We start from the raw sequence: 52,567 nt of genomic DNA, 5'->3' as shown, positions 1-52,567 counted from the left end.
GCTGAAGGGATCGGTCTTGAAAACCGACAGGGGAGTCAAATCCCGCGGGGGTTCGAATCCCTCTTCCTCCTCCATTTATTTCCAAAATGTGTGGACTGATATTTTTAAATCTTCTATAGTATTGTCGCGGGGTAGAGCAAATCGCTGAACGAAGACAGCGATTAACACCGAAGCAGCCGAAGGCGATGCAGGTGTCCACTACGAAAGACGCGTAACAGAAACAATGTACCACCTATAATATTGTCGCGGGGTAGAGCAGTTCGGTAGCTCGTCGGGCTCATAACCCGGAGGTCGCAGGTTCAAATCCTGCCCCCGCAACCAAAATGGTCCCGTGGTGTAGCGGTTAACATGCCTGCCTGTCACGCAGGAGATCGCCGGTTCGATCCCGGTCGGGACCGCCATTTTTACATAACAAAGTGGGTCAGTAGCTCAGTTGGTAGAGCATTAGATTGAAGCTCTAAGTGTCGGCGGTTCGATTCCGTCCTGACCCACCATTTTTTGCGGGTGTAGTTTAGTGGTAAAACCTCAGCCTTCCAAGCTGATGATGAGAGTTCGATTCTCTTCACCCGCTCCATTATACATATGGGCCTATAGCTCAGCTGGTTAGAGCGCACGCCTGATAAGCGTGAGGTCGATGGTTCGAGTCCATTTAGGCCCACCATTCCGAAGTAGCTCAGTGGTAGAGCACCGCACTGTTAATGCGATGGTCGTAGGTTCGAATCCTACCTTCGGAGCCATACTGGGGAAGTACTCAAGTGGCTGAAGAGGCGCCCCTGCTAAGGGTGTAGGTCGGGAAACCGGCGCGAGGGTTCAAATCCCTCCTTCTCCGCCAGTAATTGGCCCCTTGGTCAAGCGGTTAAGACACCGCCCTTTCACGGCGGTAACACGGGTTCGAATCCCGTAGGGGTCATACTAAAAGAGACATGCATAACAATGCATGTCTCTTTTTTATTGGAGATAAATAAAAGAAAGGAGCTGCTTGTTTTTAAAGTAGCTCCTTTTTAGTTACTAATGGACTGGACGGTATTGGGCTTTTTTTGAATCGAAGTTTGGCTGTGAGCGATCATACCAATCATAACTACGGCAATTCCGACCCAAGACAGTGTAGATGGAAGAGCAATAGAAAGAAAAATTACTTCTCCAGCCAATGCAAACAAAACTTCCAAAGATTGAGTGGCTTCAACTGCTGCTAACTTTTTCATATCTTTTCTTATCATATCAGTTGCCATGAAAAAAAGTACGGTCGCAAAAACTCCAGAACAAATGGCTACTATTAATGATTGGAAAATCTGTGAGGAGCCCGGTGTACCTTCTTTCCATAACCCGTAGCAAGCCAATACAAGCCAAAAAGGCAGACTTGCTAATGTCATGCCCAGAACCCGTTGATAAGCGTCTAAACGGCCGCCGCACAGAACCATCATTTTACGGTTTCCGAGAGGATAAGCGAATGATGCCAACAGTACGGGAAGAAAGCCTAGTAAAAATGTTTGCAATGAAATTTGCTGAGCATTTTCGAGCTGCATTAACAAAATGCCTAGAAGTATAAGAAGTGACATTGCTAGCCCTTTATAAGGTATTTTTTCTCTGACTTGGAGCGGACCATTTCGAGTCTGAATCGTTGTATAAAACAATGGCACTAATAAAGAGCCAGAGATAATAGTGATCTGCCATGTTCCGGCAATCAACCAACCCGGCGAATAGGCGGCAGCATAACATAAAGGCGCATAGAATAAAACAAATCCAATAAAACTCCAAAGCAGCCAATGTACTGGTGCTTTTTTCATTTCGTTTAATAGCGGCTTTAAGTTTTTACGGGCTAGCACAATAAATAAAAGAAAGGGGACCATAAATATATATCTTAAGGAAGCACTCCAAATCCAGCTTCCACCTGCTGATTCCATACTGGCATTTAAAACAAATGTAAAAGCAAAAAAGAAAGCTGCAAAAACACCGATAATAATTGGCCTCAATCGATCTTCCCCTTTCCTAATAAAACTTATCTCAATATAACTTGTTTAGAAATTTCAGTCAATATAAACCTTTTCTTAAAAATGAAAAGGATTCTTCAAAATTTAAAGCATAAACATAAAGAAAAAGTTTTAATGAATTGCTCCAAAAAGCCATCCAATATTGTTTAGAAACGATTGTGACATTCTGTACAATTTTTCTCTTCATATTTTGCTTCAAATTCAATGCACCTACATCAAATGTTGTGCTGAATTTAGGAGAAAAGAGTATGATAGAAGATAGAGATTAAAAAGTGAAGCAGATTGTGCTTTTTGCACAACGAGTTTAAAACGGAGGGAAAAAGATGAATCCACAACAGTATTCATCGACAGAAAAATATATAAGTACGCGTTATCTTGCGTACAGTTTTTACACAGAAACAATAGAAGTTTCACGGATGTCGGCATTAGCTTTTTTTGAAGCAGGCGAGAAGCACTATAAAGGAAAGCGGATGTTTTGGCAGAATCGGGAAAAGACTTTTACATTCGTCGGGCTTGGACATGCCCATGTGCTTGCCACACCAAATCATCATGGAAGATTTGAAGAAATCAAAGAGGATTGGCAAAGTTTATGCAGTCAAATTGTTAACGAAGAAGCAGATGTGCAGCCAATATTATTTGGTGGATTTTCATTTGATCCGTTAAATAAAACACAAACGGAATGGACCCATTTTCCACAAGCTTATTTTGCAGTACCATCGTTTCAAATGATTATTAAAGATGATCAGGCATATGTCAGCATCAATTTAATCACAAAAGAGGATGCAACATTCAATGCGTTCGAGGCTCTTCGAAAAGAGCGCGATCGACTGATTCACGCAGCACAAGTTATGGAACGGCCGAAGTACCAAAAACCGCTGGTGGTAGAGCGTACTGAAATCAAGAAAGAGCAGTATTTGGATTCGATCAATAAAGTAACAGCCATCATTAAAGCAAAACAAGCTGAAAAAGTGGTAATTGCCCGTTCTTTGAGATTGGAATTTGAACAGCCATTTTCATCTGGGGCGGCTTTATGCCAAGTGGCTGAAGAGCAGCCTGAAAGCTTTCTGTTCGGATTGGAAGCACATAATCAATTATTCTTCGGTGCTACGCCGGAACGTCTTGTAAAAGTGAAAGATCGCCAAGCCCTTTCTACATGCCTGGCAGGATCAACTCCCCGCGGCAATACGGTGGAAATGGATGCGAAGCTTGGCAATGAATTGCTGAACGATAAAAAGAACCGTTCTGAGCATCAATATGTAGTAAAGATGATCAGTGAAGTTTTTAACGAACATAGTTCTCATTTGTTTGTTCCAAAAACGCCTAAGCTAATGAAAATTAGGGATATACAACATCTTTATACACCGGTTGAAGGAGAATTGAAAACCGGTTCGACATTGTTTGATTTGGTTAAGGATTTACATCCGACACCAGCGCTCGGCGGTGAACCGAAACAAGAAGCTCTGAGTTTGATCCGCCAATACGAAACGATGAACCGAGGATTTTATGCGGCACCGATTGGCTGGATTGATGCAAAAGGCGACGGTGAGTTTGCAGTGGCCATCCGGTCAGCGCTGCTAAATGAAAAAGAAGCTTATTTATATGCAGGGGGCGGAATTGTAGAAGATTCCACACCTGAGTCGGAGTATGCAGAAACCTGGGTTAAATTCAGACCGATGCTCCGTGCACTTGGAGGTCAATTGAGTGACGAATCGTAAATCATTAACAGAGTATGTATCAGCTTTTACACATTCACTTATCCACTTAGGCGTAACAGACGTGGTAATTAGCCCGGGTTCCCGGTCAACACCGCTTGCTTACGCATGCATGAAACAAGAAGGTTTAACGGTATACAGACAGATTGACGAGCGCTCTGCAGCTTATTTTGCGCTAGGAATGGCGAAAGCATCCGGCAAGCCGGTCATGCTGCTTTGTACTTCAGGAACAGCTGCGGCCAATTATTTCCCTGCTGTTGTAGAGGCTTATTATGCAAGGGTTCCGTTATTAGTCGTGACAGCGGACCGGCCGCCAGAATTGCGTGAAGTCGGTGCGCCACAAGCCATCAACCAAATCAATTTATTCGGTTCCCATGTAAAATGGGCTGCTGATTTGCCAATGCCAGAAGAAAAGAATCTGTTGGAATTTTTGGCTCGTCATCTCCATCGGTCAGTGGCTACAGCGAAAACGGAACCAAAAGGACCTGTCCATTTGAATGTGCCGTTCCGTGAACCGCTGCGCATCGACTTTGACCAAAGCTATGAAAGCCGCGGTGAAATGATGCATTTTACTGGTGAGTTTATGATGAATAAAGAGACAGAGGGATTTTTGCAGAGTTTATTGGAACAGCAGAAAGGGCTATTGGTGGTAGGGGAAATGACTGCTCCTATGCCGGAAAGCTTTTGGGAATTTGTGCAGAACTTGCAATGGCCGGTGCTGGCAGACCCGTTGTCCAATTTGCGTGCCAATGTAAAACCGGAAGATCAGCATTTGATCATCGATGCATATGATGCCATATTGAAAAATGAACAGTTCAAGGCTGCGATGATCCCGGATGTGGTCATTCGAATCGGACCGCAGCCGGTGTCGAAGCCGCTTACTTTGTATCTAGCTGCAATTAAACCGAAAAACTATGTCGTATTTGATGAAAGCCCGATGATGCGTGATGCCCAGTCTGTCGTAACGCATCATATACAAGCAGCAGCCAAAGGCTTATGGCAGCTACCGATCACAGCGAAAGAAGAAAATGCCTATGCCGTTAAATGGCAAGAGGCATCACAGCTGTATTGGCAAATGGTAGAACAGCATTGTGAAAATGAGCTCGATGAAGGCGTTTTGGCAAAAGTGTTTTTCGATGAATTGGACAAATGCCATCTGGTCGTCAGCAGCAGCATGCCAATCCGGGACTTGGATACATTTTTCCATACCAACGAGCGTGATGTCATGATTTACGCCAATCGGGGAGCCAACGGCATTGACGGAGTTGTCTCGACTGCTTTTGGTGTACAGGCAGCAGTAAAACGCCCGACGTATTTATTTATCGGCGATTTATCTTTTCTGCATGATATGAATGGGTTGATTGCTTCAAAAATGCAAGACACCGATTTGACGATAATCGTCATGAACAACGACGGTGGAGGAATTTTCTCTTATTTGCCGCAATCGCAGGAAGAACGGTATTTTGAAGATTTGTTTGGCACACCGACCGGGATGAGTTTTGAAGATGCAGCACGGATGTATGACACCGAGTATGCAGCGGTGCAATCAAAAGAAGATCTTGTTTTAGCTTTGCGCAGCCATAAGCAAAAGCCTGTAAAAATCATCGAAGTTTTTACAGACAGACAACAAAATGTGGAAATCCATCGGAAATTGTGGAATCGGTTTAGCGAGGAGCTGTCGAAGTAATGAAGATTCAAATTTTAGATGTTCAGTATCATCTAGAAGTGTTAAACTTCGACAAGGAATCCACTGTTGTTTTTCTTCACGGTTTTACTGGAAGCACAAAAACATGGCATGAAATTGCCAGGGCTTTACCGGAATACAAAATTGTTCTGATTGATTTGCTTGGCCATGGCAAGACGGAGTCACCGGAAGATTCTTCCCGTTATACAATGGAGCTCCAGGTTCGCGATTTGAATTTGCTGTTCGGTCAGATGGGGTTGAAAGAGTTTGTGTTGGCCGGCTATTCACTGGGCGGCCGCACAGCTCTTGCCTATGCTTGTTCTTATCCGGAGCAAGTAGAGGCATTGATACTGGAAAGTGCCTCTCCCGGGTTGAAAACGATGGAAGAACGGCTTGAGCGGCAACAGCGTGACAGCGAACTGGCGCTGCGGATTTTAGCGAATGGCATTACTTCGTTTGTTGATAAATGGGAAAACATCCCGCTTTTTGACAGCCAGAAACAATTGCCCGAAACAGTGAAGCAAACTATCCGCTCAGAGCGGCTGCATCAAAGTCCACTGGGGCTTGCCAATAGCTTAATCGGCATGGGAACCGGCACGCAAATGTCTTACTGGACCAAGCTGAAACAGCTGAACTTACCGGTTTTATTGGTGACAGGAACCATGGATTCGAAGTTTATGGCAATTGCGGAAGAGATGAAACAGGCACTTCCAAAGGTGCAACACGGTGTTATTGAAGCAGGGCATGCAATACATGTGGAAAAACCTGCTGAATTTGCTACAATGGTAAAGGAGTATTTAAGTTCTAACTATCAAGGAGGAAAATCATGACACGCGAATGGATTACAGAACGTACATATGAAGATATAAAATATGAAACGTATAATGGCATTGCCAAAATTACGATCAACCGTCCGGAAGTGCGCAATGCCTTCCGTCCGAAAACAGTGCATGAAATGATCGATGCATTTTCACGTGCACGCGACGATTCTAAAGTAGGCGTTATCGTTTTAACAGGTGAAGGCGAGAAAGCATTCTGTTCAGGCGGAGACCAAAGTGTCCGAGGGCATGGCGGATATGTAGGAGAAGATGAAATTCCACGTTTGAATGTATTGGATCTTCAGCGTTTGATCCGAGTTATTCCGAAACCGGTCGTCGCCATGGTTGCAGGATACGCAATCGGCGGAGGCCATGTTCTGCACGTAGTGTGCGACTTGACGATTGCTGCTGACAATGCCCGTTTTGGACAAACAGGACCACGCGTCGGCTCATTTGATGCCGGCTATGGCTCAGGTTATTTAGCTCGCATCATCGGACATAAGAAGGCACGTGAAATTTGGTACCTATGCCGTCAATACGACGCGCAGGAAGCACTTGATATGGGGTTAGTCAATACAGTGGTTCCTTACGAGCAGCTTGAAGATGAAACAGTAAAATGGTGTGAGGAAATGCTCGAAATGAGCCCGACCGCGCTTCGCTTTGTAAAAGCGGCAATGAACGCCGATACAGATGGCCTTGCTGGTCTTCAGCAAATGGCAGGAGATGCGACATTGCTTTACTACACAACGGATGAAGCAAAAGAAGGCCGCGATGCGTTTAAGGAAAAACGCAAACCGGACTTTGGTCAATTCCCTCGCTTCCCGTGATCAATGAATAATCAGAAGCTGTCCTTTTAGGGCAGCTTTTTTTGAAGAAAGGATTTTTTAAATGACTTATCCAAATTGGTTGAGCCAGCGCAGTCATTTAAGCGGCAGCCGTATGGCGTTAACGTTCCAAGAGCAACAATGGACTTTTGCTGAAATCAATGAAATAGCACTCGAATACGCTGGTAAACTGACAGCGCTAGGAGTGGCGGAAGAATCGCGCGTCGCCATTTTAGCAAAGTCCAATCCTGATTTTGTTTTTGTCATGTATGGCTGCATGCATATTGGCTGTGAAATGGTCATGCTCAACGAACGGCTGGCGCCACCGGAACTGGCTTATCAAATTGATGACTCGGAAGCTGAATTTGTTTTGGTGGATGATGAATTGAAAGAAAAAGTGGAGGACTATAATCCGGTTTTATTCAGTTCCATCCGCGAAGCGTTTCCGATTGAGTTTGAAATCCAACATGAATGGGAGAAAGGCCGGACGATATCGATCATGTATACATCGGGAACGACAGGCAATCCAAAAGGTGTTCGGCAGACGGCAGAAAACCATTTTTCAAGTGCCGTTTCTTCTGCGCTAAATATTGGAGTCTCACCTGACGATGTCTGGCTTTGTTCAGTCCCTCTATTCCATATCAGCGGATTTTCCATCTTGATGCGTTCGCTGATCTATGGCATGGGTGTAAGGCTGTATGAGAAATTTGACGCTGAGCGCAGTGCCAAAGAGATATGCAGCGGGACCGTGACGCATATGTCGATGGTTGGCGTAATGCTTGAACGGATCCTGAGAAGTGTGGAAGAAGCTTCTATGACAGCATCTCCTCGTTTTAAAGCGATTCTTGCAGGAGGCGGTCCGATTCCAGTGGCATATATCAAGCGTGCAGAACAATGCGGCATACCGGTCCTGCAGACTTATGGCATGACCGAAACGTCCTCGCAGACGACCACGCTGCAATCCGCGGATGCGGAGCGAAAAATCGGTTCTTCAGGCAAGCCGCTGTTCTTGTATCAAGTTAAAATAGGCGGCACAGCAAGCCCTGGCGAAAAAGGAGAAATCCTGATTCATGGTCCTCAAGTAACGCCGGGCTATATTGGCAAATTTTCAGGCAGAAAAGTGCAGGAAGATGGCTGGCTTCATACAGGGGATGTCGGTTACTTGGACGAAGAAGGATTTTTGTTCGTTGTGGACCGGCGTTCGGATCTAATCGTTTCAGGAGGCGAAAATATTTATCCGGCTGAAATCGAAAAAGTGCTGCTTGCACACCCGGCTGTCCGGGAAGCGGGCGTTTGCGGTGTGCCGGATGAAGAATGGGGTGAAGTTCCGGTGGCTTTTGTCGCATTGAATGAACCTGCGGAAGCAGATGAACTATTGGCATACTGCAGAGAACAAATCGCTTCTTATAAAGTGCCAAAGCGATTATCATTTGTAGATTCTTTGCCGCGCAATGCATCAAACAAGCTTCTCCGAAGAGAGTTGAAGCTATGGAACTGACAATCATGGGGATTGAATTGCAAGAGGTGAATAAACCTTTAAAAAAGCCGTTTAAGACGTCTTTGCAGAATGTGGAAGAGCGGGAAAGCCTGATTGTTAAAGTGACTGATGCAGAAGGTGTGGAAGGCTACGGGGAATGTGTGGCGTTCTCGACGCCTTGGTATACGGAAGAGACAGTGGTAAGCAGCCGGTTTGTCATTGAAAAAGTGCTGATTCCGATCTTGCTGCATCAAAGCTTGAAACATCCGGGCCATGTAAGCCGGCTGTTTCAGCAAGTGAAAGGCAACCGCATGGCAAAAGCTGCAATCGAAATGGCCGTGTGGGATTTATTCGCCAAGAAAAAAGACGTGCCGCTTTGGAAAATGGTTGGCGGTGAAGAACGGTCGATTCCTGCAGGTATTGTGGTGGCTGCAGATCCGGAAAAAATAGAAGGCCAAGTGGCGGAAGCAGTATCTGCAGGGTATAGCCGCATAAAAATTAAAATCAGCCCGGACTCCGATTTGGACGTGCTGGCAGGGATTATCAGAAAATACCCGGAGCCACTCTTTTTCGCAGATGCCAATGGAGCGTTTGCAGAAGAAACGTTTGAACAACTGCTGGAACTTGACCAAGCCGGTTTTGCCTTGATTGAGCAGCCTTTTGGCGAACAGCAATGGCTGCTTCATGCAAAGGCAAAAAAAGCAATGAATACCGCTATTTGCCTGGATGAAAGCATTAAAAGCTTGGAAGACGTTCAGCGCATGATTGATGAACAAGCAGGCGATATAATCGTTTTGAAAATGGGCCGGCTTGGCGGCTGGAGCGAAGCTTTGAAAGTGGCAAGGCTATGCCGATCGAATTCAATCGGCATGTGGGTTGGCGGCATGATTGAATTCGGCATCTCCAAAGCGCATAATTTAGCTTTAGCGTCATTGCCAGGAATCACACTGCCCGGCGATTTTTCCGATTCTCGGCATTATTGGAATGAGGATATCATCATCCCGGAAATAACGGTGAAAAATGGCGAAATTGAATTGAGCAAGGAAAGTGGAATCGGATACAAAGTGAAGTTGTGAGGAAAGCTTGAATTCCATAGAGAATTCAAGCTTTCTTTTTATCCAGGTTAGATTGTTAGGCAAAAATATAAGCATGCATTAAAATGCAAAAGTTATTATGCTAAATCTGCTTATGAGCAATGAAGGAATTGGAACTTAATGCATGGAAATCCAGTCTTACTCAGAATAAAGGTGTAAGCTAATTCCATCCAAGCTCATTTCATTTGAAAAGGGGTGTTTGCTTGAAGAAAGCCATTCAGGTTGCATTGGTTATTTTCGCTTTCATTGGAATCGCAATAGGACTGTTAATTGTTTCGTTTGTTTGGGGCATGAAGCCGGATAAAGATGAAGAAGAAAAGATTATAAATCAGGCGGAAGTATATATAGAAGAAAATTTTAATGAGAACTTTGAAATATACGACGTTTTGTATGATAATATGGGCAATTTTACGTTTGAATATGCAGCAAAGGTTCGCCACAAAAAGGATTCTGTAGAATTTCTGATTTATTATGATGAAGAAAACCAAGGAATGGTAGATACATTTGTTTCTAAGAAATGGGCAGCTGAATTGGAACGTGAAATTCGTCCGTATATACAACAGCAGTTTGGAGAAACAACCGAATTCCATGTCTTTTTTGATGATTTGATCGGCCGTGAATTGGCTATCGATCCTTTACATCCGGGGAGCTATAAAGAGTATGCTGTCAACCCAGTTGTCCGTCTATCCATTCCAAGAAATAAAGAAACTGAAGATGAGCAGCGGTTTGCAGAATTTATTTCTTTTCTTCAAAATAAAGGCCATTTGCAGCATGGCATATTAATTGTGGGGTATGTAGCCGAAACGGGAGAAATATTGGAAGATGAAGAGTGGAGTAAAGAATTTTGATAGAAGGAATGATAGGTAAACACATCTTCTTTGCTGGAGGATGTGTTTTATTTTATAAATAGGGGTACTGGAAATTGAAACTATTTCCAGCTGTTTTCGTATATAATCTATTGAATAAGAGAACTTAAGAGGAGGCAAGATTTTGAGTACTTTAATAGCTCTTTCTCCATTATTGTTTTGGATTGTTTTAGTTCTCATCATTGGTGCGGTTTTAGTTTTGGTAAAGAGAAAGTCTGCTCCTCAAAAAAGCTTGGAAGCCCGCATTTCAGTTCTAGAGGAAGAAGTCCGGCGTTTAAAGAGCAAAGAATAAGACAGTCGCTGAGGTGAGCGTTTGCGGTGGATTGCTTCTGTATTAATGATTGGTTTTACCTTTCGATCAGCCGGAAGCGGCATTGTCGCCGCAGCGCCAGCTGACGTTCCTGCGCATACTGCATGAATTGGTGCAACAGGAAGAATGCCAATTTATCATCGCCACGCATTCCCCGATTCTTCTGGGCTATCCAGACGCCCAGATTTTAAGTTTTGACGGCGAAGCCATTGAAGAAATCAGTTATGAGGAAACAGGCCATTATAAAATTACGAAATACTTTCTGGATCACCGGGAAAAGTTTTTAAAAGAGCTGCTGAAGGATTAATTTATGCAGAAGAAACTAAGCTCAGAAAATGAAATGAAGATTTGCTCATATGCAAAAGCAAACAGCCAATCTGCCATCACAACTTTTAGTTGAAGTGATGACAGATTGGCTGTTTTATTGCGGTTAGTTTTTGGATTTTTTCAGATTTTCTTCTACTCTGTACCTGACAATTTGCCGGATCAGATCTAATGGCAAAGGGTCATGCAACGGAAATTGGACGGACCCCTTGGCGCTTTTATACTTGGATAATTCATTTTCAAAAGCGGTGATGCCGGTGGGTGTAGGATAAAAGCCGATATGATTTTTGAAAGCTGCAAAGTGGACAAGGTTTCCGTGCAGATAAAATGTCGGCATTTGATAACTGATTTTCTCTTCTGCTTGAGGAGCCTCTTCTTTGATCAGTTTCCGTAAATTTTCAAGCGTTTCCTGGATATCCATAGGGCATTGGGCGATGTATTCATCAACTGTTTTCACGGCGTCTTTTTCAGATTTCATAACTTCTCCTTTCTGTGAACTTTGATGGTGCAACCATTTCTAATTTCATTATAAACAAAAAAGGGCGTACTCCTATCGGAATACGTCCTTCTGCGGCCTTTATTTCAATACTGTTTCCAAGGTCTGTAAGTTCTTTTCCATCAATGTGAAATACGTTTCACCGTTGTCGATATTTTCTTGCGTCAAGACGCCCAAATTATGCATTTGAACAGCTTCTGCACCCACTTCTTTTTGAATGACTTTGGTTAGATTCGAAGAAACATTCTGTTCAAAAACAATATACTGGATATCTTTTTCTTTTGCCATATCAACAATTTCAGTCAGTTCTTTTTGAGACGGCTCATCCTGGCTGTTTAGTCCGGCTACTGCCACTTGGTTAAAGCCATATGGTTCAGCAATATAGCCAAATGCTGAATGAGAAACAAAGAAAGTATCCTTATCGACACGTTTGGAAAGGTCGGCGAACGACTGGTCCAATGCTTCAAGCTCAGTTATTAATTGAGCGTAATTGCTTTCGTAAGTTTCTGCACCTTCCGGATCCGCTTCAGTCAATGAATCTTTGATGGACTCCGCTAATTTTTGGCTAAGAACAGGAGACATCCACACATGCGGATCTGTAGAGCCATGGTTATGGCCTTCGTGGCCTTCTTCATGGCTTTCTTCTGCGTGGCCCTCTTCACTATATTCTTCCTCAGAATGGCTGGCAGCGGCCAGTTCTTCATCGCTAATAGAATCAGCAGTAGCGATAAATTCAACATTCTCATTGCTGAGCGTTTTTTTCGCACTGTCAATGAATCCTTCCAAACCTAAGCCGATATAGAACATCAAATCCGCTTCTGCGAGCGCGATCATGTCTTGCTGTGTAGGTTCAAAGCTGTGTTCGTTTGCCCCAGCTGGATAAACCGATTCGACAGAAACACGTTCACCGCCAATGCGTTCAGTAAAATATGTAAGCGGATAGACAGTCGTTTTGACTTGCAGTTTTGAATCATCTTCAGCTTCAGTTTGCGTTTCACCTGCAGGATTGCCGCAGGCAGCCAATATAAGAATAAGGACAAGTAATGGAATCAGTTTTTTCATTTTATACCTCCAAATTGTAACGATTACGTTTTGAGAACAAAATGAATGTTACACGATTTCTTTTGAAAACACAAGAAAAACCACCAATTATTTTTTTGGTGGCCATTTTTCCGGAACAAAGTCGACTCCGCCTTTATTGAATGGATGGCATTTCAGGATACGTCTAGCTGTTAAATATCCTCCTTTTATAGCACCATGCTTTTCAACTGCTTCGATTCCATAATGGGAACAAGTCGGGTAAAAACGGCAGCTTGGAGGGGATAAGGGAGAGATGAACCGCTGATAAAAGCGTATGATCTTAAGCATTATGGTCTTCATATGGGGTCAGCTTCTTTCTGAAGAATTGTCATTATGTTTATTGTAAGCAGAAGAGAGGTATAAATAAAGTATGTTAGCTTATTAAAAACAATGGAGAGTGATTTGAATGTCAACGGAATTAAACAAGGAATTAAACGTGCAAGTCGCAACATGGTCAGTAGTTTACACGAAATTACATAACTTTCACTGGTATGTGAAAGGCCATCAATTCTTCACTTTACATGTGAAATTTGAGGAATTGTATAATGAGGCAACTCAATATATGGATGAAATTGCGGAGCGGTTGTTAGCTCTTGGCGGCAAGCCGGTGGCTACCATGAAAGAGCAGTTGGAACTGTCGGTGGTAGATGAAGCCACAAGCAAAGAAGATTCAGATGCAATGGTGAAGACGGTTGTGTCTGACTACGATAAAATCATGAAATCGTTGAAAAAAGGCATGGACCTGGCAGCAGAAGACAATGATGATATGACAGAAGACATGTTGAATGCTATTCACCAAAACTTAGAAAAACATTCTTGGATGTTATCAGCATTTTTGGGTGAAAAGAAGTAAAATAGAGATACAGAAGCGTACACTGTTAATCAGTGTACGCTTTTCTGATGTCCAAGAGGTGAATGTATGGAATACATAGACTTGAACGGCAATCTGTGCAAGCTGTCTTTTGAGCTTGGAATCTTTCCGCTTGAAAGCAGACATGTATTGGTGATCTGCAAATATGGCGGCAAGTGGGTGCTGACAAAGCATAAAACACGCGGCCTTGAATTCCCAGGCGGCAAAGCAGAGCCTGGCGAAAGTTTAGCACAGGCGGCGGTTAGGGAAGTATACGAAGAGACCGGTGCTGTAATCGGCAATTTGGAATGGTTTGCCGAGTATATGATTTTTTCAGAAAAACCGTTTTGCAAAACCGTTTTTATTGCAGAGGTAGAACGGTTGGAAACCATCACTTTGATGGAAACCGAAGGAGTTGTTTTAATGGAACAACTTGATCTTAATGATAGGTTCAGTTTTTTGATGAAAGACGCAGGAATGAAGGAAATTATAAAGAAGGTGAAGCAACTTGGAAAATGGGACGATTGAATCGAAAAAAATCTATCCATCGCCAAATCCGAATGTCCGGCTGACAGAAATCGTATATTGGTCAGATGGCCTAAAGGTGAAAGGTCTGCTGGCTGAACCGAAAAAGCCCGGCAATCGGGGCGGCATTCTTTATCTAAGGGGCGGCATCCAGTCAATTGGAATGGTGCGTCCTGCCCGAATCGCTCAATTTGCAGCTCAAGGGTTTGTCGTATTTGCTCCATATTATAGAGGCAACCGTGGAGGGCAAGGCCGGGATGAATTTGGCGGAGCAGACAGATGGGATGCAGTATACGCAGTGGATGTATTAAAGAAATTCTGCAACGAAAGGGTACATATTCTGGCTTTTTCACGTGGTGGCATCATGGCTTTATGGACCGCTGTGTTAAGAGAAGACATCACATCAGTTGTAACTTGGGCAGGCGTGACCGATACGGTCTTAACCTATAAGGAACGGCCTGATATGCGGCGTATGATGAAAAGGTTATACGGAGGCACACCCAATACGGCTTTGACCGCTTATGAAGAGCGTAATCCTTTGCTGCGGCTGGATGAAGCGAAAGCCCCTGTTTTAATTATTCATGGCCTTAAAGACGAGAATGTATCCCCGGGACAAGCATATCTACTGGAAGAAGCATTAAAGATGAACAGCCATCCGCATGAAACTTGGTATTTTCCGGAATACACCCATTTCTTCCCGCCAGCTGCCAACCGCAAAACTGTAAAAGCACTGACAGAATGGATGAGAAGGCAGGAAAAGTGATGGCCGAAAGCAGTTCGGCCATCACCTTTGCGACGAAGCTAGCGAAGCGATGCAGAGAAAGAGACAGATGCAAGGGCTTCAACCAAGATCGATTTAATATGTGAATTAAGGGAGTTTATAAATTTTTATTGAAAAAAGCTATCCACAAAGGATAGCTTTTTTAACATGCTTATTAGATTTTTGCCGGGCCGCCTTGAACGCTGATGTCAGCTGAAACGGTGCCGAATTTTTTGAAGTTGTCCTGGAATTTCTGTGAAAGTTCTTTTGCTTTTTGGTCGTAAGCTTCTTTGTCTGCCCATGCATTGCGCGGGTTCAAGATGTCAGAAGGAACGCCGGTTATTTGTTTTGGAATTTGCAGACCAAAGATTTCTTCTTGATCAGTCTCAATGTCATGAAGTTCACCTTTGATTGCAGCGCGCACCATTGTGCGTGTGTATGATAACTTCATACGGCTGCCGACTCCGTATTCGCCGCCAGTCCAGCCCGTATTCACAAGGAATACATCAACACCGTGCTCGTCGATTTTTTGTCCAAGCATTTCAGCGTATACTGTCGCATGCAATGGAAGGAAAGGTGATCCGAAGCAAGTTGAGAATGTTGCTTCCGGCGAAGTAACGCCGCGTTCTGTTCCAGCTAATTTAGAAGTGTAGCCGCTTAAGAAATGATACATGGCTTGTTCTTTCGTCAATTTGCTGATTGGAGGCAATACGCCGAATGCATCAGCCGTCAGGAAAACGATCGTTTTCGGATGTCCTGCTACCGAAGGATCCACAATATTGTCAATTGCCTGGATCGGGTAGGCTGCACGCGTGTTTTCAGTCAATGATCCATCGTGATAATCCGGAATGCGTGTTTCTTCGTCAACGACAACGTTTTCAAGAACAGCACCGAAACGGATAGCATCATAGATTTGCGGTTCGTGTTCACGGGTAAGGTTGATTGTTTTCGCATAGCAGCCGCCTTCAATATTGAAGACACCGTTATCCGACCAGCCGTGCTCGTCGTCACCGATCAGTTTGCGGTCTTCATCTGCTGATAAAGTTGTTTTTCCTGTCCCGGATAATCCGAAGAATAATGCTACGTCGCCTTCGTGGCCAACGTTAGCTGAACAGTGCATAGGAAGGATCCCTTTTTCAGGCAAGATGTAGTTCATGATGGAGAAGATGGATTTTTTCATTTCGCCGGCATACTCAGTGCCGCCGATCAAAATGATTTTTTTCTCCATTGAAACGATAATGAACGTTTCAGAATCCGTGCCGTCTACTGCCGGATCAGCTTGGAATGTTGGAGCATAGACAACTGTAAATTCCGCTTCATGCGCCGCAAGCTCTTCTGTGGTCGGACGGATGAATAATTGGTGGGCGAACAGATTGTGCCAAGCGTACTCATTGATCGTTTGGATAGCCAAACGAGACTCTGGGTCTGCTCCTGCAAAGCCTTTGAAAACGTATAAAGCATCCTGTTGTTTCAAATGCTCAATTACTTTGTTATATAAGTTTTCAAAAACATCAGAAGAAATTGGACGATTGACAGGGCCCCAATCAATTTTGTCTTTTGAAATGTCTTCTTCTACTATATACTTGTCTTTAGGCGAGCGGCCTGTGTATTTGCCGGTTTCGGCTTTGACAGCACCTTCTCGAGTCAATACGGCTTCCCCACGTGATGTTGCTGCTTCCACTAATTGTGGAACTGAAAGCTGGACGTGCACATTTTGGCCATTTAAAAGATCCTTTAAGTTGTTTGCGAAGTTCACTGGATTCATTTATATGTACCTTCCTTTTCGGTTATTCCCATGGTGATGGGGAGGATGTATATTCGAACATTAGTATAACACATTAAGACCATTAGTCTATACTAATAACTGATTGTAATGAAAAAAATACATTTAGTGATCTTGAGCAATGTATTGTGACCGATTAATGATTTTATATGGGCAGATTGGTGGAAAAACGTTGACATAACATTATACTTTCCGTATGATGAAAAATTGAACGGATACTCTTATTCCGAGCTGGTGGAGGGGACAGGCCCTATGAAACCCGGCAACCTGCTGCAGATTGCAGAGAAGGTGCCAAACCTGAAGCAAGGAACTCAACCTTGGACGATAAGAGTGAAAGGTGCTTATGATGATTTCTCCTTTCCACATGCAAATGATGGATGGGATTTTTTTATGAAATTGCCCTTAATCCTCGTGTACAAAGGCCACAACGGCTTGAAGTTCAATCCTCAGGGAACGGACTTGACATGGGAAACGAGTACCGTATCAATTTCGAGAGCAATCTCGCAGGATATAAGGAGGAAACACATTTTGAAAAACCGTCGATTATTCACATCAGAATCAGTAACAGAAGGACATCCGGATAAAATCTGTGACCAGATTTCAGATGCCATCCTGGATGCCATTTTAGCAGAAGATCCCAATGCACGAGTTGCATGCGAAACCACTGTAACGACAGGGTTAGTGCTTGTTGCAGGGGAGATTACAACTTCCACTTACGTTGATATCCCGAAAGTAGTACGTGAAACAGTACGGGAAATCGGCTATACACGAGCTAAATATGGCTTTGACTCAGAAACAAGCGCAGTTCTGACATCTATCGATGAGCAATCACCGGACATCGCTGCTGGAGTAAACGTAGCGCTTGAAGCACGTGAAGGCCAAATGACTGATAAAGAATTAGACGATATCGGAGCAGGAGACCAAGGTCTGATGTTCGGATTCGCGTGCAACGAAACTGAAGAGTTGATGCCTCTTCCGATTTCTTTAGCCCATAAATTAGCACGCCGATTGGCTCAAGTGCGCAAAGAAGAAATTCTTCCTTACTTGCGTCCGGATGGCAAAACACAAGTTACCATCGAATACGATGAAAACAATAAACCACTTCGCGTAGACACCATCGTTATTTCCACCCAGCATCATCCGGAAGTAACACTGGAACAAATTCAGCGCAACATCAAAGAATATGTCATCAATGAAGTTGTTCCTCAAAACTTGATCGATGATGAAACAAAATACTTCATCAACCCGACTGGCCGTTTTGTAATCGGTGGGCCGCAAGGTGACGCAGGCCTTACAGGACGAAAAATCATTGTTGATACTTACGGCGGTTACGCACGCCACGGCGGTGGTGCATTCTCCGGTAAGGACGCAACAAAAGTTGACCGTTCAGCAGCTTATGCAGCTCGCTATGTAGCGAAAAACATCGTTGCAGCAGGACTTGCCGACCGTTGTGAAGTGCAGTTGGCATATGCAATCGGTGTAGCTCACCCGGTATCCATCGCATTTGATACATTCGGAACAGGCAAAGTCGATGAAGAGACTTTAGACGATCTAGTCCGTGCAAACTTCGATTTGCGCCCGGCTGGAATCATCAAAATGCTCGATCTTCGCCGTCCAATCTACAAGCAGACTGCGGCGTACGGACATTTCGGCCGTACGGATATCGACCTTCCATGGGAACGTACAGACAAAGTGGATGTTCTTAGAGAACAATCAGGCATCTTCAAAGGCCAAGCATAAATACAAAAAAAGACGATCAGGCATTTATGCCGATCGTCTTTTTGTATTGTTATTTCTCTTGTTCCAAATAATTTTTTTGCAGGGATTTATAATAAGCGCCTTTTTCAGCATATTCCCGGACAATGCGTTCCATGTCCTGCTTATCATCTTCCCGGAGTTCACGGACAACTTTTGCGGGCCGCCCGAGCGCAAGCATGCCAGGCGGAATGACTTTTCCGGGCGGAACGAGGCTGCCGGCTCCAATAAATGCGCCTTCACCGACTTCAGCACCGTCTAATATGATAGACCCCATGCCGATCAAAGCGCCTTTTCGGATAATGCAGCTATGAAGTGTCACTTGATGGCCGATGGTGACGTTGTCTTCAAGAATTAACGTTTTCCCTGGACTTTGGTGCAGCATGCACAAATCCTGGATATTGGTCTTATTGCCGATAATTGTGGGAGCTACGTCGCCGCGTATGACGGTATTGAACCAAATGGATGATTCCGCTCCGATGGTCACGTCTCCGGTGACAGTTGCATGGTCAGCGATGAACACCGACGGATGAATAGATGGATGCTTGCCGTTGAATGGGTAAATCATGGAAAACCTCCGTTAAAAAAGATAAGATATCTATAATCGTATCAAATTCGTTGCAAAGGTCAAATTTGATATCTCTCCAGTCGAAAAGAAAGGGGTGCAGTAGATGTGGAAATGGGAAGCTGAAGGACAAGCAAAAGCTGTTATTGTACTCGTACACAACGCTTACGAGCACCATCTTCGCTATGCTTGGCAAATTGGGCAATGGCGCTCTGAAAGTTTCCATGTCATTATGGGTGATTTGCCCGGCCATGGCAAAGGCGCACCGGCAAATCAGCCGCATCAAGAATCTTATTCAGCATATGAGGAATCGGTCCGGACCTCCATACTGGCTGCTTTAGAAGAACAGCTGCCCGTGTTTATCGTTGCCCATGGCCTTGGAGCAACTCTTGTTATGAATTTCTTAAGCAAGAACCCTTATCCAATAGCCGGTGTCGTCTTTAGTTCTCCTTGGCTGCGTTTAATAAAAACTCCTTCGAAATTTTCGACTGCATTGACAGGACTGCATAAACTGACCTCCAACATGACAATCGAGCACAACATCCACATCCATGACTTAACGCGCAATAAAGAAGTAATTGAACAGGAAAAAGACGACTTGCTGTACAACCCCAGTGTGACGGTAGGATGGTACCATGAATTGCAGACTTATTTGAAACAAACAGTTCAAAGTATTGGACAATTTCCGGATATCCCGATTTTTATCCACACAGGCGAAGTTGACGCGATAGCAGACCAAGCCTATACAAAGAACTGGCTGAAGCAGCAGGAATTGAAAGAATTCAGCTTTAAAGAGTGGCCACGGTGTTATCATGATCTTTTTCAGGAACCGGAGAGGGAAGATATATTCATATCCTCTCATTTATTCATCAAGAATGTTTTGCGTTCCCTTGGTTATGTAGTGACTTAAATAGGAGGCAATAAATTTATGGCACCATTGAAATACAGTATCTTGGACCAATCGCCGATATCAGAAGGCAGCTCACCGCAAGAAGCTTTGAAACAGACAGCGGTACTGGCACAGAAAGCGGAAGAATGGGGGTATACCCGGTTTTGGGTTTCAGAGCACCACGATGCCACAACGCTTGCCGGCTCTTCCCCTGAAGTGTTGGTTGCACACCTTGGTGCTTTGACCACTACCATCCGCCTTGGGTCAGGCGGTGTCATGCTGCCGCATTATTCAGCGTTCAAAGTAGCGGAAAACTTCAAGCTGCTCGAAGCGCTTTATCCGCAACGGATTGATGTGGGAGTGGGGCGGGCACCAGGCGGCATGCCACGAGCAAGTTATGCCCTGAATGAAGGGCGCAAACGGGACGTCAGCCGCTTTCCGGACCAAGTAGAGGAATTACGGATGTACTTGACGGATTCTATTCCGAAAGATCATTCCTATTACGGTATGAAAGCGACGCCTGTGACAACTTCAGCTCCCCCGATCTGGATACTTGGGACTGGCCAAAGTTCAGCCGAACTGGCAGCAGAAAAAGGCCTTTCTTATATGTTTGCCCAGTTCATCAACGGAGAAGGGGGGCAGAGGTTTTCACGGGCCTATCGCAAACACTTTGTATCAAAAGATGGCAGTAGACCTTACCAAGGTGTAGCTATATTTGTTGTCTGCCAGGAAACAGAAGAACAGGCAGAACGCGTAGCTTCTTCGATGGATCTGGCTCTTGCGATGGGTGCCCAGGGCATGCCGTCAAAAGGCACGCCGCCGCCGGAGAGGGCTATGAATTATCCCTATTCTAAATTTGAACGGCTGCTGGTTGAAGAAAATCGCAAGCGGATGATTGTCGGGACGCCTGAACAAGTGGTGGACAGGCTGGAAGAACTGGCTGCAGGTTATGCCGCGGATGAAGTGATGCTCGTGACCATTGCTTATGATTTTTATGACAAATTGAAATCTTATCAATTGATTGCAGAAGAAATGCAAAAGCGTGAAAAGAGCAGACGACCGCAGAAATGGATTTGATGATTTAACAGATTTAAATTATTTGCCGGGAAGGTTTTCATTAAAAGTCCGGCTGAAACTGAAAGTATAATTTTATATTTCTATTCTCAAAAACCGAGCACTCTTCAGTAGAAGACTGCTCGGTTTTTTCATTTATAACGCTATTGCAATTACGTTAAAAACTTTTTTGCAATGTCTTGATAGAGTTGAATGCTGCTTAAGTATTCAGCTACTTCTACATATTCGTCCGGTTGATGAGCGAGCTTTGTATCTCCCGGACCTAGCACAATAATAGGAAAGTCCTTTTTCGCTTGTGAGAATTGTGAGCCGTCCGTATAACCGGTCATTCCGCCGAGCTCAGCTGTTCTGCCTGAAGCTTTGACGGTGTCTTGAACCAGCTGGACAAAAGAATCCACACTTGTCGTTTTCAAAGAAGGCTGGTCGTTCAATATCCGGATATCAGCTTTAAGATCCGGATATCTTTTTTTCGCTGATTGTATGACTTGTTCAATTTGCTCGATGATCTGTTGATGGTTTTGGGAAGGGACCGTACGGATATCGATATTCACTCGACATTGGTCCGGCACAACGTTCGTGTTGGATCCGCCGCTGATGACGTTGATGCTGAAAGTAGCGCCGCCCAGCAAGTCATCTTCTTCAAATTGCAGCTTAAATTCCTCATTTAATAATCTATGGATGATTTCGCTCATATGAATCACTGCATTCGTTCCCATATCAGGCATCGAGCCATGAGCGGTTTTTCCATAAGTGATAATTTGCGGCCACAATGCACCTTTATGGGCAATCTTGATTTGATTTCGAGTCGGTTCCGCCACAATCAAGGCATCCAGTGGATCAGCATAACCGAGTGCCGTCAGCTGTTTGGCGCCGACCGCTCCCGCTTCTTCACCGACTGTGGCTAAAAGCGTAATACTGCCTTTTTTAGGAAGGCCTTCTTTTTTCAGCGCAACCATAGCGAGCACGCATGCAGCAAGTCCGCTTTTCATATCGCAGGCACCGCGCCCATAAATTTTGCCGTCTTGTTCTTCAGCTGCGAAAGGATCATGCTGCCATTCGATTTCCCCTGTCGGGACAACATCCATATGGCCAGTAAAACCAAGGGCAGGACCCTCTTCCTCACCTTTTAAATGAGCAATTAAATTTGCGCGATTGTCATCATATTTCACAAACTCGTTGTCAATGCCATGATCATCAAAAAGGTTTTTCAATATTTTTGCGACCTCTGTTTCATTTCCGGGAGGATTGATACTTTTGATTTGAATTAATTCTTTTAAAAATGATTTTGCTTGTTCCTGATTCATTTAATCACCTCAGATGTTAATTTACCCTTCTTTTAGAAGATTAAGCGCTGGAAAATTAAGCCATGGCGATTTGTATTCATGAGAATCAAAGAATTATAATAAATCAAAAAGAATTAAAGCAGAGTAAATATACTATTTCATATCTGGGAAAACTAAGTTTCATAGAGAAAAACACTCCGGAAGGGGACAGAATGTTGGGCGGAACTAAAGTTCTTCATGTTTTGCCTACTACTTCTTTTAGCTTTTGCGAGGGATAGGAACAGAAGATCTTCGGTATGATGAAGCTGAAAAAAGCGGCGATACGGAAGAACGGTTGTCTTATTTAAAAAAGCCGGAGCTCATTTTCATGAAAGCTCCGGCTTTATTTATTATTGAAGAGTTATCCGCTCTTTTTGTTCAGAAACTTCGTCAGCGGATATATTCCGACGCTTTGCAGCACGAGCGAAAGAAGGACAGTGGCAAACGCCAGAGAGATGATAAGCTTATCTCCACCCGAAACAGTGCCTTCAAGCCAAAGCAACAACGCAATAGACATGCTTCCTTTAATTCCAGCCCAAGTCAGCAATGAAGTCGCAGACAAATCATTTGTAAACTCATTTCTCCACGCTGGAACCGTATAGATAAAACCGCCGAGTACGATGAAACGTGCGACAATCGATAAGATAAAAATAATAACTGCTAGCCACCAATAAGGGAAAGCTAAATAATCAGTAGCTTGAATCCCAATCATTAAGAACAGTATGGATAGGACCGACGGAATGATGATATCCCAAAAACTGTCCAGAGAATCTTTCATATGATCGTCTTTGATGACTCTTCCAAATTCATAAGCGAGCGTGATACCTGCCACCACTGTGGCGAGCACTCCTGATACCCCGACAGCTTCAGCAATATAAAATCCCCCGTAGGCGACGATGATCGATAACATCACTTGATATGTTCTTTGGTGAGTAAAATGAATCGCTTTACTTAGCAGCCAACCCAAAACGAGCCCGATGGCAATGCCGCCAATTGAAACGAGCAAAAACTCACTGACAAATTTGCCGATCGAAAAGCCATTTCCAGTTTCAAACATCGACAGGAAAATAGTGAAGATAACGACACTCGTTCCGTCATTGACCATTGATTCGGCTTCTACGACATCCGCGATTTTTTCCTCTCCCGTGCTTTGTTTTAAAATAGCTGTAACGGAAACGGGATCTGTCGGAATGAGGATTGCCGCCAGCAAAAATGAAGCGGTCATTGACAGCTCAACAAACGGTGCACTGACCAAGTAAATGCCGAATCCCAGCAATAAGGCAGTCGCCATCAAGCCGAACGTGCTGAGCACGGCGATTATACCGGCATTCTTTTTCAGTTGCTTGAGCGGGAACTGATAAGCGGAAGTGAAAAGTAGTGCCGGGAGAAAAACATTGAATATAATATCCTTTGAAATGTGGAGCGAATCAAAAAATGGAATAAAAGAAAGCCCGATGCCAATCAATACAAGAACAACCGGAACCGGGAAATATTCGCGTTTTAAATCGATGGTGTAGATGATATAACCGATAAATAACAACATAATGATTTGATGAGCAACCAAGCAAAATTCCTCCTTCGCTAACTCTATAATGAATAAAAATAAAAATATCCTCTTCAGTTTATTTAACTGAACAAGGAAACTATGAAAAATGCCATATGACACTCACATTCCCGCTAACTGCCGGGTTAAACAAAAAGGAAATTTTCTTTAAAAAAGGAATTATGCTGTTCTTCTAAATTTACATATAAACCAAAACCTTTTTCCATTATGATAAGAAAAACTATTGAACAATTCCTGTAGAGGAGGAGAAGGCATGACAGACTTTATTCAGATTAACGAGGCTGCGGAAAACAATTTGAAAAACATCTCGGTGAATATACCCAAAAACAAGTTTGTGGTGATTACGGGCCCTTCCGGCTCCGGCAAATCAACATTGGCAATTGATATCCTCCAGCGGGAAAGCCAGCGGCAGTATTTTGAAATGAACGGCATGACGACCAATTTCATCAATAAACCAAAAGTCAGGTCGATTATCGGGCTGTCGCCGTCTGTTGGAGTTGGCCAAAATACGACTGCCAACCGCAATCCCCGTTCTACAGTGGGGACGGTTACGGACATGTATACGTACTTGAGGGTCATTTATGAAAAATTAGGAGAGCGGGAATGTCCGAATTGCCATGCCATGGTAAAAAAGCCAACCGATTTGGACGAAGGAAGTCCCGTGATGCCATGTTCCAACTGTGGCTTTAAAATGAAAAATCTGAACAAAGCCCATTTTTCATTTAATACTTTGGAAGGGGCATGTGAAACTTGCCTTGGTTTAGGCAAAACATTGAGCATCCGGAAAGAACTGGTATTTGATGAAGAACGAAGTTTGAATGAAGGAGCTGTAGCAATCTGGTTCCAAAACATCATTGATTATTACGGCCTTGTATTAAAAGCGGCAGCAAAACATTATGGATTCGAGTTTGATATGGATTTGCCGTTAAAAGACTACAGCCCGGAACAGCGGGACTTGCTGTATTACGGGGTGGAAAGCGATCAGTTTAAGGAACATTTTCCAGATATAGCTCCTCCAAAAACAACCAATAAAGGCAAGTTTGAAGGGATATTGACAGCTATGTGGAGGAGATATAGAGAAAGAGAAGGCGTTTCAAACGAAGCCGTCTATTTTTATCATCAAATATGTCCGGAATGCCGTGGTGAAAAATTAAAAAGAGAAAGCCGCCAAGTGTTCGTGGCCAGCAAGTCAATCTCTGAAGTTTCCCGGATGCCGCTGGATGAAATCCTTGGATGGGTCCAGGAAATAGCAAGAGAATTAGAGGAGAGGGAAAGTTCCATTGCCAGATCACTTGTTTTTGAATTGAAAGTGAAAATAGAGCGGATTGTTAGTGTCGGACTAGGCTACTTGTCCATGGACCGGCAATCGGTCACGTTATCGGGAGGAGAATCACAGCGTCTTCGGTTGGCAACCATTCTTGGTTCTGCTTTGTCCGGGGTTCTCTACATCCTTGATGAACCAACTGCGGGCCTTCATCCAAAAGACACCGAAGGGCTCGTGAATGTCTTAAAACAATTAAGGGATCTCGACAATACGGTACTGGTGATTGAACATGACGTGGATGTCATGGAACAGGCAGATTGGATTGTAGATATTGGTCCAGGAGCAGGACTGCGGGGCGGTGAAATCGTCGGACAAGGAACTTTGGAATCCTTGATGGCACAGGAACACTCGGTAACCGGAGCCTATTTAAAAGAAACCTATCACCCGAAGCAGGAGCGAAGAGCCGGCAATGGCCAAATAATCACCGTCTATAACGCTGTTAAAAATAATTTGAAAGACCTTACGGTTTCATTTCCGCTTGGCTGTTTTATCGCTGTAACGGGTGTATCTGGCTCTGGAAAATCTTCGCTGCTTTTTGATGTTGTGGCAGCAAGTGCGGAAGAAGACCATATAAAAGAAGGCTACAGCAAAATTGAAGGGATGGAAGCGATTGACCGGATCGTAACAGTCGACCAATCCGCGCTAAGCAGAATGCAGCGATCCAATGTCGCCACGTATACGGAAGTTTATACATTGTTTCGAACTCTTTTCGCCAAACTGCCGGAATCGAAAGAGCGGCAGCTGACCGCAAAACATTTCTCTTTCAATACAGAAGGCGGACGCTGTGAGCATTGCCAAGGGATGGGGTATGTTTTTGTCAATATGCATTTCCTGCCGGACTTGGAAGTGATCTGTCCGGTGTGCAGCGGAAAACGGTTTAAAGAGGAAGTGCTGGAAGTGATGTATCAAGGACATTCCATTTCAAGCATTCTGGACCTCAGCATTGAAGAAAGCACGTTGCTGTTTTCAGAAAATAGGAAAGTGATGGCTACTATAAATTTGCTGCTTGAAGTGGGACTCGGCTATTTGAAATGGGGGCAGACGCTTACGACATTGTCTGGCGGGGAAGCTCAACGGCTTAAACTCGCCAAGGAGTTGAACAAACCGGCGAAAGGGCAAACTTTATATATTCTGGACGAGCCATCGACCGGCTTGCATCCGAATGATGTCAAACAGCTGCTCTTATTGCTCAATAAACTGGTGGACGCCGGCAATACGGTAATCATTGTCGAGCACAATACGGAAATGATCCAGGAAACCGATTGGATCATCGACTTGGGGCCGGAAGGAGGGGAAGCGGGGGGCTATATCGTAGCGGAAGGGACGCCGGCACAAGTCGCCAAAAATGCGGGCTCTTATACGGGAGCATACTTGAAAGTTTAATCGAGAAGTGGAGCTTGTGGGACCAATTCAAACTTGATCAGCTTTTCGGTAGTTACTAACTGATCATGCAAACGTTTCTTCGGGAAATTCTTTTAGTTATAAAATACATGGCAAATAAGGGGCACATATAATATTTTTTAACACTTTTAGAGATGTTTTGTGCATTATTCTTCTTTTTTTGGAAGTGCTGTTAAAAACGTGTCCGAAAAATCAAAAAGATAGAAGAGGAGAGTAAAAAAACATTAGCTATATTGCCTAAACCGTGGTAAATTAAAAATTGATTTTAAGAAATTTTTGTTTAATTCGTTCTTTTCTTTGAATAGAACATAATTAAATTTAAAATTTCCAACTGTTCAAGGAGGTTACTTGCTAAAAAATTAATTGCACAGTAATGGTTGGGGTGTAGCATCAAGAGAAATTACCAGGGGGAATTTTAATGAAAGTATTGAAAATGTGGAATCAGATAAGTATCGTAAAACAAATAATGATTGGCTTGGTTTTTGGGATTATTTTGGCTATTGCAGTTCCTGAAGCAGCCAAATCTTTAACTATTTTTGGCGCATTATTCGTAGGCGCATTAAAAGCAATCGCTCCTGTATTGGTGTTGTTCTTGGTTATGGCATCAATCGCTCAGCACAAAAAGGGCCAACAAACAAATATGAAGTCAATTGTATTCCTTTACCTGTTAGGAACTTTTTTAGCGGGATTAATAGCGGTAATCGCTAGTTTTATTTTCCCCGTAAATATAGCTCTTACTCAGGGGGTTGAAGACATGGCGGCTCCTGGAAGTGCGATTGAAGTTATTAAAACTTTGGTATTGAATGTTGTCGATAATCCGGTCAATGCGCTGATTAATGCAAACTATATCGGTATTTTAGCTTGGGCGATTGTACTCGGGCTGGCGTTGAGAAATGCCGCCGATACCACAAAAAATATAGTGTCTAATTTCTCGGATGCGGTTGCCAAAGTGGTCGGCTGGGTTATTAAGCTTGCACCATTTGGTATCATGGGTCTAGTGATTGAGTCGATTACGACAAATGGTCTTGAATCGTTGTTAAGCTACGGGAAATTGCTTATTCTTTTGATTGGATGTATGCTTTTTGTGGCTCTTGTAGTCAATCCGATCATCGTCTATATCAACATCCGCAGAAACCCGTATCCACTTGTATTTAGATGCTTACGAGAAAGCGGCATTACCGCATTCTTTACACGCAGCTCGGCAGCGAATATTCCTGTGAATATGACATTGTGCGAAAAGCTAGGTTTGGATAAAGACACTTATTCCGTATCTATCCCATTAGGCGCAACAGTCAATATGGCTGGGGCGGCGGTTACGATTTCTGTATTGACCCTTGCTGCAGTGCATACACTTGGCATCCAAGTGGACATTCCAACTGCTATTATCCTGAGTGTGTTGGCAGCTATATGTGCTTGTGGCGCTTCTGGCGTTGCAGGAGGTTCCCTTTTGCTGATTCCATTAGCATGTAGCTTATTTGGAATTCCTGCGGATGTAGCTATGCAAGTCGTAGGTGTAGGTTTCGTCATCGGGGTACTGCAGGATTCATTTGAAACTGCGCTTAACTCGTCAACAGACGTCCTTTTCACTGCGACAGCTGACTATAAGAAGCGTTTAAATGAAGGTGAAGCAGTGAAGATCAATCAAGCATTTGACATCAATAAATCTTCCAAAGATTTGGTGGAGAGTTGAACTAATTTAGCAATCAAAATTAAATGAAAATCAAAGAGGGCAGCCAGCTTGGGATCAAGCTGGCTACCTTCTTATTTTTTGCTTTTTTAGGTTATCTTCGCGATAGCATTTGAGAAACGGCGCATGTCCGCAAAGTGATTGGGCATCTTTACGAACAGTCGTAGTTGTTTAAGAAAAAAAGTTAATTAATATTGCCAATTATACCTTTTAGGTATAGTGTTAAATTAAAAGGTTTCAGAAAATTCTGTTTATTAGGAAGGTGAGTCGAAGATTTCATAAATCCAAAAACTTTATATTCCTTATTACCAGAAGTCATGGAAGTTTTAAAGTTTAGTGGCATTATATGGGGTGTTAAAAACATCGGTGCATAAAACAACTGTTTTATATTGCTTTGTCAATTGTTGAATTCAAAAAAATTGGAGAGATCAAAATGACAAGCATTATTGCCGAAAAATCACATCTTTTTTATGCAAGAGTCGCTGGACTTGGATTGCTGATAGTAATTCTAACCACCTTAATTCTCAATATGTTCGTGTTCGGAAGCTTGTTTATACCAGGAGATGCAGCAGCAACTGTAACTAGCATTACTGCGAATGACTTGTTATTCCGTTTAGGAATTGCAGTTTTTAGCCTCGTTATTATTTTGGAGGTAGTCGTAACTTAGGCACTTTATATTTTACTAAGACAGGTAGATAAGAGCCTTGCCTTGCTGGCGGCATTGTTTAGGTTGATCTACACCGCAACTTTAGCAGCATCTATTTTTAATTTTTTAAGTTTGTTGCAGTTGATTCAGCAAGAAATCTACTTGGAGGTGCTGGAAACAAACCAATTCCATGCACAGGTGATATTCTTAATGGATGCTATTTATCATGGCGGATTCATCGGACTCGTTTTTTTGGGCTTTCATTTACTCCTTCTCGGATATTTGGTTTTTAAATCAGCGTTCATGTCCAAAATCATTGGAATATTGGTGATGCTGGCAGGTCTAGGCTATCTGTTCGATAACTTTGCCTTGTTATTGGTTGCCAACTACCTCGAATACGAAACTATATTTGTTCTGGTGCCATTCTTTCTTGGAATAATAGGGGAACTAGCATTAGCCATATGGCTATTGGCAAAAGGAAAGAAAATATCAGAAATGGAGCCGACGAAAGCTAACTATGAAGAAGGAGTGAATCCATGAAAGCCGGTGACCATAAAACACGTAGACCTTAATTTGAAATACTAATGTAAGGGAAGCAGTTAACATATCAGGACTTTTCAGAAATTCAATTCTATCCATCAGTACGCAGATTTAAAAACACAAAAGAGAGCAGCTGGCTTAATTAAAAGCCGACTGCTCTTCTTTTATTTCTTCTTTTGCTTTTTCTCGATCGCCACCAAAAATGGCGGCGAATGGCGCTGGTTGATAAATTCGTATTTCAAAACATCAAATGAAACTTGCGGCAGACTTCGGACAAATTCCATGACGGCATCCCGTTCTTCACTGCCGCCGTCGTGGCCGCTGTAAATGACGACAAGCAGCAGCCCCTGTTCTTCCAAAAGGCTTAAACATTGCTCCATTGCCGCCAAAGTGCTTTGGGCTTTCGTGATGATGCTGTGGTCGCCTTTTGGCAGATAGCCGAGATTGAAGACAGCTGCTGAAATAGGGGCGGACACATACTCGCTGATTTTGGCATGGCTGTCATGAATCAATTCGATATGCGTAAATTCTTCCGTGCGTTTTCGAGTAGCATCGATTGCCTCTTGCTGGATATCAAAAGCGAAAACCTGACCTCTTTCACCGGTCAACCCCGCAAGAAAATGTGTATCGTGTCCATTTCCGGCAGTCGCGTCAATGACTGTATCTCCCGGACGGACCGTTTGTTCCAATAAACTTTTTGTAAAAGGCAGTACTCGCTGCAGCGTCATGCTTCAACACGCTCCGTATAAAATTTTCCTTGCCAGCTATTGCGTGCTTCCAATTCTGCGTCAATGCCATTCAGCACATCCCATTTATTGGCGCTCCACATCGGTCCAATCATCAAATCAATCGGTCCGTCTCCTGTAATGCGCTGGACGACCATTCTCGGCGGCAGGACTTCAAGTTGGTCGGCAACAAGCTGAATGTACTCTTGCTTGCCCAAAAATTCAACCATCCCTTTTTCGTATTGTTTCACCATCGGCGTCCCTTTCAGCAAGTGAAGCAAATGGATTTTGATTCCCTGGACATCCAATTTAGCGACTTCCCGGGCAGTTTCCATCATCATGCCGCGGTCTTCAAGCGGCAAGCCGTTGATGATATGTGTGCAGACACGGATTCCGTGCTTGCGGAGTTTGGTTACTCCTTCGACATACGTATCGAAATCATGTGCCCGGTTGACAAGCAATGTCGTCCGTTCATGGACGGTCTGCAAACCAAGTTCCACCCAAAGGTATGTGCGTTCATTCAGCTCCGCCAAATATTCAACGACATCATCGGGCAGGCAGTCGGGGCGAGTCGCAATACTAAGCCCGACAACATTTTCCTGTGCGAGCGCCGCTTCGAATTTTTCTTTTATGACCGAGAGCGGCGCATGGGTATTGGTATAGGCTTGAAAATACGCCATGTACTTGCCGTCTTTCCATTTGCGATGCATTTTTGTTTTAATCTTTTCAAACTGGACGGCAATCGAATCGACCCTGTCACCGGCAAAATCACCGGATCCGGCAACACTGCAGAACGTACAGCCGCCAAAAGCGACGGTGCCATCACGGTTCGGGCAGTCAAAGCCGGCATCGAGTGCAATCTTCATCACTTTCGAGCCGAAGTGGTCCCGCAAATGGCGGTTCCAGGTATAATAGCGTTTTCCATCTGATGCAAAAGGCAAGGTGATTTCCATTACAAACAACTCCTCTGAAAAGTATTGTATCATGCCCCGAAAAGAGGCGACAACGCCTGAAAAATCTGATTTTACGGGAGTCGAAATATTTTTCTTGTGGGAAGGAATTAAAAGGAATACAATATCTTTTGGAATTGGAAAAAAGGAGGGAGTGCGGTGCCAAAACGCGTCTGGCTATTAATCATCGGAATGCTCGTCAACGTAACGGGAAATTCGTTTTTATGGCCTTTAACTGCAATATATATATATGATCATTTAGGGAAATCTTTGTCGATCGCCGGACTCGTTTTAATGGCAAACGCAGGAGCTGCCGTAATCGGAAATTTGCTTGGCGGAGCAATTTTTGATAGATTTGGTGGCTATAAGTCCATCATCAGCGGAATTATTGTAACTATCCTGGCTTTGGCAGGGCTTACCATATGGCATGAATTTTTGCCGTTTGTCATCTTTTATACGATTATTGGTTTTAGTGGAGGAATTGTCTTTCCAAGCATGTATGCCATGGTCGGGACAGTTTGGCCGGAAGGCGGGAGAAAAGCTTTTAATGCCATTTACTTGGCCCAGAATGTGGGCGTGGCAATCGGACCGGCAATGGCCGGTTTTTTAGCTGCCTATAGCTTTGATTACATATTCGCCGCAAATTTGGCAATGTACGTCCTGTTTTTCTTTATCGCATTATTTGGATTTAAATCGATGTCGATTTCTCCTTCAGCACATACTTCTGTATTCAATGAAGGAAAGAAAATACGCAATCGCGCACCTTTTTATGCATTGTTGATTGTCTCCATCGGGTATTTTCTATGTTGGATCGGTTATGTGCAATGGCAGTCGACCATTTCCGCTTATACACAGGAAATTGGCATTACGCTAACGCAATATAGCTTTTTATGGTCATTGAACGGCTTCTTGATTGTGGCTGGCCAGCCGTTTATTCGGCCAATCATGAAAAAAATTGAAGATAATATCAAAAGCCAATTGGTGATCGGTATCCTGATCATGATGGTTTCGTATATCGTCGTGGCGTTCGCACAGGATTTTTCAATGTTTATTGCCGCAATGGTGATATTAACAATTGGAGAAATGTTTGTTTGGCCCGCAGTTCCGGCGCTGGCCGATCAGTTGGCGCCAAAAGGCCGTGAAGGCTTCTATCAAGGAATTGTCAATAGCGTTGCCACAGGAGGGCGTATGGTTGGACCTCTGATTGGCGGCGTGATGGTCGATTTATATGGCATGCCGGCATTATTTATACTGGTGACTTTATTGGTGGCGGTGGCCATCGTGACATCTTTGCTATACGACCGCCCATTAAAGCAAGCACAGGAACAGAGTCTGCAGGAAAACTTGAATTGAGTTATCCCGAGCCGAAAGATAGAGGGAACTCCGTCTTTCGGCTCTCTTCATATTGCGTTTTATGGGAGAGTTTGGTTAAATTATAAAGAAAGCGCTTTATTTAAATAATATTCTGCAAAATGGAATGGAGGCCACTTTAAATGAAACCGATTTATGGTTCTGCTCAAGAAGCAGTTGAACAAATACAGGACGGCGCCACGATTATGGTGGGCGGGTTCGGTTTGGTTGGAATTCCGGAACAATTGATCTTAGCGCTCGTGGACAAAGGAGTGACAGACCTTACCGTTATTTCGAATAACTGCGGCGTGGATGAATGGGGTCTGGGGCTGTTGCTTAAAAATAAACAGATCAAAAAGATGATCGGTTCTTATGTGGGTGAGAATAAAGAATTTGAACGCCAGGTGCTGTCCGGTGAAATTGAAGTGGAACTGACGCCTCAAGGGACGCTTGCAGAAAAAATGCGTGCGGGCGGAGCTGGCATTCCCGCATTCTTTACTCCGGCAGGGGTCGGGACGACCGTTGCAGAAGGCAAAGAAATCCGGGAATTCGACGGCAAAGAATACGTGCTGGAACATGCTTTGAAAGCTGATTTTGCATTGGTGCGTGCTGCCAAAGCCGACAAGATGGGCAATCTGGTTTATAACAAAACGGCTCAAAACTTTAATCCGCTGGCTGCTGCAGCAGGGAAAATCACCATTGCCGAAGTGGAAGAAATCGTGGAAATCGGTGAAATCGATCCGAACCATGTCCAAACGCCAAGTATCTATGTACAAGGCTTGCTGCAGGCAAAACAGGAAAAGCGAATTGAACGGTTAACGACTCGATCTGTATAAGAAAGGACGGGAACTCAGTGGATAAAAACTTAGTGAGAGAACGAATTGCAAGACGTGCCGAAAAAGAAATCAAAGACGGCGATTACGTCAATTTGGGCATCGGCATGCCAACACTGGTTGCGAATTTCATTTCAGATAATAAAAGCGTCGTGCTTCAATCTGAGAACGGATTGCTTGGCATCGGCCCTTATCCGACAGAAGATGAAGTCGATCCGGATCTAATCAACGCAGGCAAAGAAACAGTTACCACGATTCCGGGTTCTGCCTTTTTTACAAGCGCTGAATCGTTTGCGATGATCCGTGGCGGGCATATCGATGTTGCAATTCTCGGCGGCATGGAAGTGGCAGAAAATGGTGACTTGGCAAACTGGATGATTCCAGGAAAAATGATCAAAGGCATGGGCGGCGCAATGGATTTAGTTCATGGCGCTAAAAAAGTCATTGTCATCATGGATCATGTGTCAAAAGACGGATCGCCTAAAATCAAAAAGCAATGTGATTTGCCATTGACCGGAAAAGGCGTCGTCAATAAAATCATCACGGAACGAGCGGTAATTGAAGTGGCAGAAACGGGCTTGGTGCTGACAGAAGTGTTCGAAGGATTCTCCGTGCAGGACATCATCGATTCAACCGATGCGCCGTTAAATACGGAAAATGTGAAAGTTTCTTAATGTATTGCCAAAAAACGGTGGCTCCGCTAGAATGAATAGTAATAGTAAATGACAGTGAAGAGGATCAGTAAATTGTTTCTATTCCCAAGAGAGCCGGCGGTTGGTGCAAGCAGGCGATTAGAGCAATTGAACTCACCTTGGAGTCCGTGTATGTGAAATTGAGTAAGATACACCGTTTTCCGCGTTAAGGAGTCAAGTTGAGCGGACAGCCGCTAATTTGGGTGGTACCGCGGGAAACTCCCGTCCCTTATTTAAGAGGGACGGGAGTTTTTATTTTGAGGAGGAATAGAGATGACATTTAAGCACAAAATAGTTGAAAAGAAATGGCAAAAATATTGGGAACAAAATAAAACGTTTAAATTGGAGACGGATTTTTCAAAACCGAAGTTCTATGCTTTGGATATGTTCCCTTATCCATCAGGTGCCGGCCTTCATGTAGGGCATCCTGAAGGATACACAGCAACGGATATCTTGAGCCGCATGAAGCGCATGCAGGGCTATAACGTTCTTCATCCGATGGGATGGGACGCATTCGGCCTTCCTGCTGAGCAATATGCACTTGATACCGGAAATGATCCGGCTGAATTCACGGCAAAAAATATCGCGACATTCAAGCGCCAAATCCAGGAACTTGGATTTTCATATGACTGGGACCGTGAAGTGAATACAACGGATCCTTCATATTATAAATGGACTCAATGGATTTTTATCCAGCTTTACAACAAAGGATTGGCTTATGTCGATGAAGTGGCTGTAAACTGGTGTCCGGCACTTGGAACAGTCCTTGCCAATGAAGAAGTGGTCGACGGCGTTTCTGAACGCGGCGGCCATCCGGTAGAACGCCGTCCGATGCGCCAATGGGTGCTGCGCATCACAGAATATGCGGATCGTTTGCTGGAAGATTTGGACGAGCTTGACTGGCCTGAAAGTTTGAAAGACATGCAGCGCAACTGGATCGGAAAATCGGAAGGGGCGGAACTTGAATTCCAAGTAGATGGAAACGGCCATTCGTTCCGTGCCTTCACCACGCGCCCGGACACGATTTTCGGTGCAACATATGCAGTTTTGGCGCCAGAACATAAATTGGTTGCAGAAATTACAACTCCTGATCACAAAGAAGCGGTTGAAGCATATATTGATGAAGTTAAAACAAAGAGCGATTTGGAACGCACAGATTTGGCGAAATCCAAAAGTGGCGTATTCACTGGAGCTTACGCAATAAACCCGGTGAGCGGCGAAAAAATGCCAATCTGGATTGCGGATTATGTGCTTGCGACTTATGGAACTGGTGCCATCATGGCAGTTCCTGCGCATGACGAACGCGACTATGAATTCGCGAAGCAATTCGATTTGCCGATTGTTGAAGTGGTTTCAGGAGGGGATATTTCGACAGAAGCCTATGCAGGCGATGGCGAATTGATCAACTCTGGCTTCTTGAACGGCTTGAACAAAAAAGAAGCGATCGAAAAAGCGATTGCTTGGCTGGAAGAGCATGGCGTCGGCGAGAAGAAAATAACGTATCGCCTTCGCGACTGGCTGTTCAGCCGCCAGCGTTATTGGGGCGAACCGATTCCGATCATCCATTGGGAAGACGGCACAATGACACCGGTCGAAGAAAAAGACTTGCCATTGATGCTTCCAGTGACCACTGACATCAAACCAAGCGGCACAGGCGAATCCCCGCTTGCCAATATCGAGGAATGGGTCAATGTGGTTCATCCCGAAACAGGCATGAAAGGGAGACGCGAAACCAATACCATGCCGCAATGGGCAGGCAGCTGCTGGTATTATTTGCGCTATATCGATCCGACAAATGATGAAGTATTGGCCGACCCGGAACTATTGAAACACTGGCTTCCGGTTGATGTCTATATTGGCGGAGCGGAACATGCAGTTCTTCATTTATTGTATGCGCGCTTCTGGCATAAAGTGCTTTACGATATCGGTGTAGTTTCCACAAAAGAGCCGTTCCAGAAATTGTTCAACCAAGGAATGATTTTGGGAGAAGGCAACGAAAAAATGTCGAAATCCAAAGGCAATGTGGTAAATCCCGACCAGATCATCGAAAGCCATGGAGCCGATACGCTTCGCCTTTATGAAATGTTCATGGGGCCGCTTGAGGCATCCATCGCCTGGTCCACAAACGGACTTGACGGCGCTCGCCGATTCCTTGACCGTGTATGGCGCCTATTGATTGAAGAAGAGCAATTGAGCGGCAAAGTGGTTGAAGCAAATGATGGCAAACTGGAAAAAGTTTATCACCAAACAGTTAAGAAAGTAACTGAGGATTTTGAAGGGCTTCGCTTCAATACGGCTATTTCTCAAATGATGGTCTTCATTAACGAAGGCTATAAAGCAGAGGCGCTACCGAAAGAATACGTAGAAGGTTTTGTCAAACTCTTGTCACCGATTGCTCCACACCTTGCTGAAGAGCTATGGGAAAAATTGGGCTACGCCGAATCGATCACTTATACAGCTTGGCCGGAATACGATGAGTCGAAAATGATTGATGACGAAATCGAAGTGGTTGTTCAAGTAAATGGCAAAGTCCGCACAAAACTTGTCATTGCTAAAGACTCAACGAAAGAACAATTGGAAGTAGCAGCGCTTGCGAATGAACAAATTGTGAAAGCGGCTGACGGAAAACAAATCCGTAAAGTTATTGCGATTCCAGGGAAATTAGTAAACGTTGTAATTGCGTAATAAAGAGAAATTTAAAAAGCCTGTCCGAACCAGCTGAATGCTAGTGGACAGGCTTTTTTGTTTATCAGCAAGTAAATTGGGGTGTATCGCAAGTAAACCTCGAAATACCGCAAGTAAACTTAGTGAAAGCGCAAGTGACTTCTATTTTTCCGCAAGTAAAGTCAAATTTTCCGCAAGTAACCGGACATATTGAATCCGAATATATGCGCCGAACTGAAATGAATTATCGAGAGTGAAGAAAAATTATTTGGAACGACGATAAAAAATTTTAAGCGCAGATAAATAAAATCTTAAAGTATAAGCTTTCAAAAACAGCATCTTTTTCCCATCATTTCAGTCCTAATAGAAAGCCGCCCACATAATCAAGGGCGGCAAATAAAACATTATCATGATATATGGGCAAATGCAGCAGCACTTCTGCCGGCAACATTTCCAGTGACCAATGCGGAAGTGATATTATAGCCACCGGTGTAGCCATGGATATCCAAGATCTCCCCACAGAAGTACAAGCCGGGCTTTTTGCGTGAAGCCATAGTTTTCGGTTCGATTTCTTTAATCGACACCCCGCCGCCAGTGACAAATGCTTTTTCAATTGGCTGAGTGCCTGTGACGAACATCGAGAAAGCCGTCAATTGCTGGGCAAATGCACGAACTTTATCGCTTGCAAGCTCTGCGCCGACCACTTGTGGATCGATTCCAGCACGTTCCATCAAAAACAGCAGCCAGCGTTCTTGTGTGATGCTTTTCCAAACATTTTTCACCGCTTTTTTCGGCTCGTCTTTCATCATTTTATGAAGCAATTGAAATGCAGATTCGGCATTTTCTTCCGGCAGCGTATTGATGCGCATTTCCACAGGCTGCCCGCCGTTTTTCTTCATTTCCTTGACAACATACTGGCTGCAGCGGAGCACCGCTGGGCCGCTCAAGCCGAAGTGGGTGAACAGCATGTCCATTTGATGCGTAACGAGTGTTTTGCCTTTTTTATTCAGCACGGATACCGCTGCATCACGGAGGGCGAGGCCTTGCAGTTCACGGCTGACGATAAATGGCTCTTTCGACAATAACGGAACTTCAGTCGGATACAGGTCGGTAACCGTATGTCCCGCTTTTTCCGCCCAAGGGTACCCGTCTCCCGTTGAACCGGTTTGAGGCACCGCTTTTCCACCGACTGCAACGACAACGGCTTTCGCCGTAAATTCTTCTCCGGAATGGAGGCGTACGCCTGTCACTTTTTCATCAGTCATCAATAGTTTTTTTACAGGAGAATCCAGCAGCACTTTGACATTCAGCCGGTCCATTTCCCGGAACATGGCATCTGCCACATCTTGGGCACGATTCGAAACCGGGAACATGCGGCCATGGTCTTCTTCTTTCAATGAAACGCCCAGGCCTTCAAAAAATGCGATGATGTCTTCATTATTAAATACAGCAAATGGACTGTACAAAAATCGCCCATTGCCCGGAATGTTTTTCACAATTTCTTCAAGAGGCAAGCGATTGGTCACATTGCAGCGTCCACCGCCTGAAATGACCAATTTTTTGCCTAACTTTTTACCTTTTTCAATCAATAAAACCTTTTGGCCTTCGGAAGCCGCAGCAATGGAAGCCATCAATCCTGAGGGACCCCCGCCGATAATTATAACGTCATACATAAAATAAGAACTCGCTTTCGTTTTTATTACAGTATACACCATGGGAGAAAACTCGTTGAGTAATTTCTTTTATAGGTGTACACTATCGTGTAGATTGTTTTTTTATCCCGCTATAACAATCAGGATGGCTGAAGAGAATTTCCATGCTGATGCAAGTTTTTCTTTATATTGAACATGTCAGGAAGTGTAAAATGTCAACGCTAATAAAAGGAACTGCTATATTAACCATGGGTTTGTTTTTATCAAAAATCCTTGGAGTCATCTATGTCATCCCGTTTTACGATATGGTAGGGGAAGAAAATATCGGCCTTTACCAATATGCTTACATACCGTATAACTTAATGCTGTCACTGGCAATTTCGGGAGCGCCGATCGCTTTTTCGAAATTCGTCGCAAAATATAATTCGCTTGGAGATTATGAAACCGGCAGAAGATTATTGAAATCCGGACTGACGACCATGATGATTACAGGATTTGCATCGTTTTTGATTCTTTATTTCTTTGCAGGTCCGCTTGCTGAAATTACAATCAATGAAAATGAAAAAGTCCATACCGTCCAAGACGTCAAAGAAGTGATTCAATGGGTAAGTTTCGCTTTGATTGTCGTTCCGTTCATGAGTTTGTTCCGCGGATTTTTCCAAGGCTACAATTTTATGATGCCAACAGCTGTGTCCCAGCTGATTGAACAAATCATCCGTATTGTGTTTCTGCTTGGAGGAGCCTACCTGGTTCTGAATGTCTTTGGCGGTACTCCGAAAACCGCTGTGCAGATTGCAGTGCTGTCCGCATTTGTCGGGGCGCTTGGGGGCGTTCTCGTCCTGTTTTATTATTGGAGAAAGAAAAAGCCGGAGTACAACGAACTTCGCGCTAAATCGGTTGAATCCTACGATGTACGGCTGCGGGATATGTACAAAGAAATTGCAATCTATGCCGTTCCGGTTGTTTTTTTAGGAATTGCCAATCCGTTGTTCCAGTTTGTCGATATGCTGACGTTCAACAATGCGATGAGCACAACAGATAATGCAGCCAACTCGAGTGTTTACTTAGGTATGCTGAACTTAACAACGCATAAACTGGTGATGATTCCAGTGATGCTTGCTACCGGATTCTCGATGGCGCTGATTCCGTTGATCACTAAATACTTCACGAATAAAGAATACAAGTCTGTTAACCGGACTTTGGATCAAACGTTCCAGATTCTCTTGTTCTTGACACTGCCGGCAGTTGTCGGAATGACGATGTTGTCTGACGAACTATACCATGTATTCTATGAAATCAGTGCGCCTGGATCAGAAATTCTTTCTCATTATTTGCCGGTGGCGATTCTGTTTGCTATGTTCCCGGTGACAGCGTCAATTCTGCAAGGGATCAATCAGCAAAAGTGGATCATTCTAAATTTATTGGTTGGTTTATTATTAAAATTGGCATTGAATACCCCGTTAATTGAACGCTTTGAAACAGATGGGGCAATTGCAGCCACCATCATAGGTTATCTTGTAGCAATCGGCATGAATTTAGCAGTCATCAAAAAAACAATGAATTACCGTTCAAATATGGTTGTACGGCGCTTATTCCTCATCGTTTTATTGAACCTGGTGATGGCCGGAATTGTGTTCCTTGTTATGACTGGAATCGATCAGTTTATCAGCATGGACACGAAACTCCATTCGATTGTCCGCATTTTAATCGTTGGTGGTATCGGCGGAGCTGTTTATGGCTTTATCAGCTTGAAAACGGGCATTGCCCAAAAGCTGCTGGGAGAGCGTTTGACCAAATATACACGGAAATTCGGTTTCTAGGAGGACATTATGCGTATAGATAAATTCTTATCGAATATGGGCTACGGTTCCCGAAAAGAAGTGAAAGTCTTGCTGAAGTCAAAAGCTGTGGAAGTGAATGGCGAAGTGGTGCGTGACCCGAAAGTCCACGTTAATGAAACAGCGGATTTTGTAACAGTCAGCGGGGAAAAGGTGGAGTACACGGAATTTATCTATCTGTTGATGAACAAACCGCAAGGCGTGATTTCGGCGACAGAAGATAATTATGATAGGACGGTAATCGAGTTGTTAGGGGAAGCGGAGCGCAATTTCGAGCCGTTTCCGGTCGGCCGGCTCGATAAAGATACAGAAGGTTTTTTGCTGCTGACGAACGACGGCAAATTGGCGCATGAATTATTGTCTCCCAAAAAGCATGTCGATAAAAGATATTTCGCCGTGATAGACGGAATGGTAACTCCTGAAGACGGAGCAGCTTTTGAACGGGGCGTTATGCTCGACGACGGTTATGTTACAAAGCCAGCACAGCTGAAAATCTTGAAGAGCGGTGCGGTGTCCGAAATTGAATTGACGATCACTGAAGGAAAGTTCCACCAGGTGAAACGGATGTTTCAGAGTGTTGGAAAAGAAGTGACTTATTTAAAACGATTGTCCATGGGGCCGCTGGAATTAGATCCGGAGCTTGGACTCGGGGAATACCGCCATTTGGCTGAAGAGGAAATCGAATTATTAAAACAAAGAAAATGACCGCAGCTGTTGCGGTCATTTTCTTTGTTTAGGGAGCATCTTTGAGTTGTCTAGACTCCAGCGTCCAGTTTCTGGGGATGTAAGCTTTCCGGCTTTCTGGCAAAAAGCGCCGTTTCGCCAAATCGTCTTATGCCTCAAATTTAAATGGGCGCTTGAGCTTTTTTACGATGTCATTTTGACTTTTTTATGCGTCGTTGTCCATTTGCCGCGAGTTGGACTTTCTACCAAGTCGTTAAAGGCTAACACATTCAAATCTCTTTGAATGGTGCGAGGAGTGATGCCGAATTCATCGACTAAATCTTGCGTAGTTACAGTTCCGTTATCACGGATGTACTTATACATATCTTTAATTCGAATTAGCATGCGATCAGTTGTTGGTTTCAATATTAGAACCACTCCTTCATCTTTTTTCCAATAGGCAAAGACTAGCGGACGATATGCTGAGGTATACTCAACGGTCTTGAAATAAAAGCCAAAGACATCCCCTTTTTTTATAAAAATCTGTCAAATAGTATTATCTGACAATTTGATTATAGCGAAAAAACAATTTAAATTCTACAATTATCGACTATTTCATATAAAATTAACATTACAGATACATAATAATTTGTGTGAATTTGCTTCTAGTTCTTTAAATTTTTCCTGAAAGGTGTACAATAACTTTAACTAAAAGGGGAGTGAATTATGGATTGGCAACTAGAAGCTGAAAAGCGCAGAAGTGAAATCATCAAGGAATTGCAGCAATTAATCGCAATACCGAGTATTTTGAACGAAGAAAAAACACTGGAAGCCCCTTTTGGAACAGACGTTAAACGAGCTTTAGAGTGGTTTATGGACAAAGGCGAAGAACGCGGCTACCAGGTGAAAAATATAGCCAATGTGGCAGCCCATCTGGAGACAGGAAAAGGTGAAGAGTTGCTTGGGATTTTAGGCCACGTAGATGTAGTTCCCGCAGGGACCGGTTGGACAAAGGATCCTTTCGGCGGAGAAGTTGAAGGGAATAGATTGTATGGCCGTGGCGCAATCGACGACAAAGGACCTACAATTGCGGCTTGGACAGCGTTAAATATGGTGAAAGAAGCAGGCTTTGAATTTACGAAACGGGTCCGCTTAATCATCGGTACGGATGAGGAAAGCGGATTTCGTTGCGTTGAGCGGTATTTTGAAACAGAAGAAATGCCGACGATGGCTTTTGCTCCAGATGCTGATTTCCCGATTATCAATGCTGAAAAAGGGATAGCGTCACTTGTTTTTTCAAAAGAGGCTTGGACCACAAAAGATGCATTGATCACTTTTTCTTCCGGCAGCCGCACCAATATGGTTCCGGATTTGGCGGAAGCTGCAGTTATAGGGGATTTGCACGATTGGCACCAAGACTTTGAAGATTTTTGCAGTGAACAAAATGTTAAAGGTGAAATCGAAGCCGCTGACGGTAAGCTTCAATTGACTCTTCATGGCAAATCAGCCCATGCAATGGAGCCGGACGACGGAGTAAATGCGGGTGTCTTACTGGCGTTGTTTCTAACGAACAGGTTGGACGGCGGCGGCAAAGCATTCACTGGATTTGTCGCTGATCATTTTTATAAAGATTCAAGAGGACGGCATCTTGGCCTGGACTTTACAGACGCAATTTCCGGAGATACGACGTTTAATGCCGGCATTATTCATTTTGAGCAAGATAAACGGGCGACAGTAGAAGTCAGCATGAGGTATTCAATCAGCTATCCATTTGAAGAAAAAATGGCAAATGTGGAAACGGATGATTTTACTTTGGAAATCCGATCCAACTCCATTCCTCATTATGTAGATGGCAACGACCCATTCATCAAAACGCTTCAAAATGCTTATGAAAAACAAACAGGAAATACTGCAAACCTTCTTTCCATTGGAGGGGGAACTTATGCGCGGGTGCTGAAAAAAGGCGTAGCATTCGGCATGCTGTTTCCAGGAGAAAAGGATGTTGCACACCAAGCGGATGAATTTGTCGATATTGACAACCTAATAAAAGCCACAGCAATTTATGCTGAGGCGATTTATCAATTAGCTTGTAAAAAATGAGGAAAGAGGGATCAGACATGGATTGGATTTTGCATAATGGCGAGTTTATTCGAGAAAATGAGTTGAACGTTTCTAAGGAAGACCGGGGGTACCAATTCGGAGATGGAATTTATGAAGTCATCCGGGTATACGAAGGCAATTTATTTACCGCTGCAGAACATATCGACCGTTTTTACGAAAGCGCTGAGAAAATTAAAATTGTCATTCCTTTCACAAAAGATGTATTCCACAAACAGATGTATGACTTAGTAGAAATGAACGAAATCGATAATGGGCAAGTGTATGTGCAAGTGACTCGCGGAGATGCGATTAGACAGCACCATTTCCCGCAAGCGGCATCGCCAGTGATTGTGGCTTATACAAAAAAAGTGGAGCGTCCTGTAGAAATGATGAAAGCAGGCGTAAAAGCGAAGTTTATCGAAGATATCCGCTGGCTGCGCTGTGACATCAAGAGCTTAAACCTTCTGGGGAATGTTCTAGCAAAACAGGAAGCGCATGAAGCTGGCAGCTATGAAGCCATTCTGCATCGTGGAGAAGTTGTCACGGAAGGATCTTCTTCAAATATGTACGGACTTAAAAACGGAGTCATTTATACTCATCCAGCAACCAATCTGATTTTAAACGGTATTACTAGAAGAGTGATTTTAAATCTCTGCAAAGAGCTAGGAATCACGTTCCAAGAAACTGCTTTTACAAAAACCGAAGCACTTGAAATGGATGAATTCTTCATGTCATCCACTACCGCCGAAATCATGCCGATCATTCAGATTGACGGGCAGAATATTGGCAATGGAGTTCCTGGCGAACTGACACAAAAGCTTCAGCAAGCGTTTGAAGCCAATTTGAAATTAACAGTAAAATCATAAACAGAGAATAAAGTGGTCGGCGAAAGCCGATCGCTATTTTTTTGTAATGATATGAGTGGTAAACTGAAGGAAGGTGATGATTATGCAGGCACATTATTTTATTGGCATCAAAATTCCTGAGCCAGTCGCAAAAGAAATGGATAAAGCGAGAAGAAGCTGGAACTTAAAAAGCCATAAGCGGTACACCCATTGGTCAGATATGCATATTACGCTTCTTTTTATCGGCAATGATCCGCATAATGAAATTGAAGCAGCTGCACAGGAATTGGCGAATATCAGCCATGCGCCGTTTGAACTGACAACTAGCGGCGTAAAGACATTTGGAAATCCGTCAAAACCCCGCATCATTTACGCATCGGTGGAAGACAGCTCTGAGTTGACAGATCTGCAAAGGAGAGTCAGGGAGTCATTGCTTCGATTCAATCTGAATCCAGATAACAAGGCTTTTGTCCCTCATATCACCCTTGCTGGAAAATGGGCGGGAGGGCCCCCTCTTGAAATAGAGATGGAAATAGAGCCGATGACTTTTCAAGTCGCCGAATTTTCGATATTCCGGATTGAGCCTGGAAGTGTACCCAAATATATCCCTGAAGTTACGTATCAATTGAGAAAAAGCGTGTAAAAGCGCTAAAGGCGAGGTCTTATGAAAACTGTATTCATTATCAATCCGGTGGCAGGCAATGGCAATGCATTAAAAAAATGGAGCCATTTTAAGGAAACCATCAGCTTTCCATACGAAATGGTATTGACCGATGCCCCAGGAAATGCCACACATCTAGTGAAATCTTTTAGTAAATCGGGAGAAAAAGCTCTCATCATCGGTTTTGGCGGAGATGGTACGCTGCGCGAAATCATTGCCGGCGCTGCAGGAGCCGAGCAGTTGGTCATCGGTTCTGTTGCTGCGGGTTCAGGGAACGACTTTGGCAGAGGATTTTGTTCTTTCAAGGACGCTGAAGCCATTGAAGATTTTTTAAAGCAGCCAACTCTTGCAAAAGAAGACATCGGTGAATTTCACAATGGAGAAACCTATCAGTTTGTCAGCAGTTCCGGCATTGGTTTTGATGCGGAAATATCAGTATTGGTCAACCGTTCACACTTGAAAAAGTGGTTGAATAAACTCAACGCAGGGAAATTGGTATATTTGCTGTATGTTATAAAGACACTCGTTAACCCGAAAAAATTCAAGTTGACTGTGGAACACGATGGGCATAAGCAAACATATGAAGATGTCTGGCTCGCGACCATCAGCAATCAGCCTTATTTTGGCGGAGGCATGAAAATATCGCCAGATTCCAAAACCGATGATGGCTTGCTGGAGTTGACGGTGGTCCACCGGATTTCCCGCTTGAAACTGCTGCTGGTCTTTGGTACGGTTTTTACCGGAAGCCACACACGGTTTAAAGAAGTGATTCAAAAGAGTGGAACGGAATTTAGATTAACAGCCGAAGGGGAAGTCTTTCGCCATGTGGATGGTGATTATGCAGGAAAAACACCGAAAGATGAAACCGTAACTTATGCAGTAAGCAAGCAATATTGGTATGCCGTAAATACAAGAAAGAAAGAGGAAATAAAATGAGATCACGTTATAAACCATGGGCAGCAGATTTGATCGCAGCCAACCCAGAAATTGTCATTCCGGATCCGGAACAGCAAAAAGGCAAGTGGAAAGAAGTTTTTGGCAATGACAAGCCGCTCCATATCGAAGTAGGGACCGGCAAGGGCCGTTTTATCACCGGTATGGCTAAAGCCAACCCGGAAGTCAATTATATCGGCATCGAGCTGTTTGACAGCGTCATCGTTACCGCACTTGAAGGGATTCTGGAAACGGAAGAAGGCGTCCCTAATTTGCGCTTATTGCGCGTAAATGGGGCAGACTTGCTGAATTTCTTTGAAAAAGGTGAAGTACAACGCATTTATTTGAACTTTTCAGATCCATGGCCAAAAACGCGCCATGCAAAACGTCGCTTGACTTATAAGACGTTCCTGGAACTATATGAATCGGTACTTCCGCCAAATGGCGAAATTCATTTCAAAACAGATAATCGGGGGCTCTTTGAATACTCACTTGTCAGCATTTCGGAATACGGCATGTTATTGAAGGATGTATCACTGGACCTTCACGCGAACGAGCCGGAATGGAATATCATGACCGAGTATGAAGAAAAGTTTTCGAAAAAAGGCCAGCCGATTTACCGGCTGGAGGCACAGTTCCAAGCAAATTAATCACGGGGAGGAATTTGGGATGGAGAAATTTCAGTTTCATGATATGGCGTTAACTTGGCTTGATGGAGGAACTACTTGGCTTGACGGCGGCACAATGTTTGGCGTAGTGCCGAAAGTAGTCTGGTCGAAAAGATATCCGGTCAATGCGGAAAATCAAATCGAGCTGCCGACACATCCAATTCTGGTGCAATATGAAGGACATAATATCCTCATAGACAGCGGGCTTGGAGCGGATAAATTAACCGATCGCCAAAAGCGCAATCTCGGTGTATCTTCTGAGTCGAAGCTGGAGGTGAACTTAGCAGAATTGGGGCTAACAGCCGAAGATATTGATACTGTGCTGATGACTCATCTGCACGGAGATCATGCTGCAGGTTTGACAAAACGCCAAGGCGAATCATTTGTTTCGGCATTCCCAAATGCGACCATACATGTTTCTGCGACTGAGTGGGATGAAATGCGACATCCCAATATCCGTTCCCGCAACACTTATTGGAAAGAAAACTGGGAGCCGATTGCAGGACAAGTCGAAACTTTCGAAAGCGAAAAAAACTTGTTTGATGCGATCAAAATGATACATACAGGCGGACATTCCAATGGCCATAGCGTCATTAAACTGATGAGCGGCGGCGAAACCATTTTGCATATGGGCGACATCATGCCGACACATGCCCACCAGAACCCGCTTTGGGTGCTTGCGTATGACGATTATCCAATGGACTCAATCTTTGCGAAAGAAAAGCTAATGAAAGAAGCGCTGGAAAACAGCCATTATTTCACCTTCTACCACGATGCCTATTACCGGATTCTTAAATGGAGCCAGGATGGCAAAGAGATAGTCGAATCTGTCCAGTATCAGGAGAAAAAGATATAGAAAAAGGAGCCGATGAAAAGTCGGCTCCTTTTTTGCTTTTTGCAAGAAATATGTGATTATACTTTGTTCACTTCAAGGACTGCTCCGGTATATGCATCTGCAAGAAACTCAAATTGCTCGAGTTCATCTTCGCGGTGCCGGGTGATTCCGCCTTTGTATACTTCTGTGGATACGGCATGCTGTTTGTATGGTTCGGTTTTCATGAAAATCCACGAGCCGTCAATCGGCCCTTCTTCTTTAAAGGCTGTTTTTACGCTTTTCAGTACATCGTCTGCGGGGTAAAGCTTTTCTTTTCGGTCATAAACTTCTTTGATAATATAAGTCGCAGCTACACCTGTTGCAAATCCAATCAATAAATCCCGATTTTTCACAAAAATCCCTCCTATACTTGCTGAATAGATTGTACCATAAAAATTTATTTGACAGTACTAAAGTGAGGAAGCTGAACCAATTCTTTCGATAAACGAAAGAGCACGCTGGAAAATAACTGAAAAAAGCTCTAAACTTGAACTAAGCAATCCATTTAGGAGGAATCTTGCAAATGAATAGTGAGACGAGAGAGTTATTTAAAACATTGACGGAACTTCCGGGTACCTCAGGAAACGAACATGCTGTAAGAAAATTCATGAGGCAAGAACTTGAGAAATATTCCGATGAATTGATTCAAGATAACTTAGGCAGCGTCTTTGGCGTCAAGAATGGACAAGAAAACGGACCCAAAATTATGGTAGCTGGCCACATGGATGAAGTCGGATTTATGGTTACGCAAATTACCGATAACGGCATGATCCGATTTCAGCCATTAGGCGCTTGGTGGAGTCAAGTGCTGCTTTCTACTCGCGTTGAGATAATTGCCGGCGATAACAAAATTCCTGGTGTCATCGGATCGGTTCCGCCTCATCTGCTGAGCGAGGAAATGCGTAAAAAGCCGATGGAAATCAAGAACATGCTTATTGATGTAGGGGTAGACGACAGAGAAGATGCGCTGTCATTCGGCATTCGTCCAGGCCAGCAAATTGTGCCTTTCAGCCCTTTCACGCCAATGGCGAACGATAAAAAAATAATGGCGAAGGCTTGGGATAACCGGTATGGCTGTGGTTTAGCTATTGAATTGCTGAAAGAATTAAAAGATGAAAAGCTGCCGAATCAATTGTTTTCAGGAGCTACGGTCATGGAGGAAGTCGGATTGCGTGGAGCCCAGACAGCAGCTAATATGATCCAGCCGGATTTGTTTTTTGCGCTCGATGCCAGTCCGGCTAATGATGCCAATGGCGACAAAAATGAATTTGGGCAATTAGGCAAAGGAGCATTGCTGAGAATATTGGATAGAACGATGGTTACCCATCGCGGCATGCGTGAGTTCATCCTGGATACTGCAGAAACCCATAACATCCCGTATCAATATTTCGTATCACAAGGCGGAACAGATGCAGGGCGGGTTCATATAGCAAATGAAGGCATACCGAGTTCAGTAATCGGCATTTGTTCGCGTTATATCCATACGTCCGCTTCCATTATCCATACAGATGATTATGCAGCAGCAAAAGAACTGCTGACAAAACTGGTTAAAGCGGCAGATCGTTCAACTCTTGAAACCATTCTTCAAAACGTTTGAAAAGTGCCTTCGGGCTCTTTTTTTTGCACCGGGAAAAACCAAAGTTCTTAAAAATAGTAAAGAATACCATTAAGAATTGACACCAGTTAATTTGAAAGGGATGAGTGACTTGAAAAAAATCATTGCTGTTATTGCTTCTAAAAATCCTGCAAAAGTTAATGCAGTATCCGCTGTATTGGAAAAATTTCAATTTGACTTTGAGTTGAAATCCAAAGAAGTGGATTCTGGAGTTTCAGCACAGCCGATGACGCTTGCTGAAACCCGGTTGGGGGCAGTCAATCGCTCAAAAACTGCATTGTCCGATTCGATTGATTTAGCTATCGGATTGGAAGGAGGCGTATACGAACTTGAAAATGAAATGTATTTATGCAATTGGGGAGCGTTGGCGACTTCAACTGGAAAACTTTATACAGCTGCCGGTGCCCAGATCCCTTTGCCTGAAGAAATCGCATCAAAATTAAGGACTGGGAAAGAATTAGGGCCTGTGATGGATGAATACGCCGATGAAATCGGAGTCCGCCATCATAAAGGCGCCATAGGTATTCTGACAGCAGAATTCGTTAACCGAAATGAAATGTTTGAACATATCGTCAGCTTATTGCTTGGCCAATACATACAAGGCAGCGATACAGTTGCAAGTACCTCCAAACATCTTTAAAATAAGAAACAGTATAGATAGGGAGGAATATATGTGCCTCGTAAGGGATTCGTCATTCTGTTAATCGTATTATCGGCTGCCTTAAGTGGCTGTTTGGCTTCTTCCGAAGAGCGGATTGCTAATGGGATGTCCAAAGCCGCTACAGCATTCGAAAATGAACCAGCCGAAACCAATGAAAAAGTGGACAATACAGAACTTTATGTTCCAAAAAGTTATACCATTGAAGAACCTTCTGATGACCAAAATATCGTCATCACCAAAGGAAGCGATTCGTTCGTCTTATTTATCAACCCAAATGAGGCAAGTGACAGCACTTTATTCTATGATCTTCAAAAAGCGAATCCTGAACAGCAATGGGTGGCTGATGAAACATTTGAACAAAATGGCCGGTTTGGTTTTACAACCGTAAGGGAAATGGCTGAAGACCGGTTTGAAGTTGTCGCCAGTGCAGGTGGAATAAAGATGACGACTATATCTGAAGAAAGCAAAATCGAACCAAATATGGAATGGATGATGAAAACCGTTCGTTCAATTGACAATTCACGATAGGGGAAATACAAATGAGAGAATTAATAAGTACAGAAGAATTTCATGAGCTAGCAGCAAATAGCCCGGTTGTATTTATGTTTACGGCTGGCTGGTGCCCGGATTGCCGAGTCATTGATCCGATCATGCCCGATGTTGAATCAACCTTCAGCAATTTTACTTTTGTGGCAGTAGACCGGGACGCATTTATCGATTTATGCATCGAAAAAGATATTTACGGAATACCTAGCTTCTTGGCTTATTCAAACGGCAGTGAATCAGGGCGTTTTGTCAGCAAAGACCGTAAAACTAAAGAAGAGATTGAGGCTTTTTTAACCAATCTGCCTAAATAACAAAATGACGGTTCGCCAATTCTGGCAGAGCCGTTTATTTTTGAAAGAAGGGATACATTATTATGAAACCGACCGAACTCGTAAATCTGTTAAGAGAGCGTATGCCAAGCGAGCAATTGGAATGGCGCTATGACCGCGAAAATAATAATTTAAACATAAAACATAAAACCGTCGGAAAAGGGATGACGCTTTCTTTGCCGCAAGTGATTAACCGCTATGAAGCAAAAGGTGATTCTGCCATTCAAGAAATCGTTTATACGATTACAGAAACATTTGATGCTATGGAAAAGGAAGCAAAAGGAGAACTAAAATCATCTGAACACATTTACCCCATTATCCGCTCGACTTCTTTTCCGACCGAATCCAAAGAAGGGCATAAATTTATTACAACAGAGCATACAGCAGAAACGCGGGTGTTTTATGCGTTGGATGCAGGGACTACCTATCGCTTAATTGATGAAAATATGTTAAATTCATTAAGTCTGAATGAAGAGCAGCTTAAGGAAATTGCAAAATTTCAAGTGAAAAAGCTGAAGACCGATGTAAAAGAAGACCACGTCGCAGGCAATGTGTTTTACTTTTTGAATGAAAACGACGGGTACGATGCATCACGCATCTTGAATGAACCTTTTCTTAAAGAAATGAAATCTAAAATAACAGGCGATATGACTGTGTCTGTACCCCATCAGGATGTACTGATAATAGGAGATATCCGCAACGAAACCGGCTATGATGTTTTGGCACAGATGGCTATGCATTTCTTTACAAACGGCAAAGTGCCCATTACTTCATTGTCCTTTATTTATGAAAATGAAGAACTGGAACCTATTTTCATCCTGGCTAAAAATCGACAACAGAAGGAGAACGATAAAAAATGAACGTATTCTACAACAAAAAAGGGATAGGCGATGTCCTACTGGCTCAATTACAAACAGAAACTCCGGAAAAAATCCATACAGAACAATTTGATGACATTACGCTTATTAAAGATGAAAACGGAAATATTGCTGCATTTAACTTGTTCAACGCTTCACAATACTTGGATATCCAAGAAGCATCGGCCGTAGAAGTTTCTGAAGAAATGGTAACGGCTTTGCAGAATGCTCTGGAAAAAAACGGAGTGGACTTAACTTTGGAAGTGGATCTTTCTCCTAAATTCGTAGTGGGGTATATAGAATCAAAAGAGAAGCATCCGGATGCAGACAAATTAAGTGTATGCAGAGTATCTGTAGGTACAGAAGAATTGCAGATTGTCTGTGGAGCTCCGAATGTTGAACAAGGGCAAAAAGTGGTAGTAGCGAAAGTAGGCGCTGTCATGCCATCAGGAATGGTCATTAAAGATGCTGAACTTCGCGGAGTCCCTTCAAGCGGCATGATTTGTTCAGCTAAAGAACTGGCATTGCCCAATGCATCTCAAGAAAAAGGAATCCTTGTTCTGCCGGAAGACGCAGAAACAGGTTCTACATTTGAAGTAAAGGCGTGACGCATTATGAGTTGGTTTAAAAATATATGGGACCGTTTATTTTTCCAAGACACGGAAGATGAAGAAAAGGAAGTGGCACAGGAGCAGGAGCAGGAGGCGGCTCCGAACGTCCTCTCTAAAAGATCGCCATTTCGTTTCCCGGTAATAACGGATGCTGAAAAAAGTAAGTTCTTAAAAAAGAATCCTAGAACAGTGCTCCCGACAGAACCTTTGCAGGAGGAGAAGCCGAAAGCCGAAGTACTAAGAACAGCACCATCTAAACGCAGACCAATTAGCCCTGCATTAAATCAGAACCGCCGTTACGATCCAGCAGAGTCTTATGTACAAGACTTTACGGCATCAAAACCTGTTAGGCCGGTGGCACAGGCCTATGAGACGCCAAGAGCAGCAAGGATTGTGGAGAAAACGCCAGTTGCACCGGTGCTGAAGAAACCGGAAACCAAACCATATGAGGTACCGAAAACGGCAAAACCTCGAAGTTTTGAAGCACAACCAATTAAGAAAACCCGCAGTTTCGAACCAGGCCGGGTTCCTTCGCCGATCCATGGCTACAATGACAGCAAACCAACTCCAACAATAAACGTATTGGAGAAAAAAGAAATTACATTTGAACCGAAGAGGATTTTGCCTACATATGCTCAAAATGCTGCTGATGCGAAAAAGTCATCTGCAAGACGAGTAATGGCAGAGGCAAAAGCGGCTTCAGAAATTAAAGCATCAATAATGCCTGGAAATCAACCGGAATCGCAAAAGTCGGCTAACCAAGCTCAACCGATTCTTCAAGAAAAGCCTGTCATCCAGGAAAAACCTTCTTATGAAGAACAACTAAAAGTCCAAGAGCAGCCGGCTCCTGAAGAGATTTCTGTAGTCCAAGAACAGCCGGTTTCTGAAGAGATTACTGTAGTCCAAGAGCAGCCGGCTCCTGAAGAGATTTCTGTAGTCCAAGAACAGCCGGTTTCTGAAGAGATTACTGTAGTCCAAGAGCAGCCGATTTCTGAAGAGATTTCTGTAGTCCAAGAGCAGCCGGCTCCTGAAGAGATTTCTGTAGTCCAAGAACAGCCGGTTTCTGAAGAGATTTCTGTAGTCCAAGAACAGCCGGTTTCTGAAGAGATTACTGTAGTCCAAGAGCAGCCGATTTCTGAAGA

At 43.7% G+C, this 52,567-nt stretch carries 48 protein-coding genes, 8 tRNA genes, 2 pseudogenes, 1 riboswitch and 1 other annotated feature; of the genes and pseudogenes, 45 read left to right on the top strand and 13 right to left on the bottom strand.

Annotated elements, in window-relative coordinates; all coding sequences use genetic code 11:
• Positions 1–244: 244 nt before the first annotated feature.
• The 8 genes from AC3AQ9_RS07490 (at position 245) to AC3AQ9_RS07455 (ending at position 910) form a co-directional block, all read left to right on the top strand.
• Positions 245–321 (top strand) — tRNA-Met (locus AC3AQ9_RS07490).
• Between the two features lie 4 nt (positions 322–325).
• Positions 326–401 (top strand) — tRNA-Asp (locus AC3AQ9_RS07485).
• A 17-nt stretch (positions 402–418) separates the two neighbouring features.
• Positions 419–494: transfer RNA gene (locus tag AC3AQ9_RS07480), tRNA-Phe, on the top strand.
• A 6-nt stretch (positions 495–500) separates the two neighbouring features.
• Positions 501–574: transfer RNA gene (locus AC3AQ9_RS07475), tRNA-Gly, on the top strand.
• Positions 575–584: 10 nt separating this feature from the next.
• Positions 585–661: transfer RNA gene (locus tag AC3AQ9_RS07470), tRNA-Ile, on the top strand.
• A gap of 1 nt (position 662) precedes the next feature.
• Positions 663–737, top strand: a tRNA-Asn gene (locus AC3AQ9_RS07465).
• Positions 738–741: 4 nt separating this feature from the next.
• Positions 742–832, top strand: a tRNA-Ser gene (locus tag AC3AQ9_RS07460).
• Positions 833–838: 6 nt separating this feature from the next.
• Positions 839–910, top strand: a tRNA-Glu gene (locus AC3AQ9_RS07455).
• Positions 911–1,001: 91 nt separating this feature from the next.
• Here the strand turns inward: AC3AQ9_RS07455 and AC3AQ9_RS07450 are convergent.
• The gene (locus tag AC3AQ9_RS07450) at positions 1,002–1,970 is read right to left on the bottom strand and encodes a DMT family transporter (protein WP_488306787.1); all 969 of its coding nucleotides are present in this window, start codon (positions 1,968–1,970) and stop codon (positions 1,002–1,004) included.
• Between the two features lie 341 nt (positions 1,971–2,311).
• Between AC3AQ9_RS07450 and AC3AQ9_RS07445 the strand changes: the two genes are divergently transcribed.
• The 9 genes and pseudogenes from AC3AQ9_RS07445 to AC3AQ9_RS07405 all read left to right on the top strand — a co-directional run.
• Entirely contained in the window at positions 2,312–3,703 is a 1,392-nt protein-coding gene (locus tag AC3AQ9_RS07445) for an isochorismate synthase (RefSeq protein ID WP_488306786.1), read from the top strand.
• Complete coding sequence (menD, locus tag AC3AQ9_RS07440; RefSeq protein WP_488306785.1) at positions 3,690–5,387, top strand: 2-succinyl-5-enolpyruvyl-6-hydroxy-3-cyclohexene-1-carboxylic-acid synthase; 1,698 nt, start codon at positions 3,690–3,692, stop codon at positions 5,385–5,387. The genes AC3AQ9_RS07445 and menD overlap by 14 nt, the downstream gene beginning before the upstream one ends.
• Positions 5,387–6,214 (top strand): 2-succinyl-6-hydroxy-2,4-cyclohexadiene-1-carboxylate synthase, encoded by an 828-nt coding sequence (gene menH / locus AC3AQ9_RS07435; RefSeq protein WP_488306784.1) that lies wholly within the window; start codon positions 5,387–5,389, stop codon positions 6,212–6,214. The genes menD and menH overlap by 1 nt, the downstream gene beginning before the upstream one ends.
• Positions 6,211–7,029: a 1,4-dihydroxy-2-naphthoyl-CoA synthase gene (gene menB / locus AC3AQ9_RS07430; protein WP_488306783.1), complete on the top strand. Its 819-nt coding sequence runs from the start codon at positions 6,211–6,213 to the stop codon at positions 7,027–7,029. Before menH ends, menB begins: the two co-directional genes overlap by 4 nt.
• Positions 7,030–7,090: 61 nt before the next feature.
• On the top strand, positions 7,091–8,524 hold the full coding sequence (locus AC3AQ9_RS07425; RefSeq protein ID WP_488306782.1) for an o-succinylbenzoate--CoA ligase: 1,434 nt from the start codon (positions 7,091–7,093) through the stop codon (positions 8,522–8,524).
• Positions 8,515–9,579 (top strand): o-succinylbenzoate synthase, encoded by a 1,065-nt coding sequence (gene menC / locus AC3AQ9_RS07420; protein WP_488306781.1) that lies wholly within the window; start codon positions 8,515–8,517, stop codon positions 9,577–9,579. The genes AC3AQ9_RS07425 and menC overlap by 10 nt, the downstream gene beginning before the upstream one ends.
• Before the next feature lie 221 nt (positions 9,580–9,800).
• Positions 9,801–10,445, top strand: coding sequence for a hypothetical protein (locus AC3AQ9_RS07415; protein ID WP_488306780.1), 645 nt, complete (start codon positions 9,801–9,803; stop codon positions 10,443–10,445).
• Between the two features lie 142 nt (positions 10,446–10,587).
• Positions 10,588–10,755 carry a hypothetical protein gene (locus AC3AQ9_RS07410; protein WP_488306779.1) on the top strand — a complete coding sequence of 56 codons (168 nt, stop codon included), beginning with the start codon at positions 10,588–10,590 and terminating at the stop codon, positions 10,753–10,755.
• A 64-nt stretch (positions 10,756–10,819) separates the two neighbouring features.
• Positions 10,820–11,080: pseudogene (locus tag AC3AQ9_RS07405) on the top strand (AAA family ATPase); the annotation flags it as partial.
• Positions 11,081–11,203: 123 nt separating this feature from the next.
• Here AC3AQ9_RS07405 and AC3AQ9_RS07400 read toward each other — a convergent pair.
• The 3 genes from AC3AQ9_RS07400 to yidD all read right to left on the bottom strand — a co-directional run bounded on the left by AC3AQ9_RS07400 (position 11,204) and on the right by yidD (position 12,973).
• The gene (locus AC3AQ9_RS07400; protein ID WP_488306778.1) at positions 11,204–11,575 is read right to left on the bottom strand and encodes an iron chaperone; all 372 of its coding nucleotides are present in this window, start codon (positions 11,573–11,575) and stop codon (positions 11,204–11,206) included.
• Positions 11,576–11,674: 99 nt separating this feature from the next.
• Positions 11,675–12,655: a metal ABC transporter solute-binding protein, Zn/Mn family gene (locus AC3AQ9_RS07395; protein WP_488306777.1), complete on the bottom strand. Its 981-nt coding sequence runs from the start codon at positions 12,653–12,655 to the stop codon at positions 11,675–11,677.
• An 87-nt stretch (positions 12,656–12,742) separates the two neighbouring features.
• Positions 12,743–12,973, bottom strand: coding sequence for a membrane protein insertion efficiency factor YidD (gene yidD, locus AC3AQ9_RS07390; protein ID WP_488306776.1), 231 nt, complete (start codon positions 12,971–12,973; stop codon positions 12,743–12,745).
• A gap of 106 nt (positions 12,974–13,079) precedes the next feature.
• On the opposite strand from yidD, the gene AC3AQ9_RS07385 reads away from it, so the two are divergent.
• From AC3AQ9_RS07385 to AC3AQ9_RS07375, 3 genes are all read left to right on the top strand, one after another.
• Positions 13,080–13,526: a Dps family protein gene (locus AC3AQ9_RS07385; RefSeq protein ID WP_488306775.1), complete on the top strand. Its 447-nt coding sequence runs from the start codon at positions 13,080–13,082 to the stop codon at positions 13,524–13,526.
• 66 nt (positions 13,527–13,592) lie between these two features.
• The gene (gene ytkD, locus AC3AQ9_RS07380) at positions 13,593–14,051 is read left to right on the top strand and encodes an RNA deprotection pyrophosphohydrolase (RefSeq protein ID WP_488306774.1); all 459 of its coding nucleotides are present in this window, start codon (positions 13,593–13,595) and stop codon (positions 14,049–14,051) included.
• Complete coding sequence (locus AC3AQ9_RS07375) at positions 14,032–14,811, top strand: alpha/beta hydrolase family protein (RefSeq protein ID WP_488306773.1); 780 nt, start codon at positions 14,032–14,034, stop codon at positions 14,809–14,811. Before ytkD ends, AC3AQ9_RS07375 begins: the two co-directional genes overlap by 20 nt.
• 172 nt (positions 14,812–14,983) lie before the next feature.
• On the opposite strand, the gene pckA is transcribed toward AC3AQ9_RS07375, so the two are convergent.
• Entirely contained in the window at positions 14,984–16,573 is a 1,590-nt protein-coding gene (gene pckA, locus AC3AQ9_RS07370; RefSeq protein WP_488306772.1) for a phosphoenolpyruvate carboxykinase (ATP), read from the bottom strand.
• Positions 16,574–16,809: 236 nt separating this feature from the next.
• Positions 16,810–16,922, top strand: a riboswitch (SAM riboswitch).
• A gap of 197 nt (positions 16,923–17,119) precedes the next feature.
• On the opposite strand from pckA, the gene metK reads away from it, so the two are divergent.
• Entirely contained in the window at positions 17,120–18,331 is a 1,212-nt protein-coding gene (metK, locus tag AC3AQ9_RS07365; RefSeq protein ID WP_488306771.1) for a methionine adenosyltransferase, read from the top strand.
• A gap of 49 nt (positions 18,332–18,380) precedes the next feature.
• Here the strand turns inward: metK and AC3AQ9_RS07360 are convergent, their stop codons facing one another.
• Positions 18,381–18,914, bottom strand: a complete 534-nt coding sequence (locus tag AC3AQ9_RS07360) for a gamma carbonic anhydrase (protein WP_488306770.1) — start codon at positions 18,912–18,914, stop codon at positions 18,381–18,383.
• Between the two features lie 103 nt (positions 18,915–19,017).
• On the opposite strand from AC3AQ9_RS07360, the gene AC3AQ9_RS07355 reads away from it, so the two are divergent.
• Together AC3AQ9_RS07355 and AC3AQ9_RS07350 are read left to right on the top strand one after the other, a co-directional pair.
• Positions 19,018–19,821: an alpha/beta fold hydrolase gene (locus AC3AQ9_RS07355; RefSeq protein WP_488306769.1), complete on the top strand. Its 804-nt coding sequence runs from the start codon at positions 19,018–19,020 to the stop codon at positions 19,819–19,821.
• A gap of 18 nt (positions 19,822–19,839) precedes the next feature.
• Positions 19,840–20,877, top strand: a complete 1,038-nt coding sequence (locus AC3AQ9_RS07350) for an LLM class flavin-dependent oxidoreductase (protein ID WP_488306768.1) — start codon at positions 19,840–19,842, stop codon at positions 20,875–20,877.
• Positions 20,878–21,026: 149 nt separating this feature from the next.
• On the opposite strand, the gene AC3AQ9_RS07345 is transcribed toward AC3AQ9_RS07350, so the two are convergent.
• Positions 21,027–22,178: a M20 family metallopeptidase gene (locus AC3AQ9_RS07345; RefSeq protein WP_488306767.1), complete on the bottom strand. Its 1,152-nt coding sequence runs from the start codon at positions 22,176–22,178 to the stop codon at positions 21,027–21,029.
• Positions 22,179–22,557: 379 nt separating this feature from the next.
• On the bottom strand, positions 22,558–23,760 hold the full coding sequence (locus tag AC3AQ9_RS07340; RefSeq protein WP_488306766.1) for a cation:proton antiporter: 1,203 nt from the start codon (positions 23,758–23,760) through the stop codon (positions 22,558–22,560).
• A 253-nt stretch (positions 23,761–24,013) separates the two neighbouring features.
• Here AC3AQ9_RS07340 and uvrA point away from each other — a divergent pair, with 253 nt between their 5' ends.
• The 3 genes and pseudogenes from uvrA (at position 24,014) to AC3AQ9_RS07325 (ending at position 29,358) form a co-directional block, all read left to right on the top strand.
• Positions 24,014–26,467, top strand: coding sequence for an excinuclease ABC subunit UvrA (gene uvrA, locus AC3AQ9_RS07335; RefSeq protein WP_488306765.1), 2,454 nt, complete (start codon positions 24,014–24,016; stop codon positions 26,465–26,467).
• A 436-nt stretch (positions 26,468–26,903) separates the two neighbouring features.
• Positions 26,904–28,175: a serine/threonine transporter SstT gene (gene sstT, locus AC3AQ9_RS07330; RefSeq protein WP_488306764.1), complete on the top strand. Its 1,272-nt coding sequence runs from the start codon at positions 26,904–26,906 to the stop codon at positions 28,173–28,175.
• Between the two features lie 430 nt (positions 28,176–28,605).
• Positions 28,606–29,358 (top strand): annotated as a pseudogene (locus tag AC3AQ9_RS07325) (DUF4386 domain-containing protein).
• Between the two features lie 164 nt (positions 29,359–29,522).
• On the opposite strand, the gene mnmM reads toward AC3AQ9_RS07325, so the two are convergent.
• Both mnmM and mnmL read right to left on the bottom strand, forming a co-directional pair.
• The gene (gene mnmM / locus AC3AQ9_RS07320) at positions 29,523–30,086 is read right to left on the bottom strand and encodes a tRNA 5-(aminomethyl)-2-thiouridylate-methyltransferase MnmM (RefSeq protein ID WP_488306763.1); all 564 of its coding nucleotides are present in this window, start codon (positions 30,084–30,086) and stop codon (positions 29,523–29,525) included.
• Positions 30,083–31,036, bottom strand: coding sequence for a tRNA modification radical SAM protein MnmL/YtqA (gene mnmL / locus AC3AQ9_RS07315; protein WP_488306762.1), 954 nt, complete (start codon positions 31,034–31,036; stop codon positions 30,083–30,085). The genes mnmM and mnmL overlap by 4 nt, the downstream gene beginning before the upstream one ends.
• Positions 31,037–31,192: 156 nt before the next feature.
• Here mnmL and AC3AQ9_RS07310 point away from each other — a divergent pair, with 156 nt between their 5' ends.
• The 4 genes from AC3AQ9_RS07310 to leuS all read left to right on the top strand — a co-directional run bounded on the left by AC3AQ9_RS07310 (position 31,193) and on the right by leuS (position 36,593).
• Positions 31,193–32,386, top strand: coding sequence for an MDR family MFS transporter (locus AC3AQ9_RS07310; protein WP_488306761.1), 1,194 nt, complete (start codon positions 31,193–31,195; stop codon positions 32,384–32,386).
• Between the two features lie 140 nt (positions 32,387–32,526).
• Positions 32,527–33,219, top strand: coding sequence for a CoA transferase subunit A (locus AC3AQ9_RS07305; protein WP_488306760.1), 693 nt, complete (start codon positions 32,527–32,529; stop codon positions 33,217–33,219).
• Positions 33,220–33,236: 17 nt separating this feature from the next.
• Positions 33,237–33,890 (top strand): 3-oxoacid CoA-transferase subunit B, encoded by a 654-nt coding sequence (locus AC3AQ9_RS07300; RefSeq protein WP_488306759.1) that lies wholly within the window; start codon positions 33,237–33,239, stop codon positions 33,888–33,890.
• A gap of 45 nt (positions 33,891–33,935) precedes the next feature.
• Positions 33,936–34,141, top strand: a binding site (T-box leader).
• Positions 34,142–34,181: 40 nt separating this feature from the next.
• Entirely contained in the window at positions 34,182–36,593 is a 2,412-nt protein-coding gene (leuS, locus tag AC3AQ9_RS07295) for a leucine--tRNA ligase (RefSeq protein WP_488306758.1), read from the top strand.
• Between the two features lie 386 nt (positions 36,594–36,979).
• On the opposite strand, the gene AC3AQ9_RS07290 is transcribed toward leuS, so the two are convergent.
• Positions 36,980–38,245 (bottom strand): BaiN/RdsA family NAD(P)/FAD-dependent oxidoreductase, encoded by a 1,266-nt coding sequence (locus tag AC3AQ9_RS07290; protein ID WP_488306757.1) that lies wholly within the window; start codon positions 38,243–38,245, stop codon positions 36,980–36,982.
• Between the two features lie 191 nt (positions 38,246–38,436).
• Between AC3AQ9_RS07290 and AC3AQ9_RS07285 the strand changes: the two genes are divergently transcribed.
• Both AC3AQ9_RS07285 and AC3AQ9_RS07280 read left to right on the top strand, forming a co-directional pair.
• The gene (locus tag AC3AQ9_RS07285) at positions 38,437–40,044 is read left to right on the top strand and encodes a putative polysaccharide biosynthesis protein (protein WP_488306756.1); all 1,608 of its coding nucleotides are present in this window, start codon (positions 38,437–38,439) and stop codon (positions 40,042–40,044) included.
• Between the two features lie 9 nt (positions 40,045–40,053).
• Positions 40,054–40,767, top strand: coding sequence for a pseudouridine synthase (locus tag AC3AQ9_RS07280; protein ID WP_488306755.1), 714 nt, complete (start codon positions 40,054–40,056; stop codon positions 40,765–40,767).
• Between the two features lie 162 nt (positions 40,768–40,929).
• Here the strand turns inward: AC3AQ9_RS07280 and AC3AQ9_RS07275 are convergent, their stop codons facing one another.
• The gene (locus tag AC3AQ9_RS07275; protein ID WP_036802205.1) at positions 40,930–41,151 is read right to left on the bottom strand and encodes a DeoR family transcriptional regulator; all 222 of its coding nucleotides are present in this window, start codon (positions 41,149–41,151) and stop codon (positions 40,930–40,932) included.
• Positions 41,152–41,451: 300 nt separating this feature from the next.
• On the opposite strand from AC3AQ9_RS07275, the gene pepV reads away from it, so the two are divergent.
• The 6 genes from pepV to AC3AQ9_RS07245 all read left to right on the top strand — a co-directional run bounded on the left by pepV (position 41,452) and on the right by AC3AQ9_RS07245 (position 46,788).
• The gene (gene pepV, locus AC3AQ9_RS07270; RefSeq protein WP_488306754.1) at positions 41,452–42,825 is read left to right on the top strand and encodes a dipeptidase PepV; all 1,374 of its coding nucleotides are present in this window, start codon (positions 41,452–41,454) and stop codon (positions 42,823–42,825) included.
• A 17-nt stretch (positions 42,826–42,842) separates the two neighbouring features.
• Positions 42,843–43,691 (top strand): D-amino-acid transaminase, encoded by an 849-nt coding sequence (gene dat, locus AC3AQ9_RS07265; RefSeq protein WP_488306753.1) that lies wholly within the window; start codon positions 42,843–42,845, stop codon positions 43,689–43,691.
• Positions 43,692–43,773: 82 nt separating this feature from the next.
• Complete coding sequence (gene thpR / locus AC3AQ9_RS07260) at positions 43,774–44,313, top strand: RNA 2',3'-cyclic phosphodiesterase (protein ID WP_488306752.1); 540 nt, start codon at positions 43,774–43,776, stop codon at positions 44,311–44,313.
• A 21-nt stretch (positions 44,314–44,334) separates the two neighbouring features.
• Complete coding sequence (locus AC3AQ9_RS07255) at positions 44,335–45,267, top strand: diacylglycerol/lipid kinase family protein (protein ID WP_488306751.1); 933 nt, start codon at positions 44,335–44,337, stop codon at positions 45,265–45,267.
• Positions 45,264–45,914, top strand: a complete 651-nt coding sequence (gene trmB, locus AC3AQ9_RS07250; RefSeq protein WP_488306750.1) for a tRNA (guanosine(46)-N7)-methyltransferase TrmB — start codon at positions 45,264–45,266, stop codon at positions 45,912–45,914. The genes AC3AQ9_RS07255 and trmB overlap by 4 nt, the downstream gene beginning before the upstream one ends.
• A 19-nt stretch (positions 45,915–45,933) precedes the next feature.
• Positions 45,934–46,788: a YtnP family quorum-quenching lactonase gene (locus tag AC3AQ9_RS07245; protein ID WP_488306749.1), complete on the top strand. Its 855-nt coding sequence runs from the start codon at positions 45,934–45,936 to the stop codon at positions 46,786–46,788.
• 56 nt (positions 46,789–46,844) lie between these two features.
• Here the strand turns inward: AC3AQ9_RS07245 and AC3AQ9_RS07240 are convergent, their stop codons facing one another.
• A complete protein-coding gene (locus AC3AQ9_RS07240) occupies positions 46,845–47,159 on the bottom strand; it encodes a PepSY domain-containing protein (RefSeq protein WP_300992219.1) in 315 nt (104 codons plus the stop codon).
• Between the two features lie 170 nt (positions 47,160–47,329).
• Between AC3AQ9_RS07240 and AC3AQ9_RS07235 the strand changes: the two genes are divergently transcribed.
• The 7 genes from AC3AQ9_RS07235 to AC3AQ9_RS07205 all read left to right on the top strand — a co-directional run.
• Positions 47,330–48,403, top strand: a complete 1,074-nt coding sequence (locus AC3AQ9_RS07235; RefSeq protein ID WP_488306748.1) for a M42 family metallopeptidase — start codon at positions 47,330–47,332, stop codon at positions 48,401–48,403.
• A gap of 109 nt (positions 48,404–48,512) precedes the next feature.
• Positions 48,513–49,061, top strand: coding sequence for a DUF84 family protein (locus AC3AQ9_RS07230; RefSeq protein ID WP_488306747.1), 549 nt, complete (start codon positions 48,513–48,515; stop codon positions 49,059–49,061).
• Positions 49,062–49,094: 33 nt separating this feature from the next.
• The gene (locus AC3AQ9_RS07225) at positions 49,095–49,610 is read left to right on the top strand and encodes a hypothetical protein (protein WP_488306746.1); all 516 of its coding nucleotides are present in this window, start codon (positions 49,095–49,097) and stop codon (positions 49,608–49,610) included.
• A gap of 11 nt (positions 49,611–49,621) precedes the next feature.
• Positions 49,622–49,939 (top strand): thioredoxin family protein, encoded by a 318-nt coding sequence (locus tag AC3AQ9_RS07220; protein WP_488306745.1) that lies wholly within the window; start codon positions 49,622–49,624, stop codon positions 49,937–49,939.
• Between the two features lie 62 nt (positions 49,940–50,001).
• Positions 50,002–50,817, top strand: coding sequence for a DUF1444 family protein (locus tag AC3AQ9_RS07215; protein ID WP_488306744.1), 816 nt, complete (start codon positions 50,002–50,004; stop codon positions 50,815–50,817).
• Entirely contained in the window at positions 50,814–51,422 is a 609-nt protein-coding gene (ytpR, locus tag AC3AQ9_RS07210; protein WP_488306743.1) for a YtpR family tRNA-binding protein, read from the top strand. Before AC3AQ9_RS07215 ends, ytpR begins: the two co-directional genes overlap by 4 nt.
• A gap of 6 nt (positions 51,423–51,428) precedes the next feature.
• Positions 51,429–52,567 (top strand): hypothetical protein (locus tag AC3AQ9_RS07205; protein WP_488306742.1); only part of this gene is annotated, 1,139 nt, incomplete at its 3' end.

This window comes from Planococcus sp. VCh962 (genome assembly GCF_057748275.1).
This window is presented reverse-complemented; position numbering and strand designations above follow the sequence as displayed.

Coding starts and splice junctions, on each gene's coding strand:
- AC3AQ9_RS07445 (WP_488306786.1), top strand. CDS start 2,312: ATGAATCCACAACAGTATTCATCGACAGAAAAATATATAAGTACGCGT.
- menH (WP_488306784.1), top strand. CDS start 5,387: ATGAAGATTCAAATTTTAGATGTTCAGTATCATCTAGAAGTGTTAAAC.
- menB (WP_488306783.1), top strand. CDS start 6,211: ATGACACGCGAATGGATTACAGAACGTACATATGAAGATATAAAATAT.
- AC3AQ9_RS07425 (WP_488306782.1), top strand. CDS start 7,091: ATGACTTATCCAAATTGGTTGAGCCAGCGCAGTCATTTAAGCGGCAGC.
- menC (WP_488306781.1), top strand. CDS start 8,515: ATGGAACTGACAATCATGGGGATTGAATTGCAAGAGGTGAATAAACCT.
- AC3AQ9_RS07400 (WP_488306778.1), bottom strand. CDS start 11,575: ATGAAATCTGAAAAAGACGCCGTGAAAACAGTTGATGAATACATCGCC.
- AC3AQ9_RS07395 (WP_488306777.1), bottom strand. CDS start 12,655: ATGAAAAAACTGATTCCATTACTTGTCCTTATTCTTATATTGGCTGCC.
- yidD (WP_488306776.1), bottom strand. CDS start 12,973: ATGAAGACCATAATGCTTAAGATCATACGCTTTTATCAGCGGTTCATC.
- AC3AQ9_RS07385 (WP_488306775.1), top strand. CDS start 13,080: ATGTCAACGGAATTAAACAAGGAATTAAACGTGCAAGTCGCAACATGG.
- ytkD (WP_488306774.1), top strand. CDS start 13,593: ATGGAATACATAGACTTGAACGGCAATCTGTGCAAGCTGTCTTTTGAG.
- pckA (WP_488306772.1), bottom strand. CDS start 16,573: ATGAATCCAGTGAACTTCGCAAACAACTTAAAGGATCTTTTAAATGGC.
- AC3AQ9_RS07360 (WP_488306770.1), bottom strand. CDS start 18,914: ATGATTTACCCATTCAACGGCAAGCATCCATCTATTCATCCGTCGGTG.
- AC3AQ9_RS07355 (WP_488306769.1), top strand. CDS start 19,018: ATGTGGAAATGGGAAGCTGAAGGACAAGCAAAAGCTGTTATTGTACTC.
- AC3AQ9_RS07350 (WP_488306768.1), top strand. CDS start 19,840: ATGGCACCATTGAAATACAGTATCTTGGACCAATCGCCGATATCAGAA.
- AC3AQ9_RS07345 (WP_488306767.1), bottom strand. CDS start 22,178: ATGAATCAGGAACAAGCAAAATCATTTTTAAAAGAATTAATTCAAATC.
- uvrA (WP_488306765.1), top strand. CDS start 24,014: ATGACAGACTTTATTCAGATTAACGAGGCTGCGGAAAACAATTTGAAA.
- sstT (WP_488306764.1), top strand. CDS start 26,904: ATGAAAGTATTGAAAATGTGGAATCAGATAAGTATCGTAAAACAAATA.
- mnmM (WP_488306763.1), bottom strand. CDS start 30,086: ATGACGCTGCAGCGAGTACTGCCTTTTACAAAAAGTTTATTGGAACAA.
- mnmL (WP_488306762.1), bottom strand. CDS start 31,036: ATGGAAATCACCTTGCCTTTTGCATCAGATGGAAAACGCTATTATACC.
- AC3AQ9_RS07305 (WP_488306760.1), top strand. CDS start 32,527: ATGAAACCGATTTATGGTTCTGCTCAAGAAGCAGTTGAACAAATACAG.
- leuS (WP_488306758.1), top strand. CDS start 34,182: ATGACATTTAAGCACAAAATAGTTGAAAAGAAATGGCAAAAATATTGG.
- AC3AQ9_RS07290 (WP_488306757.1), bottom strand. CDS start 38,245: ATGTATGACGTTATAATTATCGGCGGGGGTCCCTCAGGATTGATGGCT.
- AC3AQ9_RS07285 (WP_488306756.1), top strand. CDS start 38,437: ATGTCAACGCTAATAAAAGGAACTGCTATATTAACCATGGGTTTGTTT.
- AC3AQ9_RS07280 (WP_488306755.1), top strand. CDS start 40,054: ATGCGTATAGATAAATTCTTATCGAATATGGGCTACGGTTCCCGAAAA.
- pepV (WP_488306754.1), top strand. CDS start 41,452: ATGGATTGGCAACTAGAAGCTGAAAAGCGCAGAAGTGAAATCATCAAG.
- dat (WP_488306753.1), top strand. CDS start 42,843: ATGGATTGGATTTTGCATAATGGCGAGTTTATTCGAGAAAATGAGTTG.
- thpR (WP_488306752.1), top strand. CDS start 43,774: ATGCAGGCACATTATTTTATTGGCATCAAAATTCCTGAGCCAGTCGCA.
- AC3AQ9_RS07255 (WP_488306751.1), top strand. CDS start 44,335: ATGAAAACTGTATTCATTATCAATCCGGTGGCAGGCAATGGCAATGCA.
- trmB (WP_488306750.1), top strand. CDS start 45,264: ATGAGATCACGTTATAAACCATGGGCAGCAGATTTGATCGCAGCCAAC.
- AC3AQ9_RS07245 (WP_488306749.1), top strand. CDS start 45,934: ATGGAGAAATTTCAGTTTCATGATATGGCGTTAACTTGGCTTGATGGA.
- AC3AQ9_RS07235 (WP_488306748.1), top strand. CDS start 47,330: ATGAATAGTGAGACGAGAGAGTTATTTAAAACATTGACGGAACTTCCG.
- AC3AQ9_RS07220 (WP_488306745.1), top strand. CDS start 49,622: ATGAGAGAATTAATAAGTACAGAAGAATTTCATGAGCTAGCAGCAAAT.
- AC3AQ9_RS07215 (WP_488306744.1), top strand. CDS start 50,002: ATGAAACCGACCGAACTCGTAAATCTGTTAAGAGAGCGTATGCCAAGC.
- ytpR (WP_488306743.1), top strand. CDS start 50,814: ATGAACGTATTCTACAACAAAAAAGGGATAGGCGATGTCCTACTGGCT.